The organism is Streptomyces fildesensis, from assembly GCF_016107395.1.
Taxonomy (GTDB): domain Bacteria; phylum Actinomycetota; class Actinomycetes; order Streptomycetales; family Streptomycetaceae; genus Actinacidiphila; species Actinacidiphila fildesensis.
Genome location: NZ_JAAIKO010000030.1, coordinates 1 through 57,671 on the forward strand (window position 1 = coordinate 1; position 57,671 = coordinate 57,671).

40 protein-coding genes, 1 other RNA gene and 1 pseudogene (1 of these 42 running past the window's edge) are annotated in these 57,671 nt (G+C 71.6%); 23 read left to right on the plus strand and 19 right to left on the minus strand.

Annotated features, from left to right (window positions below; translation table 11 throughout):
- Positions 1 to 301 precede the first annotated feature (301 nt).
- The 5 genes from C6N31_RS29320 to C6N31_RS29340 are packed head-to-tail and all read right to left on the minus strand — an operon-like array spanning position 302 to position 5,761.
- The gene (locus tag C6N31_RS29320) at positions 302 to 1,612 is read right to left on the minus strand and encodes a DUF58 domain-containing protein (protein WP_198358571.1); all 1,311 of its coding nucleotides are present in this window, start codon (positions 1,610 to 1,612) and stop codon (positions 302 to 304) included.
- 17 nt (positions 1,613 to 1,629) lie between these two features.
- Entirely contained in the window at positions 1,630 to 2,595 is a 966-nt protein-coding gene (locus C6N31_RS29325; RefSeq protein ID WP_138358896.1) for an AAA family ATPase, read from the minus strand.
- Positions 2,592 to 3,854, minus strand: a complete 1,263-nt coding sequence (locus C6N31_RS29330) for a DUF4350 domain-containing protein (RefSeq protein ID WP_138358894.1) — start codon at positions 3,852 to 3,854, stop codon at positions 2,592 to 2,594. Before C6N31_RS29330 ends, C6N31_RS29325 begins: the two co-directional genes overlap by 4 nt.
- On the minus strand, positions 3,851 to 4,492 hold the full coding sequence (locus C6N31_RS29335) for a DUF4129 domain-containing protein (protein WP_198358572.1): 642 nt from the start codon (positions 4,490 to 4,492) through the stop codon (positions 3,851 to 3,853). The genes C6N31_RS29330 and C6N31_RS29335 overlap by 4 nt, the downstream gene beginning before the upstream one ends.
- A gap of 6 nt (positions 4,493 to 4,498) precedes the next feature.
- Positions 4,499 to 5,761 carry a DUF7847 domain-containing protein gene (locus C6N31_RS29340; protein ID WP_138358890.1) on the minus strand — a complete coding sequence of 421 codons (1,263 nt, stop codon included), beginning with the start codon at positions 5,759 to 5,761 and terminating at the stop codon, positions 4,499 to 4,501.
- An 87-nt stretch (positions 5,762 to 5,848) separates the two neighbouring features.
- On the opposite strand from C6N31_RS29340, the gene mtnA reads away from it, so the two are divergent.
- The 7 genes from mtnA (at position 5,849) to C6N31_RS29375 (ending at position 14,308) form a co-directional block, all read left to right on the plus strand.
- Entirely contained in the window at positions 5,849 to 6,916 is a 1,068-nt protein-coding gene (gene mtnA / locus C6N31_RS29345; RefSeq protein WP_164298262.1) for an S-methyl-5-thioribose-1-phosphate isomerase, read from the plus strand.
- Positions 6,917 to 7,159: 243 nt separating this feature from the next.
- Positions 7,160 to 7,837 carry a two-component system response regulator MtrA gene (gene mtrA / locus C6N31_RS29350; protein ID WP_138358886.1) on the plus strand — a complete coding sequence of 226 codons (678 nt, stop codon included), beginning with the start codon at positions 7,160 to 7,162 and terminating at the stop codon, positions 7,835 to 7,837.
- 1 nt (position 7,838) lies between these two features.
- Complete coding sequence (gene mtrB, locus C6N31_RS29355) at positions 7,839 to 9,743, plus strand: MtrAB system histidine kinase MtrB (protein ID WP_198358573.1); 1,905 nt, start codon at positions 7,839 to 7,841, stop codon at positions 9,741 to 9,743.
- Complete coding sequence (locus C6N31_RS29360; protein ID WP_232485805.1) at positions 9,743 to 11,593, plus strand: LpqB family beta-propeller domain-containing protein; 1,851 nt, start codon at positions 9,743 to 9,745, stop codon at positions 11,591 to 11,593. The genes mtrB and C6N31_RS29360 overlap by 1 nt, the downstream gene beginning before the upstream one ends.
- A gap of 170 nt (positions 11,594 to 11,763) precedes the next feature.
- Positions 11,764 to 12,477 (plus strand): ComF family protein, encoded by a 714-nt coding sequence (locus C6N31_RS29365; RefSeq protein WP_138358882.1) that lies wholly within the window; start codon positions 11,764 to 11,766, stop codon positions 12,475 to 12,477.
- Positions 12,478 to 12,757: 280 nt separating this feature from the next.
- Positions 12,758 to 13,435, plus strand: a complete 678-nt coding sequence (gene hpf / locus C6N31_RS29370; RefSeq protein WP_138358880.1) for a ribosome hibernation-promoting factor, HPF/YfiA family — start codon at positions 12,758 to 12,760, stop codon at positions 13,433 to 13,435.
- Between the two features lie 132 nt (positions 13,436 to 13,567).
- Positions 13,568 to 14,308: a response regulator gene (locus C6N31_RS29375; RefSeq protein WP_138358878.1), complete on the plus strand. Its 741-nt coding sequence runs from the start codon at positions 13,568 to 13,570 to the stop codon at positions 14,306 to 14,308.
- 69 nt (positions 14,309 to 14,377) lie between these two features.
- Here C6N31_RS29375 and C6N31_RS29380 read toward each other — a convergent pair whose 3' ends face one another.
- A complete protein-coding gene (locus C6N31_RS29380) occupies positions 14,378 to 15,574 on the minus strand; it encodes a winged helix-turn-helix domain-containing protein (RefSeq protein WP_187144894.1) in 1,197 nt (398 codons plus the stop codon).
- 109 nt (positions 15,575 to 15,683) lie between these two features.
- Complete coding sequence (locus C6N31_RS29385; RefSeq protein ID WP_138358874.1) at positions 15,684 to 16,274, minus strand: GNAT family N-acetyltransferase; 591 nt, start codon at positions 16,272 to 16,274, stop codon at positions 15,684 to 15,686.
- A 197-nt stretch (positions 16,275 to 16,471) separates the two neighbouring features.
- Here C6N31_RS29385 and secA point away from each other — a divergent pair, with 197 nt between their 5' ends.
- Positions 16,472 to 19,249 carry a preprotein translocase subunit SecA gene (secA, locus tag C6N31_RS29390; RefSeq protein WP_138358872.1) on the plus strand — a complete coding sequence of 926 codons (2,778 nt, stop codon included), beginning with the start codon at positions 16,472 to 16,474 and terminating at the stop codon, positions 19,247 to 19,249.
- A gap of 109 nt (positions 19,250 to 19,358) precedes the next feature.
- On the opposite strand, the gene C6N31_RS29395 is transcribed toward secA, so the two are convergent.
- Positions 19,359 to 19,832, minus strand: coding sequence for an Rv3235 family protein (locus C6N31_RS29395; RefSeq protein ID WP_164608352.1), 474 nt, complete (start codon positions 19,830 to 19,832; stop codon positions 19,359 to 19,361).
- Between the two features lie 211 nt (positions 19,833 to 20,043).
- Here C6N31_RS29395 and C6N31_RS29400 point away from each other — a divergent pair, with 211 nt between their 5' ends.
- From C6N31_RS29400 to C6N31_RS29410, 3 genes are all read left to right on the plus strand, one after another.
- On the plus strand, positions 20,044 to 20,550 hold the full coding sequence (locus C6N31_RS29400) for a DUF6912 family protein (RefSeq protein WP_138357600.1): 507 nt from the start codon (positions 20,044 to 20,046) through the stop codon (positions 20,548 to 20,550).
- A 40-nt stretch (positions 20,551 to 20,590) separates the two neighbouring features.
- Positions 20,591 to 21,247 carry an HAD family hydrolase gene (locus C6N31_RS29405; RefSeq protein ID WP_138357599.1) on the plus strand — a complete coding sequence of 219 codons (657 nt, stop codon included), beginning with the start codon at positions 20,591 to 20,593 and terminating at the stop codon, positions 21,245 to 21,247.
- Between the two features lie 340 nt (positions 21,248 to 21,587).
- On the plus strand, positions 21,588 to 26,531 hold the full coding sequence (locus C6N31_RS29410; protein WP_138357598.1) for an NAD-glutamate dehydrogenase: 4,944 nt from the start codon (positions 21,588 to 21,590) through the stop codon (positions 26,529 to 26,531).
- A 97-nt stretch (positions 26,532 to 26,628) separates the two neighbouring features.
- Here the strand turns inward: C6N31_RS29410 and C6N31_RS29415 are convergent, their stop codons facing one another.
- The 9 genes from C6N31_RS29415 to C6N31_RS29455 form a co-directional block, all read right to left on the minus strand.
- A complete protein-coding gene (locus tag C6N31_RS29415) occupies positions 26,629 to 27,951 on the minus strand; it encodes a serine/threonine-protein kinase (RefSeq protein WP_269288820.1) in 1,323 nt (440 codons plus the stop codon).
- Between the two features lie 177 nt (positions 27,952 to 28,128).
- Positions 28,129 to 28,746 carry a class I SAM-dependent methyltransferase gene (locus tag C6N31_RS29420; RefSeq protein ID WP_138357597.1) on the minus strand — a complete coding sequence of 206 codons (618 nt, stop codon included), beginning with the start codon at positions 28,744 to 28,746 and terminating at the stop codon, positions 28,129 to 28,131.
- A gap of 302 nt (positions 28,747 to 29,048) precedes the next feature.
- The gene (locus C6N31_RS29425; protein ID WP_198358574.1) at positions 29,049 to 32,654 is read right to left on the minus strand and encodes a bifunctional glycosyltransferase/CDP-glycerol:glycerophosphate glycerophosphotransferase; all 3,606 of its coding nucleotides are present in this window, start codon (positions 32,652 to 32,654) and stop codon (positions 29,049 to 29,051) included.
- A 247-nt stretch (positions 32,655 to 32,901) separates the two neighbouring features.
- On the minus strand, positions 32,902 to 33,825 hold the full coding sequence (locus C6N31_RS29430) for a class I SAM-dependent methyltransferase (RefSeq protein ID WP_138357595.1): 924 nt from the start codon (positions 33,823 to 33,825) through the stop codon (positions 32,902 to 32,904).
- An 11-nt stretch (positions 33,826 to 33,836) separates the two neighbouring features.
- Complete coding sequence (locus tag C6N31_RS29435; protein ID WP_198358575.1) at positions 33,837 to 36,110, minus strand: bifunctional glycosyltransferase/CDP-glycerol:glycerophosphate glycerophosphotransferase; 2,274 nt, start codon at positions 36,108 to 36,110, stop codon at positions 33,837 to 33,839.
- Positions 36,111 to 36,288: 178 nt separating this feature from the next.
- Positions 36,289 to 37,140, minus strand: coding sequence for a carbohydrate ABC transporter permease (locus C6N31_RS29440; protein WP_138357593.1), 852 nt, complete (start codon positions 37,138 to 37,140; stop codon positions 36,289 to 36,291).
- Positions 37,137 to 38,420 (minus strand): carbohydrate ABC transporter permease, encoded by a 1,284-nt coding sequence (locus tag C6N31_RS29445; protein ID WP_198358591.1) that lies wholly within the window; start codon positions 38,418 to 38,420, stop codon positions 37,137 to 37,139. The genes C6N31_RS29440 and C6N31_RS29445 overlap by 4 nt, the downstream gene beginning before the upstream one ends.
- 76 nt (positions 38,421 to 38,496) lie before the next feature.
- On the minus strand, positions 38,497 to 39,879 hold the full coding sequence (locus tag C6N31_RS29450) for an ABC transporter substrate-binding protein (protein WP_138357592.1): 1,383 nt from the start codon (positions 39,877 to 39,879) through the stop codon (positions 38,497 to 38,499).
- Positions 39,880 to 40,056: 177 nt separating this feature from the next.
- Positions 40,057 to 43,209: an FtsK/SpoIIIE domain-containing protein gene (locus tag C6N31_RS29455; RefSeq protein WP_138357591.1), complete on the minus strand. Its 3,153-nt coding sequence runs from the start codon at positions 43,207 to 43,209 to the stop codon at positions 40,057 to 40,059.
- A gap of 445 nt (positions 43,210 to 43,654) precedes the next feature.
- Between C6N31_RS29455 and C6N31_RS29460 the strand changes: the two genes are divergently transcribed.
- The 5 genes and pseudogenes from C6N31_RS29460 to C6N31_RS29475 all read left to right on the plus strand — a co-directional run bounded on the left by C6N31_RS29460 (position 43,655) and on the right by C6N31_RS29475 (position 50,210).
- The gene (locus tag C6N31_RS29460; protein ID WP_138357590.1) at positions 43,655 to 45,295 is read left to right on the plus strand and encodes a serine/threonine-protein kinase; all 1,641 of its coding nucleotides are present in this window, start codon (positions 43,655 to 43,657) and stop codon (positions 45,293 to 45,295) included.
- A gap of 277 nt (positions 45,296 to 45,572) precedes the next feature.
- Positions 45,573 to 46,847, plus strand: a pseudogene (locus C6N31_RS45700) (serine/threonine-protein kinase); the annotation flags it as partial.
- 111 nt (positions 46,848 to 46,958) lie between these two features.
- Positions 46,959 to 47,771 carry a DUF8189 domain-containing protein gene (locus C6N31_RS47165; protein WP_465269112.1) on the plus strand — a complete coding sequence of 271 codons (813 nt, stop codon included), beginning with the start codon at positions 46,959 to 46,961 and terminating at the stop codon, positions 47,769 to 47,771.
- A gap of 151 nt (positions 47,772 to 47,922) precedes the next feature.
- Positions 47,923 to 49,044: a peptide chain release factor 2 gene (gene prfB / locus C6N31_RS29470; protein ID WP_138357588.1), complete on the plus strand. Its 1,122-nt coding sequence runs from the start codon at positions 47,923 to 47,925 to the stop codon at positions 49,042 to 49,044.
- Between the two features lie 248 nt (positions 49,045 to 49,292).
- Positions 49,293 to 50,210 (plus strand): hypothetical protein, encoded by a 918-nt coding sequence (locus C6N31_RS29475; protein ID WP_138357587.1) that lies wholly within the window; start codon positions 49,293 to 49,295, stop codon positions 50,208 to 50,210.
- A 136-nt stretch (positions 50,211 to 50,346) separates the two neighbouring features.
- On the opposite strand, the gene C6N31_RS29480 is transcribed toward C6N31_RS29475, so the two are convergent.
- Complete coding sequence (locus C6N31_RS29480; protein ID WP_138357586.1) at positions 50,347 to 50,535, minus strand: hypothetical protein; 189 nt, start codon at positions 50,533 to 50,535, stop codon at positions 50,347 to 50,349.
- 273 nt (positions 50,536 to 50,808) lie between these two features.
- Here C6N31_RS29480 and ftsE point away from each other — a divergent pair, with 273 nt between their 5' ends.
- The 5 genes from ftsE (at position 50,809) to ssrA (ending at position 54,754) form a co-directional block, all read left to right on the plus strand.
- On the plus strand, positions 50,809 to 51,498 hold the full coding sequence (gene ftsE / locus C6N31_RS29485) for a cell division ATP-binding protein FtsE (protein WP_138357585.1): 690 nt from the start codon (positions 50,809 to 50,811) through the stop codon (positions 51,496 to 51,498).
- Between the two features lie 53 nt (positions 51,499 to 51,551).
- Entirely contained in the window at positions 51,552 to 52,469 is a 918-nt protein-coding gene (gene ftsX, locus C6N31_RS29490) for a permease-like cell division protein FtsX (RefSeq protein ID WP_138357584.1), read from the plus strand.
- A 67-nt stretch (positions 52,470 to 52,536) separates the two neighbouring features.
- On the plus strand, positions 52,537 to 53,721 hold the full coding sequence (locus C6N31_RS29495) for a S41 family peptidase (protein WP_138357583.1): 1,185 nt from the start codon (positions 52,537 to 52,539) through the stop codon (positions 53,719 to 53,721).
- A gap of 18 nt (positions 53,722 to 53,739) precedes the next feature.
- Positions 53,740 to 54,219, plus strand: a complete 480-nt coding sequence (smpB, locus tag C6N31_RS29500; RefSeq protein WP_138357582.1) for an SsrA-binding protein SmpB — start codon at positions 53,740 to 53,742, stop codon at positions 54,217 to 54,219.
- Between the two features lie 145 nt (positions 54,220 to 54,364).
- Positions 54,365 to 54,754: a transfer-messenger RNA gene (gene ssrA / locus C6N31_RS29505) on the plus strand.
- 28 nt (positions 54,755 to 54,782) lie between these two features.
- Here ssrA and C6N31_RS29510 read toward each other — a convergent pair.
- Positions 54,783 to 56,147 (minus strand): MFS transporter, encoded by a 1,365-nt coding sequence (locus C6N31_RS29510; RefSeq protein ID WP_232485807.1) that lies wholly within the window; start codon positions 56,145 to 56,147, stop codon positions 54,783 to 54,785.
- Between the two features lie 110 nt (positions 56,148 to 56,257).
- On the opposite strand from C6N31_RS29510, the gene C6N31_RS29515 reads away from it, so the two are divergent.
- Complete coding sequence (locus C6N31_RS29515; RefSeq protein ID WP_138357581.1) at positions 56,258 to 57,289, plus strand: LysR family transcriptional regulator; 1,032 nt, start codon at positions 56,258 to 56,260, stop codon at positions 57,287 to 57,289.
- A gap of 99 nt (positions 57,290 to 57,388) precedes the next feature.
- Positions 57,389 to 57,671, plus strand: partial view of a nitrate/nitrite transporter gene (locus C6N31_RS29520; RefSeq protein ID WP_138357580.1) — the 5' portion only. Its footprint extends 1,097 nt past the window's final position; the window shows 283 of its 1,380 coding nt (coding positions 1-283); the start codon lies at positions 57,389 to 57,391; its stop codon lies beyond the right edge, outside the window.

The following is a 57,671-nucleotide window of genomic DNA, read 5'->3' on the forward strand; positions in this document are numbered from 1 at the left end:
CGCCGATGGTACTGCAGGGGGGACCCTGTGGGAGAGTAGGACGCCGCCGAACAATTTTTGAGAAGAAGCCCCCAGGCTATTGCCTGGGGGCTTCTTTGCGTTCTCGGTGCCGATCCAACGGTGTTGCCGGCAGCAGTATCGAGCCGGGCCCCGGATTCGATCCGGCCGCCTCTGATGACGATCCCCTGTCTCACGCGATCAACACACCACGACGCCTTCTCGAACCGATCGTAGTGTCCCGTACACCCTCAGCCGGCGATGGTGAACCCGTACTCCCCGGCGAACCTCAGCGGTCCCAGCACTAGAGGCGGCCGGCGGCCTTCAGGGCCAGGTACGCGTCCGCCAGAGCGGGGGCGATGTCCGTGGGTGGGGCGTCGACGACGGTGATGCCGTGGCGGGAGAGGCGCTGGCCGGTGCGGCGGCGTTCGGCTCGCGCTTGTTCGGCTGCTGCTGCCGCGTAGACGGCGTCCAGTGTGCCGCGGCCCCGGGCCATTTCCTCGATGCGGGGGTCGGCCACGGACGCGATGAGGACTTCGTGCCGGTGGGTGAGCTGGGGGAGGACGGGAAGCAGGCCCTCCTCCATGGGGGCCGCGTCGAGGCCCGTGAGCAGGACGACGAGGGATCGGCGCGGGGCGCGCTGCAGGATCGCGGCGACCAGGCCCCTGGCGTCGGACTCGACCAGTTCGGGTTCGATCGGCGCCATCGCGTTGACGAGCGCCGGAAGCATGTCGGTGGTGCTGCGGCCCTGGACGGAGGCGCGGATGCGGCGGTCGTAGGCGAGGAGGTCCACGCGGTCGCCGGCCCGGCCGGCGAGGACGGCGAGCAGCAGCGCGGCATCCATGGCGGCGTCGAGCCGGGGAGCGTCGCCGACCCGGCCCGCCGAGGTGCGGCTGGTGTCGAGCACGATGAGGATGTGCCGGTCGCGTTCCGGCCGCCAGGTGCGTACGGCGACGGTCGTGCGGCGGGCACTCGCGCGCCAGTCGATCGAGCGGGTGTCGTCGCCGGGGATGTACTCGCGCAGCGAGTCGAACTCGGTGCCCTGACCGCGGGTCAGAAGTGAGGTGCGGCCGTCGAGTTCGCGGAGCCGTGCCAGCCGGGAGGGCAGGTGCTTGCGGCTGGTGAAGGGCGGCAGTACGCGGACGGTCCACGGGATGCTGTGCGAGCCCTGGCGGGCGGCGAGGCCGAGCGGACCGTGCGAGCGCACGATGACACGTTCGGCTTGGCGGTCGCCGCGGCGGGTCGGGTGCAGCACGGTCGTGACGCGGCGGCGCTCGCCCGGTGGGACCACCAACCGGTGCCGGGACGCGGCCACTTCGGTGCCCGGGTGCCAGCTGCTGGGCGGCCAGGAGTCGCGCAGCAGGGCGCGCAGCGGCCGGCGGCCGGGGTTGGTGACGTTCAGCGTGACGTTCGCGGTTTCACCGAGTCGAACGGATGTATCACCGATTCGAGTGAAATGGAGCTTTCGTACTGGCGCGGCGAGCGCGAGGTCGCACAGAATTCCGAGCAGAAGAACGCCTTCGACAGCGAGGATGCCGCTCCAGCCGGGGAGCAGCACACCGACGGCGAGGGCGCCGAGTGCGGCGAGAAGGGCGGTGCGTCCGGTGAGTGCCATGGGCTGTTCCTGCCGGCCTAGCGGGGCACGGGGACGTGGGCGAGGATCGCGGTGATGACCGAGTCGGCCGTCACGCCCTCCATCTCGGCCTCGGGCCGGAGTTGCACCCGGTGGCGGAGGGTGGGCAGGGCGAGGGCCTTGACGTCGTCGGGAGTGACGTAGTCCCGGCCGGTGAGCCAGGCCCAGGCGCGCGAGGTCGCCAGCAGGGCGGTCGCACCACGCGGTGACACTCCGAGGGTGAAGGAGGGGGATTCTCGGGTGGCCCGGCAGAGGTCGACGATGTAGCCGGTGATCTCGGGGGAGACGGACGTCTTGGCGACGGCGGCGCGGGCGGCTTCGAGGTCGTCGGGGCCCGCGACGGGACGCAGTCCGGCGCCCGCGAGGTCCCGGGGGTTGAAGCCTTCCGCGTGCCGTGTGAGGACGTCTATCTCGGTGGCGCGGGAGGGGAGCGGAAGGATCAGCTTCAGCAGGAATCGGTCGAGTTGGGCTTCGGGGAGGGGATAGGTGCCCTCGTACTCGACCGGGTTCTGGGTGGCTGCGACCAGGAACGGGTCGGGGAGGAGGCGCGGAGTGCCGTCGACCGATACCTGGCGTTCCTCCATCGCTTCGAGGAGGGAGGCCTGGGTCTTGGGCGGGGTGCGGTTGATTTCGTCGGCGATCAGGAGGTTGGTGAAGACCGGGCCGGGCTGGAAGGAGAACTCGGCGGTGCGGGCGTCGTAGACGAGGGAACCGGTGACGTCGCCGGGCATGAGGTCGGGCGTGAACTGGACGCGCTTGGTCTCCAGTTGGAGCGAGGCTGCCAGGGCGCGGACCAGGAGGGTCTTGGCGACTCCGGGGACGCCTTCCAGGAGGACATGGCCGCGGCACAGCAGTGCGACCACCAGGCCGGTCACTGCTGCGTCCTGGCCGACGACGGCCTTGGCGATTTCGGTGCGCAGGGCCTCGAGTGAGGTGCGGGCACTGTCGGCTGTCGGGGCGCTCACGGAGTTGCGTACCTCTCTGTGGAAGTGATCCGGCGCTCGAGGTCGTCGAGGTCGTCGGCCAGACGCAGCAGGGCCGCGTCGTCGGATGGGGGCGGGCCGTAGAGCAGCGCGCCCGGGTCGGGATCCGGGCCGCCGGTGCCGGGGCTGCCGAGGAGGGCGGCGACGGCTGCGACAAGGGCCTCCGGGGCGGGGGCCGGGGAGATGCCGACGATCGGTGCGAGCCGGTCGCGGGTCGCCTGGCGCAGTGCTTCGGCGGCCCTGGCCCGGGCGTTGGCCCGGCGGTAGAGGCGGGCGCGGCCTTCGGTGGTTTCGGAGGCGTGCACGGCCACGGGGAGTCGTTCGGCGATGACGGGGCCGAGCCGCCGGGCTCTCCAGAGGGCGGTGATGACGGCGGCGATCAGCAGCTGGAGGAGACCCCAGCTCCAGCCGTCGGGGATGAGGTCGAAGAAGCTTTTGCGCTCGCCGTCGAGTGCGGAGGTGTCGCTGAGGGAGGGGAGGTACCAGACCAGTTTCGGGTGGGCGCCGAGGAGTTGGAGGGCGAGGGAGGCGTTGCCCTGCTCGTCGAGGCGGTTGTTGGTGAGGAGGCCGGCGGAGCCGAGGACGACGGTGTCGCCGGTTCCGGCGGCAGGCAGCCGGATCAGGGTCGGGTTGCCGCCGCTGAGGTAGCAGCTGTCGGCGCCGGGGACGGAGGTCGCGTACTCGACGCCGCCGAGCTCGACGTCGCCCGCGCGGATGGCGCTGAGCAGCGAGCACTGCGGGGCGAGGGTCCGGGTGGCGGTGGGCGCGAGGGCCTGGACGCCGGGGGCGAGCGCTTCGGCCGCGGAGGGGCCGGGGGAGACGAGAACGGTACGGCCGCCGGACTGTTCGGCGGCGCTGTGGAGGAGGGACTGCTGATGTGGGGTGAGCAGGTCGGGGACGGCCACGAGCAGGGTGGTGTCCGTACCGAGCGCGGCGGTGGCTTCGTTGGTGGTGGTCACGACGGTGGTGGTGACGCCCTGGGCCGCGAGGAGTTGGGCGACGGCGCGGCTGCCCGCGGGGTCGGCGGAGCGGGGGTCCAGTGCTCCATGGCTTTCGCCGGAGCGCAGCGCGGCATAGCCGATGCCGAAGATGAGGACGGCGAGCGCGGCTGCCAGGAGGGCGCGCGAGCGGGTCCACAGCTGGCGGGCGGTGGGGGAGACCGACGTGTCGCCCGTGTTGTCGGCGGGATCTGCGGCAGAGGTGGCCGGCGGGGCGGGTGCCGCGGAGAGGGGAGTGGTCATGGGCGGGCGTCCCCGGCGCCGGCGAACTGGGGTTTGGCGCGTTGCAGCCGGCTGTCGAGGTCGCGCAGGACCGTGTACGTCTGCTCGGTGCCGGTGCGGCCGCCGTAGGTGAGGTCGTCGAAGAGCCGGGCGGCGTCGCCCAGTTCGGTGGCGTGGCCGGGCAGGGCGCGGCCGGCGTCCGCGGCGGCTTCGTCGGCGGTACGGCCGGGACGCGGGTCCAGGACGGTCCGTTCCTCCAGGGCGCGGACGAGGGCGCGCATCCGTTCCTGGGACGCCTCGGTCCATCTGCGGGCGGCGGCGTGCTGCTCGGCGGCCGTGCGGTGTTCCGCGGCGGTGCGGGTGCGGTCGCCGAACAGGCCGGGCCCGCCGGTGGAGAGCTGGCGCACCTTGCCGAGCCGCCAGCGCAGGGCGACCAGCAGCAGGACGACGGTGAGGACGATGGCCAGCAGCCCCACCCCGCCGCCAGGGGTGGCGCCGGAGGCCACGGTCAGGAGGTCACCGACCTTCTCCCAGAGCCAGTCCAGGGCGCGCTGGAACAGGCTCGGGTCGTGCTGGTGGTAGATCCCCTTGGACAGCTCGTGCTCGGCCGCTTCGCGGGCGGCGTCGCGCGGGGTGGTGACCGGTGCGTCCCCCGACACCTGGGGTCAGCTCTCGGGAGTGGTGCGGTCCGGGGTCCGGGTGTCGCCGTAGCCCGGGAGGCCTGCGGCGCGGGCCAGTTCGATGTCGAGGGCCTCGCGGCGGATGCGCTGGTCCATGTAGAGCAGGGCGGTGACGCCCGCGCTGATGGGGAGGGTGATGGCAGTGCCGATGACGCCGCCGATGGCGGTGACGATGAGGAAGGTCCAGCCGAGGTTCGCGTTCTCGGACATGAAGGAGGTCATGCCGTCTCCGCTGACGGCCCCGGCGATGAGGGTGAACGGAGTCTGGATGATCATGGAGACGATGGTGACCAGGACCCAGGCGAGCAGCTGGACGCCGAGGATCCGCCACCAGGCGCCGCGGACCAGTTTCATGGAGCGCTTCATGGACGTGATGACGCCCTGCTTCTCCAGCATGAGGGTGGGAGAGGCGAGGCTCCAGCGGACTGACAGCCAGATCGCGACGACGGAGGCGGCGAGGCCGCCGATCACGGCGAGGGCGATACCGCCGCCGGTGCCGCCCAGGGCGATGATCACGATGCCCGGCACGGTGCCCGCCGCGATGATCAGCAGGGCGATCAGGGGGAGCAGCAGGGTCAGTCCGAGCAGGCGCAGCAGCTGGGGACGGGAGTCCCGCCAGGCCTCGCCGGTGGTGACCGGTCGTCCCAGTACCGCGCGGCTGATGACCATGGTGAGCATCGCGGTTGCGAAGATCATGGCGAGCAGGCTGATCAGGGCCGCGATGCCGGAACCGGCGAGGGCGCCGCCGGCCGAGCGCAGGATCTCGCCGGACGTCGCGTTCGGGTCCTTCTGGACCTGGTTGAAGTCCGAGTTCTCGTTCAGGAACAGGCCCTGGAGGACGACGAGTACGGCCTGGGTGACCAGGGCGACGGCCAGGGAGATGCCCAGCACGACCCGCCAGTGGGCGCGCATGGTGGAGACCGCGCCGTCGAGGATCTCACCGACGCCCAGCGGGCGGAGCGGGATCACCCCGGGCTTGGCCGCCGGGGGCCGGCCCCACGGTGCCGACTGCCAGCCGCCCGGGGCACCGCCCCAGCCGGGGCCGGGCTGCGGGGGCGGCGGAGGCGGGCTGCCCCAGCCGCCGCCGGCCGGCGCGGACCACTGGTCCGGCGGGGGCTGCTGCTTGGACCAGTTCGGAGCCGCGTCCTGCGGAGCGGGGGGTGGGGGCGGCGCCTGGGGACTGTCGCCGCGCTCCGGCTCGTCGGAGTCGGAGGATCCGGGCGATGCCCAGCCCGGAGTGTCGTTCATTGCTGCTGCCCCTTCGCCTGCGTTCAGTGTGCTGGCCATCGTGCCATGGGCTGCCGCCGGTGGGGCCCGGCAGGGCAGACTGGGCGGATGGGTGATCAGTTCTCGATACCGGCGGCCGATGTGATTCCCGCGCTCCGTTGGGAGGAGCCGCCGGAAGGACCGGTGCTGGTGCTCCTCGACCAGACCCGGCTGCCGGCCGAGGAGGTGGAGCTGGTCTGCACCGATGTGCAGGCGCTGGTGCGGGCGATCCGCGATCTCGCGGTGCGGGGTGCGCCGCTGCTGGGGATCGCCGGGGCCTACGGAGTGGCCCTCGCCGCGGCGCGTGGCTATGACGTGGACGAGGCGGCGGACCTGCTCGCGGGTGCCCGGCCGACCGCCGTCAATCTGGCGTACGGGGTGCGCCGGGCGGTGGACGTGTACCGGGCGGCGCTGCCCGGCGGCCTGGACGCGGCAGCGGCGGCGGTGCTCGCCGAGGCCCGTGCGGTGCACGCCGAGGACGCGGCGGCCAGTGCGTCCATGGCCCGCCGCGGTGCCGAACTGCTGGCGGAGCTGGCGCCGGGCGGTGGCTATCGGATCCTGACGCACTGCAACACCGGGGCGCTGGTCTCCGGCGGCGAGGGCACGGCGCTCGCCGTCGTGCTGGCGGTGCACCGGTCCGGTGAGCTGCGCCGGCTGTGGGTCGACGAGACCCGTCCGCTGCTCCAGGGCGCCCGGCTGACGGCGTACGAGGCGGCCCGCACCGGCATGCCGTACACCGTGCTCACCGACAACGCGGCCGGTTCGCTCTTCACCGCGGGCGAGGTCGACGCGGTGCTGATCGGCGCGGACCGCATCGCCGCCGACGGTTCGACGGCGAACAAGATCGGCAGCTATCCGCTGGCGGTGCTCGCCCGCTACCACAACGTCCCGTTCATCGTGGTGGCACCGTGCACGACCGTGGACCTGGCGACTCCGGACGGGGCCGCGATCGAGGTGGAGCAGCGTCCGGGCCATGAGGTGACGGATCTGGGGTCTCCGCTCGGTGCCCAGGCGTACAACCCCGCGTTCGATGTCACGCCGCCGGAGCTGATCACGGCCATCGTCACGGAGCGCGGTGTGGTTTCACCCGTCACGGCGGACGCACTCAGGGTGATGTGCGGTCCCGGGGCGGAGTGACGGCCGGATCCGTGGGCCGCTTGCGCTGCGTAACCTGTCCCTGGGCTCTGGCGCACGGTTGCACGGTCAGTGGCGAGATCCTGCACTGGCGTCTGTGCGCAGTACCGGAGTGACCTATACGCCATTTTTCAACGGGGCGCGATACCGCAGGCCGACCGCTGACCTGCGCAGACACGCCCGCGGACGAGGTGACTATTAACACGCTGGTCGATCAAACGGTTACGACAATGGGATGATGATGCAATGAAGGGTCGAGTCCTGGTCGTCGATGACGACACCGCACTGTCCGAGATGCTCGGCATCGTGCTGCGTGGTGAAGGTTTTGAGCCGTCGTTCGTAGCAGACGGTGACAAGGCTCTTGCCGCTTTCCGGGAGACCAAGCCTGATCTGGTTCTCCTCGACCTCATGCTCCCGGGTCGGGACGGCATCGATGTATGCCGGCTGATCCGTGCGGAGTCCGGGGTACCTATCGTCATGCTCACCGCGAAGAGCGACACCGTCGACATCGTGGTGGGCCTGGAGTCCGGCGCCGACGACTACGTCGTCAAGCCGTTCAAGCCGAAGGAGCTGGTCGCACGCGTCCGGGCCCGGTTGCGGCGGGCGGAGGAGCCGACACCCGAGCAGCTCGCGATCGGTGACCTCGTCATCGATGTGGCCGGGCACTCCGTCAAGCGGGAGGGCCAGCCGATCGCGCTGACCCCGCTGGAGTTCGACCTGCTGGTCGCGCTCGCCCGCAAGCCCTGGCAGGTGTTCACCCGCGAGGTGCTGCTGGAGCAGGTGTGGGGATACCGGCACGCGGCCGACACCCGGCTGGTCAATGTGCACGTCCAGCGGCTGCGCTCCAAGGTCGAGCAGGACCCCGAGCGTCCCGAGATCGTGGTGACCGTCCGCGGCGTCGGCTACAAGGCCGGTCCGGGCTGACATGTCGGCGTCGTACGAGCGTGAGCGCTTGGAGAGCCGGCATGCGGACCCGCTGAGCGGTCTGCTGCCGGTGCTGCGCTCGTGCGTGCGCTGGGCACGCCGTCCGTTGCTGCCCGCTGTCCGGCTGTGGCGGCGCAATATCCAGCTGCGCGTGGTGGCGGTGACGCTGCTGATGTCGCTGGGTGTCGTGCTGCTGCTGGGTGTGGTCGTCATCGGGCAGGTGAAGAACGGTCTGCTCGACGCGAAGGAACAGGCGTCGCGGGGCCAGGCGAGCGGTGGTTTCTCCGTGGCGCAGGCGCAGGCCGACAAGGAGAAGGAGCGGGACGCCGTTCCGGTCGCGGGGGGTGCGACCACCCGCGGAATGATCGACTCCGGCACCTGGCTGACCAACCTGGTCGGCCAGCTCGCCAGTGGCGGCAAGGGCGTCTACTCGGTCGTCGCGCTCAGCCCCGGGACCGGTGACGGCGCCGATGCCCGCGGCCCGCGCACCTCGGGCCTGCTGCTGCCGGACGACAGCATTCCGCAGGACCTGCGGGACAGCGTCGAGACGCGTTCCGGGTCGCACGAGACCTACGCGACGATCATGCGGGAGAACGATTCCAAGCCGCAGAACGCCCTGGTCATCGGCAAGCGGCTCAGCGATGTGAACGGCAAGCCGTACCAGCTCTACTACGTCTTCCCGTTCGATCAGGAAGAGACCACCCTCGGTCTGGTCAAGCGCACCCTGGCGACCGCGGGGATCTTCGTCGTGGTGCTGCTCGGGGCCATCGCCTGGCTGGTCACCCGCCAGGTCGTGACCCCGGTCAGGATGGCCGCCGGGATCTCCGAGCGGCTCGCCGCCGGCCGGCTCCAGGAGCGGATGAAGGTCTCGGGCGAGGACGACATCGCGCGGCTCGGCGAGTCCTTCAACAAGATGGCGCAGACCCTGCAGATCAAGATCCAGCAGCTGGAGGAGTTGTCCCGGCTGCAGCGCCGCTTCGTCTCGGACGTCTCGCACGAGCTGCGCACCCCGCTCACCACCGTCCGGATGGCCGCGGACGTCATCCATGACGCCCGTGAGGACTTCGACCCGGTCACCGCGCGCTCCGCGGAACTGCTCGGCAGCCAGCTCGACCGGTTCGAGGGGCTGCTGTCCGACCTGCTGGAGATCAGCCGGTTCGACGCGGGCGCCGCGGACCTGTCCGCCGAACCGATCGACCTGCGCGACGTGGTGCGGCGCGTGGTGGACGCCGCCGAGCCGCTGTCCGAACGCAAGGGCAGCCGGGTGATCATCAGGGGCGACGAGCAGCCGGTGATAGCGGAGGCCGACCCGCGCCGGGTCGAGCGCGTCCTGCGCAACCTCGTGGTCAACGCCGTGGAGCACGGTGAGGGCCGCGATGTGGTGGTCCGGCTGGCGACGGCCGACGGGGCGGTCGCGGTCGCGGTGCGGGACTACGGCGTGGGACTCAAGCCCGGTGAGGCGACCCGGGTGTTCAACCGGTTCTGGCGCGCCGATCCGGCGCGGGCCCGTACCACCGGCGGAACGGGCCTCGGCCTGTCGATCGCGGTGGAGGACGCCCGGCTGCACGGCGGGTGGCTGCAGGCATGGGGCGAGCCCGGCGGCGGCTCGCAGTTCCGCATGACGCTGCCGCGTACCGCGGGCGAGAGCCTGCGCGGCTCACCGATCGCGCTGGAGCCCGAGGACTCCCGGCGCAATCGCGGCCTGAACGCTTCCGGCGCGCCGCCGCGGCCGGACGCGCCGCCGATGCCACGCACCTCCCCGCTGTCGCCCGCGCTGCCGCCGATGCCGTCGGCACCGGCGCGGCCGCCGTCCGCGAACCCCGCGGCGCTGCCCGGGAACGGGTCGCGGGTGGTGGGGCACGAGCCGGGTGTCCCGGGAGACTCTGCACGGGAGGACGAACGCTGATGCGGGCGATGGGGGAGCGGCGGACCGGGTGGGGCGGTCGGCAGGACCGGCTGTGGCTGCCGGTGGTCTGCGCGGTGCTGCTCGCGGGATGCGCGTCGATGCCGGGCAGCGGCGAGGTGCACAAGGTCGCGGGGGAGCAGAGCGCCGATTCGGACCAGCAGGTGCAGGTGCTCGGGATCAAGCCGCAGCCCGGCGAGTACCCCGACCAGATCGTGCGCGGGTTCCTGGAGGCGACCACCAGTGACGAGGCCGAGTACGCGACGGCCAAGGAGTACCTGACGACGTCGATGGCCCAGCACTGGGACCCGTTCGCGAAGATCACGGTCCTGTCGGGCGGCCCGTCGCCGGTCGAGGAGCAGGCCGGGACCGCGCGCAAGGAGGGCCTCCACACGTTCGGGCTGAGCGGTACGCAGGTCGCGGCGGTGGACGAGAAGCACGCCTACACCTCGGGTGACGGCACGACGTTCCACACCTCCTTCCAGCTGGTGAAGGAGAAGAACGAGTGGCGGATCGACTCGGTCGACAACGGGCTGGTGCTCACCGAGTCGGACTTCCAGCGGATCTACCACTCCGTCAACATGTACTACTTCGCCAACCTCGGGACACCCAGTGCGGGGGCGCCGACGCTGGTGGCCGACCCGGTGTATCTGCGGCGGCGGATAAATTCGCTGGAGTCGGCGGTCTCGGCGATGCTCGGCGGCCCGACCGACTGGCTCGGTCCCGTGGTGCGCTCCGCGGCGCCCAAGGGCGTGGCGCTCTACAACAAGGACGCGGACCACGGCGTCTCCCTCGATGACTCGCAGCATCTGCGGGTGCGGCTGAACTCGATGGCGGACCGCCTGGACGCGGCGCAGTGCCAGCGGCTGGCGGCGCAACTGCTGCCCACGGCGCAGAGCCAGTCGGCGACGAAGATCACCTCGGTGGAGGTGCAGCGCGCGAACGGCGATTCGGCGTGCACCCTGTCGGACGAACGGGCCAAGCCGTATCTGCCGGAGACGCTGAGCGGGGTCTCGCCCCGGCAGTTCTTCATCGACGACCACCAGCAGCTCGTCGCGCTGCCCGACGACAGCAGTTCGCTGGCGGAGACCGTGCCGGGCGTGCTCGGCGGCGCCACCGCGAAGCTCGTGTCGGCCGCGGTGCAGCGGGACGAGCAGTTCGCGGCCGGGGTCAGGACCGGCGGCCGCGAGCTGATCGTCGCGAGTATCGCCAAGAGCTCCGCCGACCCCGGACGGGTGGTGTTCACCAGCGCCGCGCACGCCGCGAACGACGGTCTGAGCGCGCCCAGCTGGGACGGGTACGGCAACCTGTGGGTGGCCGACCGCGACGGCCCGCGGTCCCGGCTGCTGATGCTGCGCGGCGGTACGGGCGAGCCCTACGAGGTGCCGGTGCCGGATCTCGGCGACGGGCGGATCCAGTCGCTGCGCGTCGCACCGGACGGGACGCGGATCGCGATGCTGGTGAAGAAGGGCGGCCGGACGACGCTGAAGCTCGGCCGGATCGAGCGGGGCGGGACGGCGGAGGTGCCCGTGATCACGGTGACGGCGCTGAAGGGCGTGACTCCGCAGCTGGAGGACGTCACCGCCGCGTCCTGGGCGGGCGGCAGCCGCCTGCTGGTGGTCGGGACCGAATCGGGTGGCCTGCAGCAGATCCAGTACATCAACACGGACGGCTCACTGCCGTCCACGCCCGCCCTGCCGGGCATCAGCGACGCGGCCTCGGTGGCGGCGTCGGAGGACCAGACGAAGCCGCTGCTGGCGGCGTACAAGGGCGGTATCTACCGGCTGTTGGCGCAGGACGCGAACTGGAAGCAGATCGCGGCGAAGGGCATCGGGCCGGTCTACCCGGGCTGACGTCCGGCACGACACCCCTGGTGAGGGCCTTGTCCGGAGCCCGGTGAGGGCTCCGGGCCCTGCCGGGCATCCGGTGCGGGCTCCGCCACGGTTCTCCCGCGCGGGGTGGGTTATCCACAGGCCGGGCGGGGGTCTGGTGAAGGGATCCCGCAGCGGGCAGAGTGGTGGCCATGCGGGCGTGGTGGCGGGAGTTCACCGGACTGGTCCTGCCGGTCGACTGCGCGGGATGTGGCCGGCCGCGCACGGCACTGTGCGGTGCGTGCGGAGAGCTGCTGGGCTCGACGGACGGGGCGGCCGTGCGGCGGGTGCGGCCGGATCCGGCGCCGGGCGGGCTGCCGGTGGTCCATGCCGCGGCGACCTACGCGGACGAGGTGCGGGCGGTGGTGCTCGCGCACAAGGAACGCGGCGCTCTGGGGCTGGCACGGCCGCTGGGCGCGGCATTGGCCGGGGCGGTGCTCAAGGTGGGCGCAGTGGGGCCGTTGCTGCTGGTGCCGGTGCCCTCCGCGCGGCGGACGGTCGCGGCCCGGGGGCACGACGCGACCCGGCGGATCGCACGGTGCGCGGCCGGGGAACTGCGCCGGTCGGGGCAGCGCGCGCGGGTGGCCGCCGTGCTGCGCCAGCGGCGGGCGGTCGCAGACCAGGCGCGGCTGAGCGGGCGCGAGCGGCTGGAGAACCTGTCGGGTGCCGTGGTGGCCGCAAGCGGTGGCCACAGGCTGCTGGAGGTGGCTCCTGTGGTGCTGGTGGACGACCTGATGACCACCGGGGCGTCGCTGGCCGCGGCGGCGCGGGCGGTGGAGGCGGCGGGCGGCCGGATCGCCGGTGCGGCGGTCGTCGCGGGGCCGGTGGGAACGGAACTTTGGCCTGAAAGACATCGTTGCAGCTAGTACAGCCGGGCGTTCACCCGAACGGAGGTATACCGATGCTGGGGATGCCGACCTCCGCTCCTCAGGACTATGTTCGGTTGTGAGGCAAGGTGAACATCATGGGGTGTTGATCTTGCTGGTGGGGGAGAAGGAGGTGAAAGCGGCCGCTTCGGTGGCTCCGGGGAATTCCGGGGCAGGAGAAGCAGCAGCTGACGCAGCGCCGGACGGGACAGGTGCCCGGCCGGCCTAAGCGAATGGGATGCGCTCCGCGTGTTCGGAGCGATCCGGAACGGAGTTCTGAGTGGACATCGTCATCAAGGGCCGCAAGACCGACGTGCCTGATCGGTTCCGTAAGCACGTGACCGAGAAGCTGGACAAGATCCAGAAGCTCGATGGCAAGGTGATCAGCCTTGACGTCGAGGTGTCCAAAGAGCTCAACCCCCGCCAGTCGGACCGTTCCGACCGGGTGGAGATCACACTGAACACCCGCGGCCCCGTGGTGCGAGCCGAGGCCTCTGCGGCCGATCCGTATGCCGCGCTCGACCTCGCGGTGGCCAAGTTGGAGGCGCGGCTGCGCAAGGCGGCCGACAAGCGCCGGGTGCATCACGGCGGAGGGCGTACGCCCCTCAGCGTCGCCCAGGCCACAGCCTCGCTGACCGGCGAGCTGAACGGCTCGGCGCCCGCACCGGCCGTGGAGAACGCAGTACCGACGACCCGGATCGGGCCGCTCGAGGTACAGGGGGACGGCCCGTTGGTGGTGCGCGAGAAGACGCACGCCGCGGCGCCGATGGCGCTCGATCAGGCTCTCTACGAGATGGAGCTGGTCGGGCACGACTTTTATCTGTTCATCGACTCCGACACGGGCTCACCGAGTGTCGTCTACCGGCGGCACGGCTACGACTACGGAGTCATTCACCTGAAGGCGGACCCGTCCGCCGAGGAGGCGCCCGCAGGCGCGGGCGGCGCGCTACGCCGCTGATTCGCAGCTGAAACGCACCATGGATGGCATCGCCCCCGGGGCCTTTCCCGGGGGCGACGCCGCGCCCCGGACAGGCCCCAATCATGAAAGCATGGGTGTAGCTGCCAACTCTGGCCTGAGGGGGAGGATCTGATGCCGGACAGCTTCGAGCCCGCAGACATCAGCGACGAGGGGCACGCCCCTGCGAGGGACCACCTGGAGGCGCCCCGCAAGGAGCCCATCCGGGTACTGGTCGTCGACGATCACGCCCTGTTCCGGCGGGGGCTGGAGATCGTCCTCGCGCAGGAGGAGGACATCCAGGTCATCGGCGAGGCGGGGGACGGCGCGGAGGCGGTGGAGAAGGCCGCCGACCTGCTGCCGGACATCGTGCTGATGGACGTCCGGATGCCCAGGCGCGGCGGTATCGAGGCGTGCACCTCCATCAAGGAGGTCGCCCCCAGCGCCAAGATCATCATGTTGACGATAAGCGATGAAGAGGCCGACCTCTACGAAGCGATCAAGGCCGGCGCGACGGGATATCTGCTCAAGGAGATCTCCACGGACGAGGTCGCCACCGCCATCCGCGCGGTCGCCGACGGCCAGTCGCAGATCAGCCCTTCGATGGCGTCCAAGCTCCTCACCGAGTTCAAGTCGATGATCCAGCGGACCGACGAGCGGCGGCTGGTGCCCGCACCGCGGCTCACCGACCGGGAGCTGGAAGTGCTCAAGCTCGTGGCGACCGGTCTGAACAACCGTGACATCGCCAAGCAGTTGTTCATCAGCGAGAACACCGTGAAGAACCACGTGCGCAACATCCTGGAGAAGCTGCAGCTGCACTCCAGGATGGAGGCCGTGGTCTACGCGATGCGCGAGAAGATCCTCGAAATCAGATAGCCGGTAGCCGGTGTCCGGTGGCCGGTAGCCAGCAACAGGAGACGCCGGCGCCGGGCAAGGGGCGCCGGGTCAGCGGCGGTCGTGGGTCCGGTTCAGGGCGTCCGCCAGCGGCTCCCGCAGCGCTTCCGGCAGCACCCGTTCCACCCGCGCCTCCACGCAGCCGACCCAGCCCGCCGCCTCGGCGATCGCCTCGGCCGCCGGCTGCACCGCCTTCGGGCCGTCGAGCGTCACCTGCCGGGCCACGAGGGTGCTGCCCTCGCGTGCCGGGTCCACCCGGCCCACCAGATTCCCGCCCGCCAGCAGCGGCATCGCGAAATAGCCGTGGATGCGCTTCGGCTTGGGGACGTACGCCTCCAGCCGGTGGGTGAAACCGAAGATCCGCTCGGTGCGCGGCCGGTCCCAGACCAGGGAGTCGAACGGGGACAGCAGGGTCGTACGGTGCCGGCCGCGCTTCGCGGCGGACTCGGCGTCCAGCACCAGAGGGTCCGCCCAGGCCGGCTTGCCCCAGCCCTCGACCTCCACCGGGACCAGTCCGGAGCCCTCGATCACCGCCATCACCTGCTCGCCCTTGAGCCGGTGGTAGTCCGCGAGGTCGGCGCGGGTGGCCACGCCCATCGCCGCCCCGGCCTGCGCCACGAGCCGCCGCATGCACTCCGCGTCATCGATGTCGTCGTGCAGCAGAGCGTCCGGAATGGCGCGCTCCGCCAGGTCGTAGACGCGCTTCCAGCCGCGCCGCTCGGTGCAGACCACCTGGCCGGTGTCGAGCAGCCACTCCACCGCGATCTTCGTCTCCGACCAGTCCCACCAGGGGCCGCCGTTCTTGGCGCCGCCCAGTTCCGTGGACGTGAGCGGCCCGTCGGCCTTGAGCCGGTCCAGTACGGCGCCGCACGAGCGGTCGGCGTCCTCCAGCACGTGCCAGCGGTGGCCGCGGTCCCGCCGGGCGCGGCGCCGGAAGGCGAAGTGCGGCCATTCCTCGATGGGCAGGATGCAGGCGGCGTGCGACCAGTACTCGAAGGCGTGCGACTCGGTCCAGTACGCCTTCTCGATGGCGTCCCGGCCCACGGCGCCCAGCCGTGCGTACGGAATGAGCTCGTGCGACCGCGCCAGGACGGAGATCGTGTCGAGCTGGACCGCTCCCAGCCGGCGCAGCACCCCGCGGACCCCGGCGCGCCGGTCCGGGACGCCGAGCAGGCCCTGCGCGCGCAGGGCGATCCGGCGGGCATCGTCCGCGGACAGGGTGGCTACGGGGCGGGGCAGCGGTGTCATGCCGGAGAGCCTAGAACGCGCCACTGACAATGCCCCGGGCCCACCGGCGACCCGGCCGCCCGCGACCCGTGCACCGCCTGCCGAGGTCCCACTCGCCCGCCGAGGATCCCTACTCGCCCGGGAAGGGCAGATACGGCGTCGCCAGCGGAAGCCCCAGGTCCGAGGGGAGCAGCGAACCGGTCCAGCAGTCCCGCCGGGTGCCGTTGTGGACGATCTTGGCCCGCATGGTGCCCTCCATGACGAAGCCGATCCTGCGGGCGACCGCGCGCGATCCCTCGTTGCCCGCGTCCGCGAACCACTCCATCCGCTGCACGCCCAGGTCGGCGAAGGCCCACCGGCACACCGCGAGGCCGGCCTCCACGGTGTACCCGCGGCCGCGCTGCTCCTTGACCGCCCAGTAGCCGAGCTCGGCCTGGTGGTCGGGCGCGCCCAGCTTGCCGAGCCGCACCAGTCCGACGGAGCCGACCAGCGTGCCGCCGTCCCTGGTAAAGGCGCCGAAGTTGTAGAGGATGTCGTCGGCCCACCCCTGGGCGCTCACCGGACCGGTGAAATCCGCCGCGTCCTGACGCGTGTACGGCGACGGGACGCTGGTCCAGCGGGGGATCTCCGGGTCCTGGCAGGCTTGGTACACCGCGTCGGCGTCGGCCGGCCCCAGCGTGCGCAGAACCAGGCGTTCGGTGGTGAGGGTGATGGGCTCCATGAGCGGAGTATCGCCGACCGCCGGGCCGGTTGAAAAAGCGATTTGTATCACTACGCGGGGTGACGGCGGACCGGTGTGCTGACGGACCTCCCGGCCTGCAGGTGTCCTCGCTTACGATGGCCGTTGCGGCGGAGTGCATCCCGCTGTGCCCAGCGCGAGATTACGTGCCAGGCCCGACCGGCAAGGAGCCAGCCTACGTGTCCGTCTTCAACAAGCTCATGCGTGCAGGCGAAGGCAAGATCCTGCGCAAGCTGCACCGCATCGCGGACCAGGTCAATTCCATTGAAGAGGACTTCGTCAATCTGACGGACGCCGAGCTGCGGGCCCTCACCGACGAGTACAAGGAACGGTTCGAGGGCGGCGAGACCCTCGACGACCTGCTTCCCGAGGCGTTCGCCACGGTCCGTGAGGCCGCCAAGCGCGTGCTCGGCCAGCGTCACTACGACGTCCAGATGATGGGCGGCGCAGCTCTCCACCTCGGATATGTCGCAGAAATGCGCACCGGTGAGGGCAAGACCCTGGTCGGCACCCTGCCCGCGTACCTGAACGCGATCTCCGGCAAGGGCGTCCACCTCATCACCGTCAACGACTACCTCGCCGAGCGTGACTCGGAGTGGATGGGCCGGGTGCACAAATTCCTCGGCCTCGAGGTCGGCTGCATCCTGGCGAACATGTCGCCGGCGCAGCGCCGCGAGATGTACAACTGCGACATCACGTACGGCACCAACAACGAGTTCGGCTTCGACTACCTGCGCGACAACATGGCGTGGTCGAAGGACGAGCTGGTGCAGCGCGGCCACAACTTCGCGATCGTCGACGAGGTCGACTCGATCCTCGTGGACGAGGCCCGTACCCCGCTGATCATCTCCGGCCCCGCCGACCAGGCCACCAAGTGGTACGCCGACTTCGCGCGCCTGGTGAAGCGGCTGAACAAGGGCGAGGCCGGCAGCATCGGCGTCGAGGAGACCGGCGACTACGAGGTCGACGAGAAGAAGCGCACGGTCGCCATCCACGAGAGCGGCGTCGCCAAGGTCGAGGACTGGCTCGGCATCGACAACCTCTACGAGTCGGTGAACACCCCGCTCGTCGGTTACCTGAACAACGCGATCAAGGCCAAGGAGCTCTACAAGAACGACAAGGACTACGTCGTCATGGACGGCGAAGTCATGATCGTCGACGAGCACACCGGCCGTATCCTCGCGGGCCGCCGCTACAACGAGGGCATGCACCAGGCGATCGAGGCGAAGGAAGGGGTGGACATCAAGGACGAGAACCAGACCCTCGCCACGATCACCCTGCAGAACTTCTTCCGCCTCTACGACAAGCTCTCCGGCATGACCGGTACGGCCATGACCGAGGCCGCCGAGTTCCACCAGATCTACAAGCTCGGTGTCGTCCCGATCCCGACCAACCGGGACCTCGCGCGGCTGGACCGGGCGGACCTGATCTACCGCACCGAGGAGGCGAAGTTCGCGGCGGTCGTCGAGGACATCGCCGAGAAGCACGAGAAGGGCCAGCCGGTCCTGGTCGGCACCGTCTCGGTCGCGAAGTCCGAGTACCTGTCGGCGCAGCTGTCCAAGCGCGGTGTCCCGCACGAGGTGCTGAACGCCAAGCAGCACGACCGGGAGGCGTCCATCGTCGCCCAGGCCGGCCGCAAGGGCGCGGTCACCGTCGCCACGAACATGGCCGGCCGTGGCACCGACATCAAGCTCGGCGGCAACCCCGAGGACCTCGCCGAGGCCGAGCTGCGCCAGCGCGGCCTGGACCCGGTCGAGCACGTCGAGGAGTGGGCCGCGGACCTGCCGGCGGCGCTGGAGCGCGCCGAGGCGGCCGTCAAGGCCGAGTTCGAAGAGGTCAAGGAGCTCGGCGGCCTGTACGTGCTGGGCACCGAGCGCCACGAGTCCCGCCGGATCGACAACCAGCTGCGCGGCCGCTCCGGCCGTCAGGGCGACCCGGGCGAGTCCCGCTTCTACCTCTCCCTCGGTGACGACCTGATGCGCCTGTTCAAGGCGCAGATGGTCGAGCGCGTGATGTCGATGGCCAATGTGCCGGACGACGTCCCGATCGAGAACAAGATGGTGACGCGCGCGATCGCGTCCGCCCAGTCGCAGGTCGAGCAGCAGAACTTCGAGATCCGCAAGAACGTCCTGAAGTACGACGAGGTGCTCAACCGCCAGCGCGAGGTCATCTACGGCGAGCGCCGCCGCGTCCTGGAGGGCGAGGACCTGCACGAGCAGGTGCGGCACTTCATGGACGACACGATCGAGGCGTACATCGACGCCGAGACGAAGGACGGCTTCGCCGAGGACTGGGACCTGGACCGGCTGTGGAACGCCTTCGGGCAGCTCTACCCGATCAAGATCACCGTCGAGGACCTGGAGGACGCGGCCGGCGACCGGGCCGGCATCACCGCCGAGTTCATCGCCGAGACCGTCAAGGACGACATCACCGAGCAGTACGAGGAGCGCGAGGCGCAGCTCTCCGGTGACGTCATGCGCGAGCTGGAGCGGCGCGTGGTCCTGTCGGTGCTGGACCGCAAGTGGCGCGAGCACCTCTACGAGATGGACTACCTCCAGGAGGGCATCGGGCTGCGCGCCATGGCGCAGCGCGACCCGCTGGTCGAGTACCAGCGCGAGGGCTTCGACATGTTCACCGCCATGATGGAGGGCATCAAGGAGGAGTCCGTCGGCTACCTGTTCAACCTGGACGTCCAGGTCGAGCAGCAGGTCGAGGAGGTCCCGGTCGAGGACGCGGCGCCGTCGCTCGTCAAGGACGCCCGTCCGGAGATCCGCGCCAAGGGCCTGGAGGCCCCGAAGCGGGCGGACCGGCTGCACTTCTCCGCTCCTTCGGTGGACGGCGAGGGCGGTGTCGTCGAGGGCGACTTCGAGAGCGAGGGTGCCGGTTCCGACGGGGACGGCCAGACGCGCGCGGAGCGCCGCAAGGCCGCCAAGGGCGGCAAGCGCCGCAAGAAGTAGCGCGGGCGCACGGCGCGAAAAGTCGCGCGGTAAGCACCGGCCGGGGCCGGACTCCCATCGCGGGGGTCCGGCCCCGGCCGCGTTCCCACGAGGCCGCGGGGGCGGCGGGTCAGCGGGCCTCGACCGCGGTGCAGCGCCAGACACCCCCGCCCGCCCCGTCGGCGTCCCCGCCCGTTCCGCCCGCCGGGCCGCGCTCCAGCCGGAAGGCGATGGCGCGGAAGGCGTCATGGGCCAGGGAGACGACGGCCGTCACCTCCAGGGCGCCGTCGTGCTGCCGCGCGACCTGGCAGCTGTGGACGTAGGGTGCTTCCCCGCGGGCCCGGCGCTGCCAGTCGGCGCGGGAGGTCACCAGCTCCCAGAGCCGGTCGTAGGCGGGGCCGCGGACCCGGCCGGCGAGGCAGCTGATGGGCTGCCGTCCGGTGAGGACGGTGAGCAGCCGGCCGGCGAACCACAGGTGTGGCGGAACGGCGGCCGGCCGGCCCGCCCGGACCGGCGGGCGCCGGTGGTCGTGCCGGTTGGGCGGCCCGGACCGGCGGGTGCGGGCCGGGCCGGGACGGGCGGACGCTGGTGAGGTGACGGCCATGCTGATACCCCCGTGGTGCGGTGCCGGCGGGATCCGCCGGATTCGGCCGGTTGTGGCCGGGTACGTACCCGGGCCACCGGTTTCTACCGTTCGGTAACCCGGTTGTACGCGCCACCGGGGGGCGGGGACAACGCGGTCCGCCGGCGCGGGACGCGGGCGGCCGTTTCACCTATCCGCGTGGTCGCGCCGTTACGCACGTATGCTGACGGCCATGCGCGTCTACATCCCCACGACCCTGTCCGGCCTGGCCGAGGCCCACAAGGCGGGCGAACTGGGCCCCGCACCGCTGGACGCCTACGCGGTCACCCCCAGCCTTCGCGAGTGGTACGTCTCCGACGACATCGAGGAGCTGGAGTACGCGGCGCTGACCCGGGCCGCCCAGGCGTCGCTCCGGCAGCTCGCCGTGAACCCCGACGCCCCGCGCCGCCGCATCGTGCTCGCGGTGGACGTGCCGGAGTCGGCCGTCGCCTTCGACCCGGACCGCGGGCTGGACGCCGCCGCCCTCGGCGAGGTCCGGCTGGCCGCGGTGGTGTCGATGAGCGATGCCGCCGCCGTACACCTGGACGCCACCGACGCGGAGCAGGACGTGACCGCCGCGGCGCTGGCGCTGGGTGCGGCCGACGCGGGCGACGACGACGCCCAGTTCACCGTCGACGGCGCGGAGGACCACGAGCTGCTCTGGTTCGCGACGCAGGAGATCCCCAACCTGATCGGCTGAGGCCGCCGGGCTGTCGTACCCGCCGGGTAACGTCGGGTGCGTGAACGCTCATCTGGTGTGGGACTGGAACGGGACCCTTTTCCACGACATCGACGCGGTGCTGGAGGCCACGAACGCCTCCTTCGCCGAGCTCGGCCTGTCCCCGATCACCCTGGACCGCTACCGCGAGCTGTACTGCGTGCCGGTGCCGAAGTTCTACGAGCGGCTGATCGGCCGGCTGCCCACGGACGCGGAGTGGGTGGTGATGGACGAGGCGTTCCACCGGCACTACTGGGAGCGGGCGGGGAACTGCGGTCTCGCCGAGGGCGCGGCCGAGCTGCTCGCCGCCCAGCAGCACGCGGGGCTGACGCAGTCGCTCTGTTCGCTCGCCCCGCACGATCTGCTGATACCGATCGTGCGCACCCACGGCATCGAGCGGCACTTCGTCCGGATGGACGGCGCGACCGGGCCGTCCGGCGGCGGCAAGGCCGAGCAGATGGTCCGCCACCTCGCCGCCCTGGAGGGCGTCTCACCCGACCGCGTCGTCGTCATCGGCGATGCGGTGGACGACGCGCTGGCGGCGGCCCACGCGGGCGCACACGCCGTTCTGTACACCGGGGGGTCGCACAGCCGGGTCAGTCTGGCGGCCGCCGGGGTGCCGGTGGTGGATTCGCTCGCGGAGGCGGTCGAGGCCGCCCGGCGGCTCACCGCGGGATGACAGGTCCGGATGATCGGCCCTGAATGACCAGGGCCGGTCGGCCGGCCCCGGGATGACGGGGCCTGACCGGATCGGACATCCGGCTGTTTGCGCGCTGTCCATTTGGTCCAAGAATCCGGCCAGGTTTTATACAGAGGCGTCCCCTGACAGCCCCCCGGGCCGGAGCGATAGCCTTACTGCGTGATCAGCGTTGATCCATGCAGGCGGGTCCGATCCGTAAACAACGGTACGGCGCCCCTGTATCCCGGCATAGCGTCGTCCCGTAGCGGTGAACCCGCGCCCCGGGACGCCGCGCCATCACCCGACGTCACGCAACGGCGCGCGACAGGAGTCAGAGGACATGCAGACCAAGCTGGACGAAGCCAAGGCCGAGCTGCTCGTACGGGCGGCCCGGGTAGCTGAGAACAGCCCGGCAGGGGGACACCCCGGCCAGGGCCTCGACGCAGAGGCGCTGACCGCGTTCCTCCAGCGCTACTACCTGCACAGTGCACCGGAGGACCTGCTCGACCGCGATCCGGTCGACGTGTTCGGCGCGGCACTGTCCCACCACCGGCTCGCAGAGGTACGCCCGCAGGGCACCGCGAATGTCCGGGTCCACACCCCGACGGTCGAAGAGAACGGCTGGGCCTGCAGCCACACCGTCGTCGAGGTCGTCACCGACGACATGCCCTTCCTCGTCGACTCGGTCACCAACGCCCTGTCGCAGGCCGACCGGGCGATCCATGTGGTGGTCCACCCGCAGATCGTGGTGCGCCGCGACGTGACGGGCAAGCTGCTGGAGATCATCGGCAACGGGTGCTCGCTGCACGACAACGGCGGCGACCCCGACAACCTCCCGCACGACGCGCTCACCGAGTCCTGGATCCACGTCGAGATCGACCGTGAGACCGACCGCGAGGATCTCAAGCAGATCACCGCGGAGTTGCGCGGCGCGCTGTCCGACGTCCGTGAGTCCGTCGAGGACTGGACGAAGATGCGCGAGGCCACGCTCCGGATCGCCGAGGAGCTCGCCGCGACGCCGCCGCCGCTGCCCGAGCAGGAGGTCGGCGAGGCCTGGGAGCTGATGAAGTGGCTCGCCGACGACCACTTCACCTTCCTCGGCTACCGCGAGTACGAGCTGACCACCGACGCCGGCCCGGACGGCAGCGGCGAGGACGTCCTGTCGGCGATCGCCGGCACCGGCCTGGGCATCCTGCGCTCCGACCCCCAGCACGGGGACGACGGCACGCACCCCGGTTCCCCGTCGTTCAACCGGCTGCCGGCCGACGCACGGGCCAAGGCCCGTGAGCACAAGCTGCTGATCCTCACCAAGGCCAACAGCCGCTCCACCGTCCACCGGCCCTCCTACCTCGACTACGTCGGGGTGAAGAAGTTCGACGCCGAGGGCAACGTCATCGGCGAGCGGCGCTTCCTGGGCCTGTTCTCCTCAGCCGCGTACACCGAGTCGGTGCGCCGCGTCCCGGTGATCCGCCGCAAGGTGGAGGAGGTGCTGGAGGGCGCCGGATTCACCCCGGACAGCCACGACGGCCGCGACCTGCTCCAGATCCTGGAGACCTACCCGCGCGACGAGCTGTTCCAGACCCCGGCCGACGAGCTGCGCTCCATCGTCACCAGCGTGCTGTACCTGCAGGAGCGCCGCCGGCTGCGGCTGTTCCTGCGGCAGGACGAGTACGGCCGCTACTACTCCGCGCTGGTCTACCTGCCGCGCGACCGCTACACCACGGCGGTGCGGCTGCGGCTCACCAACATCCTCCAGGACGAGCTGAACGGCCACAGCGTCGACTTCACCGCCTGGAACACCGAATCGGTGCTCTCCCGGCTGCACTTCGTCGTCCGCGTGGCGCCCGGCACGGCCCTCACCGACCTCACCGAGGCCGAGATCGACCGGATCGAGGCCCGGCTCGTCGAGGCGGCCCGCTCCTGGGCCGACGGCTTCGCCGAGGCGCTCACCGCCGAATGCGGCGAGGAGCGGGCCGCCGAGCTGACCCGCAGCTACGCCCAGGCCTTCCCCGACGGCTACCGGGCGGACTTCACCCCCCGTTCGGCCGTCGCGGACCTGCAGCACATCGAACAGCTCAAGCCCGAGGGCGACTTCACCCTCAGCCTGTACGAGCCGGTCGGCGCGGCTCCCGGGGAGCGCCGCTTCAAGATCTACCGCACCGGTGCGCCCGTCTCGCTCTCCGCCGTTCTGCCGGTGCTGCAGAAGCTCGGCGTCGAGGTCGTGGACGAGCGCCCCTACGAGCTGCGCCGCACCGACCACACCCGCGCCTGGGTGTACGACTTCGGCCTGCGGCTCGACCCCTCCCTCGGCGATCTCGGCGACGACGCCCGTGAGCGCTTCCAGGAGACGTTCGCCGCCACCTGGACCGACGAGGCGGAGAACGACGGCTTCAACTCCCTGGTGCTGCGCGCCGGGCTGAACTGGCGCCAGGCCATGGTGCTGCGCGCCTACGCCAAGTACATGCGGCAGGCCGGCTCCACCTTCAGCCAGGACTACATGGAGGACACCCTCCGGAACAACGTCCACACCACCCGGCTGCTGGTGAACCTCTTCCAGGCCCGGATGTCCCCGGACCACCAGCGGGCCGGCAAGGAGCTGACCGACGGGCTCCTTGAGGAGCTCGACGGCGCGCTCGACCAGGTCGCCTCGCTGGACGAGGACCGCATCCTGCGGTCCTTCCTCACCCTCATCAAGGCGACGCTGCGCACCAACTACTTCCAGCGCCGCGACGACGGGCAGCCGCACAGCTACCTGTCGATGAAGTTCGACCCGCAGGAGATCCCGGACCTGCCCGCGCCCCGCCCGGCCTTCGAGATCTGGGTGTACTCACCGCGGGTCGAGGGTGTCCACCTGCGCTTCGGCAAGGTCGCCCGCGGCGGGCTGCGCTGGTCCGACCGGCGCGAGGACTTCCGTACCGAGGTGCTGGGCCTGGTCAAGGCGCAGATGGTGAAGAACACCGTGATCGTGCCGGTCGGCGCCAAGGGCGGCTTCGTCGGCAAGCGGCTGCCCGACCCGGCGGTGGACCGTGACGCGTGGCTGGCCGAGGGCATCGCCTCGTACAAGACCTTCATCTCCGGCCTGCTCGACATCACCGACAACCTGGTGGGCGGCGAGGTCGTCCCGCCGAACGGCGTGGTGCGGCACGACGAGGACGACACGTACCTGGTCGTCGCCGCGGACAAGGGCACCGCGTCCTTCTCCGACATCGCCAACGAGGTCGCCGTCAGCTACGGCTTCTGGCTGGGCGACGCGTTCGCCTCCGGCGGCTCGGTCGGCTACGACCACAAGAAGATGGGCATCACGGCCAAGGGCGCCTGGGAGTCCGTCAAGCGGCACTTCCGCGAGATGGGCCACAACACGCAGTCCGAGGACTTCACGGTCGTCGGCGTCGGCGACATGTCGGGCGACGTGTTCGGCAACGGGATGCTGCTCAGCGAGCACATCCAGCTGATCGCCGCCTTCGACCACCGGCACATCTTCCTGGACCCGACCCCCGACGCGGCGGTGTCCTACGCCGAGCGGCGCCGGATGTTCGAGCTGCCGCGCTCCTCGTGGGCGGACTACGACAGCTCGCTCATCTCGGCGGGCGGCGGCATCCACCCGCGCAGCGCCAAGGCCATCCCGATCACCGCGCAGGTCCGCAAGGCGCTCGGCATCGAGGGGAACGTCGCCAAGCTGACCCCCGCCGAGCTGATGAAGGCGATCCTGCAGGCCCCTGTGGACCTGCTCTGGAACGGCGGCATCGGCACCTACGTCAAGGCCTCGACCGAATCGCACACCGACGTCGGCGACAAGGCCAACGACGCGATCCGCGTCGACGGCGCGGACCTGCGGGTCAAGGTCGTCGGCGAGGGCGGCAACCTGGGGCTGACGCAGCTCGGCCGTATCGAGTTCGCGCTCAACGGCGGCCGGATCAACACCGACGCGATCGACAACAGCGCCGGCGTGGACGCCTCGGACCACGAGGTCAACATCAAGATCCTGCTCAACAGCGTGGTCGCGGACGGCGATCTGACCGTCAAGCAGCGCAACACGCTGCTCGCCGCGATGACCGACGAGGTCGGCAGCCTGGTGCTGCGCAACAACTACGCGCAGAACGTCGCGCTCGGGAACGGCATGGCGCAGGCGTCCAGCCTGCTCCACGCCCACCAGCGCTTCATGCGCAAGCTGGTGCGCGACGGCCGGCTCGACCGGGCGCTGGAGTTCCTTCCCACCGACCGGCAGATCCGCGAGCGGCTCGCCAACGGGCAGGGGCTGAGCCAGCCCGAGCTGTCCGTGCTGATGGCGTACACGAAGATCACTGTCGCGGAGGAGCTGATCCACACCGACCTCCCGGAGGATCCGTACCTGCGCACGCTGCTGCACGACTACTTCCCCAAGCCGCTGCGCGAGCGGTTCGAGACGCAGATCGAGAGCCACGCGCTGCACCGTGAGATCGTCACGACGATGCTGGTCAACGACACCGTCAACACCGGTGGCACGACCTTCCTGCACCGTTTCCGCGAGGAGATCGGCGCGACCGGCGAGGAGATCGTCAGGGCGCACACCGCGGCCCGCGCGATCTTCGGGCTCTCCGCGATCTGGGACGACGTCGAAGCGCTCGACAACGTCGTGGACGCCGATGTGCTGACCCGGATCCGGCTGCACTCGCGCCGGCTCGTCGAGCGTGCCACGCGCTGGCTGCTCAACAACCGGCCGCAGCCGCTGGAGATCGCCGGGACGATCGAGTTCTTCCGCGACGGGGTGGCCACCGTCTGGTCCCAGCTGCCGAAGCTGACGCGCGGCGCCGACCTGGAGTGGTACCAGAGCATCCATGACGAGCTGACCGGCGCGGGTGTCCCGGAGGAACTGGCCACCCGGGTCGCGGGCTTCTCGTCCGCCTTCCCGGCCCTCGACATCGTCGATGTCGCGGACCGCACCGGCAAGGACCCGCTCGAGGTCGCCGAGATCTACTACGACCTCGCCGACCGGCTCCAGATCACCAAGCTGCTGGACCGCATCATCGAACTGCCGCGGGCCGACCGCTGGCAGTCGATGGCCCGCGCGGCCATCCGCGAGGACCTCTTCGCGGCGCACGCCTCGCTCACCGCCGACGTGCTGTCCGCCGGGAACGGCACCTCCAACCCGGAGCAGCGCTTCAAGGCGTGGGAGGAGCAGAACGCGGCGCTCATCGGCCGTGCCAGGACCACCCTCGACGAGATCCAGGGCTCGGAGGAGTTCGACCTCGCGAACCTGTCGGTCGCGATGCGGACGTTCCGTACGCTGCTGCGCGCCCGCCGCTGAGGCGGGGGCCGACAGGCCCACGCCGACGCAGGACCGTGAACGCCGGCCGGACCCCGTACACCGGGGCCCGGCCGGCGTTCGTGCGCTCGGGGGTGCGTCAGCCGGCCGTTCCCGGCACGGGTGCGCTCGGTGCCGGCCCCTGGGGCGATACCGGTGTTCCGCAGCACCGCGAGGTGCCGGGCGCCGGTGAAGGGGTGGCCGGTGGCGGGCGGTGGTCGCCGTTCCGCAAGAAGGCGAAGGTCAGGGTCACCGCGAGGAGCAGGGCGACGACGCTGCCGGCGATCGCGAGCAGCGTCTGCTGGCGGTACTTGCCGCCCACCGGCGGTACGTCGGGTGTGGCGGTGCCCCAGTTGGACCAGGTGGAGACGACCGGGCCGAAGAGGTTGCCGGGAGCCGGCTCGGCGGAAGGGTCCGGTGCGGAGTCCGGTGCCGAGTCGCCTAATGTCATGGATTCCGGCTCGGGCGGCCGCTGGGCCGCGGCCGCGCGCCGGACGATCTCCGCCGTCAGCGGCTCGGGCAGCCAGTCGGTGACATCGCGCAGCGGCCGTCCGGCGGCCCGCTCGCACAGTCCGGCCAGTTCGGCGGGCTCGGGCCGGTCGGCGGGATCGGCGGCCAGACAGCGCTCCAGTACCGGTCGCAACAGGTCCGGGTAGCCGGACAGGTCCGGTGGCCGGAGGGCGGTGTTGGCGATCCGGGTGGCGAGGCTGATGGGGCCGCCGGGACCGAGTTCGCCGTACGGATGGCGGCCGGTCGCGACCACCGCGGCGAGCAGGCCGAGCGAGAAGATGTCGCTGGCGGGCGTGAGGGCGTCCCCGTTGGCGTGCTCGGGCGACATGTACTGCGGGGTCGTGATGAGGCCGCCGCCACGCGTCGGACGGGTGGATTCGGCGGCCCTGGCTATGCCGAAGTCGGCCAGCCAGGGACCGTCGTCGCTGAGCAGGACGTTGCCCGGCTGGAGATCGCGGTGCACGATGCCGCCGGCGTGCACCGCGCGCAGCCCCTCGGCCACACAGCCGGTCAGCTGCAGGGCGGCGGGGAGCGGCAGCGGCCCGAAGGCGGTGAGCGCGTCGTCGAGGGAGAGGCCGGGTACGTAGGCGGTGGCCAGCCAGGGCCGGTCCCCGGTGGAGTCATGGCCGACGATCGGGACGACGTGGTAGCCCCGGACGTCCCGTGCGGCCCGCACGTCCCGCTGGAAACGCCGGCGGAACTCCTTGTCCCGCGCGTACTCCCGGCGGATCACCTTCAGGGCCGCGGGCTGCCCGCCCGGGGTGTGCGACAGATAGACGGTGCCCAGGCCGCCCTCGCCGATCCTGGCGAGCAGCCGGTACCCGGCGATCTCGCGGGGATCGTCCGGCCGCAGTGCGCCGAGAGCGCCGGGCGCGTCGCCGCTGTCGCTGTCGTTGCTGGCGATGTCCGGCACCCCCGATTGGCGATCGAGGAACGATGCTATCGGTCCGAACTCCTGTGCATGGCAGGGGAATCCGGCCAGGAAAAGGATGCTCCACGGCCGTGTTCCGCCCCGCGGGGACGACTGCGCCCCCGCCCTCCCGGCGGACCGGGTGGACGGGGGCGCGGCTGGTTCGCGGAGTGCGGCCGGTCAGGCCGTCGGAGCCGAGGAGACCAGGACGAACTCGTTGTAGGGGAAGATCTTCCCGGCCGCGCGGGGGAACGGGAAGGAGTACGTGCGCTTCGTGGTCAGACCCGCCTCGTCGGCGTAGGCCCGCAGCTCCTCGAAGCCGACGAAGCGCACATGCGTGGCGTCCGTGCGGTAGCCGGCCTCCTGCGGGGTGATGAGCACCACCGAGCCGCCGGGCTTGAGGTACGGCAGGTACTGGGCGAGCAGACCGGACGCGACGTCCTCGTCCAGGTGCTCCAGCACGTGCGCGCAGAGCAGGCTGTCGAACGAACCGGGCCCGCAGTCCGCGGCCTCGGCCAGCTCCTCCGGGGTGTACGCGGTCAGACCGCGCTCACGGGCGGTCGCCACCGACGTCGGGTTGTGGTCCACACCCACGCTGTCCGGACCGCAGTTCTGCAGGTTCCGGCCCAGTCCGCAGCCGATGTCGAGCACCCGGCCCAGCTTCAGGCGGCGCAGGTTCCAGCGGTACGGGGCCTGCGTGGGAAGCAGCCGCTTGATGCCGGCCTTTTCCAGGGTCGCCAGACGCTCGGTGTAGTTGGCGTCGGCGGTGCTCTTACGGTCCTGCGAGGTGTCGGACATCAGCCGGAGTAGCTTTCTCTGGGATGAACGGGAAGAACGCTGGGTGACGAGAGGCCGGGCCCGGCCCGGGGACCGGCGGCGGGCGACCCTGTCTGAGCCGACCTGGACGGGAGGCACTCTTCTTGAATCCTCCCCCAGCCGAAGCAGGGGGATTCCTGGCTCACGCTGCTCGGTCGCTCAGCGAACAATCGAGTCTGACGCGATCAACACCAGCCGGGGTGAAACCAGCCCGGTTTACGTGAACGCTAGCAGCGCGGAGAACGCAAATACCAGGGCCGTCCGGCACGGTGGCCGGCGGGCTCTCACCCTTGATCGGAAAACAGCAGGTCAGCGACCCGGGAGGCGGCCGAGCCGTCGTCCAGGGGGCAGAAAGCGGTGTGGAAACGGGCATAGCTCTCCGCACTGCGCCGGATGACGGAGTCCAGATCGCGCAACGCGCCGATCAGGTCGTCGGTGCTGCGCAGCAGCGGGCCGGGCGCCTGGGCCTCGAAATCGAGGTAGAAACCGCGGACGGTGTCCCGGTAGTGGTCCAGGTCCGGCGTGAGGAACAGCATGGGGCGCCCGGTGTTGGCGAAGTCGGCCATCACGGACGAGTAGTCGGTGACGAGCACGTCCGCGATCAGCAGCAGCTCGGCGAGATCCGGGTAGCCGGACACATCGCGGGCGAAACCGCCGCCGTTGACCGGCACCCGGTCCGCGACCAGCGGATGGGCGCGCACCAGGAGCACGTGGTCGGCGGCGAGCGCCGACTCGGCGGCGGCGAGGTCCAGGGCCAGGTCCAGCCGGTAGTGCCGGTCGTCGTACGCCCGGTCGTCGCGCTGGGTGGGGGCGTACAGGACGACCCGCTTGTCCGCCGGGAGACCGAGCTGGGTGCGGACCTCCTCGGCGAGCTTGTCCCGGTCGTCGGCGAAGAGCAGATCGGTGCGCGGCAGCCCGGTCTCGACGACCTCACCGTCGTAACCGAGCGCCTGGCGCAGCAGCGGGGTGCTGTACGGGTTCGGGGAGATCAGTACGTCCCACTGGTGGCCGCGCAGGGGCTGCGGCCACAGGTGGGCGAGGTCGGCGCACAGGGTGCCGGCCAGGTCCTGGCCGATGCGTTTGACGGGGGTGCCGTGCCAGGTCTGGACGACCCGCTGGCCCTCGCGCCGCTCGAACCAGGCGGGCAGGTGGGTGTTGGTGACCAGATGACGGCTGCGGGCGAGCGCCTCGTGCCACGCCGCGCTGCCATGGGTGACGGCGCGCACGGTGGGCGGCAGCTGCACACGGGCGTCGCCGACCACCCACAGGTGGTCCAGGGCGGCGCCGCGGCGCACCAGCTCCTCGTGCACGGCGCGCGGCGAGTCGGAGTACTGGCGCCCGTCGAAGCTGCTGTACAGCACGGTGTCGCGCAGCGTACGGGCGCGGGCCTGCGGATAGTGCCGCTCGCGCAGCAGGCGGCCGCGGTACGGGCCGCGGTCCTCCGGCGCCACGGTGGGACCGGCGTCCAGGAACAGCTGGTCGTGGCAGCGGCGGTCCAGCGTGAGGGCCCGGTCGGCGTCCGGCAGCTGCGTCGGGACCGGGAGCGGGAGAGGAAGCGACGGGAACGCGCAGGGGGCCACGTGGACGGGGGTCTCGCCGGTGACGTCGGTGTTCTCCGCGCTGCCGGTGCGCAGGTGGAGGTACCAGTGCCCCTCGGTCGGCGCGGCCTCCGCGGGCCGGACGGTCACGCTGAAACGGTCCCCGTCCGCGGTGACCGGGAAGGCTGCCTCCGCCCGGTGGGTGCCGTGCCGCAGCACCAGTTCGGCTCCCTCGGGGGTCCTGGCCGGCAGTTCGCCCTCGATGAGCAGCGAACCGTCCGCCTGCAGTCCCACCTGGTCGGCCACGGCGCGGAGCGTACGGTCCCGCAGCTCCAGGTCGCCGGCGGCGGTGACCCCGAGGACCAGCTCACGGTGGAGCCCGCCGAGCAGGGGGTCGGTGCCGAGCGCGTACCGGCCGGGCGACAGCGACGGGCCGACGGCGATCCGGGTCGACCCGTCGGCCAGGGTGAAGGCGACGTCCCAGGTCGCGCTCGCCCCGGGGGAGGCGCCCGCCGGGCCGTCGGTGCCGCTGCCGGTCCCGTCGGCGGGGGCTGGAGTGGTGGCGGTGGCGCGGGCGGTCGCCAGGTCGGCGAGGGAGAACCGGGCGGTGACGACGCTTCCGGGCTTTCCGGCGGAGCCGGCCGGCCGGCAGACGGCGGGGTATTCGAGGAACGCCCCGGAGGCGCGGTGGGTCAGGAGCAGGGTCCGCGGCTGCTCCGTGCCGCTGTTGACGGCGAGCACTTCGACGGTGTCGTCGTCCACTGCGTGGTGGCCGGTCAGCCGGACCTCGACCGGTTCGACCGACAGCCGCAGCCGGCCGTCCTCGAAGCAGGGGACGAGGCGCAGCCCGTCGCCCAGCGGATGCGGCACCGGTGAGGCGCCGGAGCCGGTGTCCCCGGCGTGCACCTCGGTGGTCCTGACGACGCCGGAGGTCGCCACGGTGACGCCCAGCCGCCACCGGCCCGCGGTCCACCGGCCGCCGCGCCGCAGCCGCTTGGGGTCGACGGTGATCTCGAAGCCGGACCAGTCGTAGCAGTGCTGCTCCTGCCGCGAGGCGTCCGTGGCCTCCGGGACCGGCACGGTACGCAGCGGGACCAGGAGTTTGCGGCGGCCCGACGTCAGGACCGCGGTCTTGAGCGACCTGCGCTTCGCGGAGGCGTCCAGGTTCTGGATGTACGCATAGCCCCTGAGGACGAGCTTGCCGTCCTGCCAGCGCGTTTCCAGCAGGCGGGACCGTACGGGGAGGTCGGCCGCGGAGAGCGCGGCCACGTCGTACGGCAGCCGGATCGTGCCACCGGCGCGCGCGCCGTCGGGGATCTCGGCGCGCCTGCGGAGCGGGGGGCCCGCGACGGTGAAGCCGGCGTGGTTGCGCTCCTCGTGCGCGAGCGCGGCGAGCAGGTCGTCGAGCCGGCCCTCGCGGATGAGGTGGCACGTGATCCGCAGCCCGACCGGGAGTTCCCCGTGGAGGGAGGGGTCGACGCGGGCGAGGAAGTCCCGGGCGCGGTCCATGAAGACCTCGCGGTACTCGGGGCCTGCCATCGGCAGCGCCCCGGCGCAGTCCAGCAGGTCACCGGAGAGGATGGAACGGTCGTACTCCCGCTTGAGCGCCTCCCGCTTGTGCGTTGGCGTCGACGCTGACATGGACGTCGACGTGCCGGCGAGGAAACGGCTGACGCCGTCGACGGCCGCGAAGCGGTCCCGCAGGTCCTGGACGTCGGTGCGGCGGCGGTTCGCCGGGCGGGGGTGGGGCTGGTGCCGGTCGCGCTCGCGCTCGGGCAGGACGTCGACGGCCTCGGCGAGGAAGTGCGCGGGGATCGTGACCGCGCCGTCCTCGTGGCGGACGTCTTCGGGGAACGTGAGGGCGTGGCGGTCCCAGAAGGTGCGGCGGAACACCTTGTTCGTCGCCGAACGGTCCGCGAGGAGGGCGCCGTCCCGGGTGATGTGGGTGGTGGTCGCCGTGGTCGTGACTTGTGCGGCGGCGGTGGTGGCGAGGTCCGCGCCCGAGCGGTCCAGCCGGGTCACCAGCTTTTCGTACGTGCGGGGCGGGAGGGTGTCGTCACCGTCGAGGAAGGCCAGGTACGTGGTGCGGGGATCCGCCTGCCTGGCGCCCGCGTTGCGGGCGTGACCGACGCCCCGTGCGTCCGGCCGCGCGGCTCGTACCAGCCGGAAGCGCCGGTCGTTCGCGGCGAACCGCCGCGCGATCTCCGGGGCATGGTCCGCGTCCCCGTCCGTGACGTCGACCATCACCACATCGAGTGCGTCCAGCGTCTGTTCCGCGACCGACCGGAGGCATTCCTCCAGGTGCTGCTCGACGTTGTGGACGGGGACGACGACGGTCAGTCGGGGCGTCATACGGCGGCTCGGGCCTTTCCGGGTGCGGGTGCCGGGGCCGGGCTCTCCGGCGCGGGGTCCGAAATCGTGTATGTGTGGGCCTGGCGGCCCACACATACACGGCAGCATTTCGGACCCCCGCGCCTACGACCCCGTCCCCTCCCGTCGCCGGGCCTGCTCGACCCGGCGTGGCGATCTGGTCGACACAGCGTAGCTGTTCCATCGCCCAACGTAGTCGCCCGGAAAGTGGTGTTGCCCTCCCCGCTCGTCAGCCGCGGCGGCTCACCACTGCCTTCGTGATGAACGGCGGCAGCACGTTCACCGCGAAGCGCCGCAGCGGGGAGCGGCGGCGCTTCGCGGGTGCGGGCGCCACGGTTGCCGGTGCCGGGCTGACCGCGGGGGCCGCCGGGGTCTTGGTGGTGGCCTGGTGGCGGGAGGCGGGCTGGGCCGGCAGGGCCGCCTTCCGTCCGTTGATGCGGATGAGCTGTTCGCCGGCGACGCTCTGCACCTCGTGCCAGAGGTCCTCACGGGTCTCCAGCCAGGTCAGCAGCTCGGCGCGCACGGCCGCCGGGTCGCCCCAGGTGCCGTAGAGCTTCCGCTCGGTGATGCAGATGACGTGCAGTCCGCCGGTGGTCACGGCCTGCCAGGCCGCGGCGGCGACGCCGGGGCAGTGCTCGGCGCGGAAGTCGTCGAGGACGACCACGCCGTGCGCCTTCAGCAGGTCCCGGGCATCGGTGATGTCCGCGTGGACGTGCTCGTAGAGGTGCGAGGCGTCGATGTGGACGAACCGGCAGCTGTCGGCGGTGACATGGTCGGGCACCACCGAGGACAGGCCCTGCACGACCGTCGGCAGCTCCTCGTGGAAGGAGAGGTAGTTCGCCTCGAACGCCCGCCGGGTGAGCGTGGAGTACGACCTGGCCATCTCCGCGCTGTTGTCGGTGTCCTCGGCGGGCGCGTCGAACAGGTCGCAGACGGTGAAGCGCTCTCCCTCACGTCGGTAGGAGCCCGTGAAGATGGCGCTCTTGCCCATGTACACGCCCACTTCGAGCAGATCGCCCGGTTCGGTGCGCTCCTGCTGACGGCTGAGCAGCCAGTCGAAGAGCAGCTGGTCGGCCGGGAAGAACCAGCCCTTCACCTCGGCCAGTTCGGTGGGGGTGGGGAGCTGCTCGGTGGGCTTGGTGGGGGCTTCCATGGGTGTTCCGTTCAGCTGGGCGCGAGTGAGGCGGAGAGGGTTCCGGTGTGCGGGCGGCTGGACAGCGCGCGCACATGGCCGGGGGCGGGCGCCGGGCGGCGGTCCTGGAGCGGGATCACCGACGGGAGGGTGTCCCCGCGGTTCTCCAGGAACAGCCGGCGGACGACGCGCTCCGCGGCGTATCCGTCGTCGTACGGGCAGAAGCGTTCGCGGAAGGCGGCGCGCAGCTGGGCCGAGCGGGGCCCGCGCCAGGCGTCGGTCGCGAGGATGTCGATCAACTCGTCCTCGCTGCGCGCGAGGAGGCCGGGCGGGTGCGCGGTGATGTCGAAGTAGGCTCCGCGCGAGGCACGGTAGACCTCCCAGTCCTCGGCATGGATGACGATCGGCCGGTCGAGATTGGCGTAGTCGAACATCAGCGACGAGTAGTCGGTCAGCAGCACGTCCGAGGCCAGGCACAGCTGTTCGACGGACGGGTGCCGGGACACATCGAGGAAGGCCGGCTGTCCGGCAGCGTGCTGGGCGCCGGTGTCGTAGAGGTGATGTGTGCGCATCAGGACCGTGAATCCGGGGCCAAGTTCGCGGGCGATCCTTTCCACGTCGAGATCGGCGTGGAATCCGGCGCGGTAGTCGCGGTGGGTGGGTGCGTACAGCACGGCCGTGGAGTCGCGCGGAATGCCCAGTTCGGCGCGGATGCGCAGCACGTCGTCGGTGGTGGCGCGCTGGTAGACGTCGTTGCGGGGCTGGCCGTACTCCAGGGTGGTGAAGCCGGACGGGTAGGCGCGTTCCCAGGTGAGGCTCGAGTGCCGGCTGGACGACAGGTTGTAGTCCCAGAGGTCCGCCTGGGCGAGGACCTGTGCGAAGTCCGTCGACCTCGCGGCGGCCGGGAAGTCCCGCAGGTCCAGGCCCATGTGCTTGAGCGGGGTGCCGTGGTGCGTCTGGAGGGTGAGCTGGCCGGCGCGCTTGGCGTAGCGGGGGTGCAGGTCGTCGTTGGTGACCAGGTACTTGGCCCGGGCCATTGCCGTCCAGAACGCGGCCGAGCCCGGCTGCAGGCGGCGTACGCCGGGCGGCAGGGTGTGGGCGTGCTCGGGGGTGGTGACCCAGGCGGTGCGGATGTGCGGCGCCAGCTCGCGCAGCCGGGTCTCGATCGCGGCCGGGTTGCAGACGTAGCCCCGGTCCCCGTACGCGGAGAAGACCGCCAGTTCCTGGTCGAGGGCGCGGCGCCGCTGCAGGCGGTAGTGCAGCCGCAGCGCCGCCTCGCGGATCCGGCCGTACCGGGCGGCGACCCGGGCCTGCGCCCGCAGCCGTGTCCGGTGGACGCCGCCGAGCGCCTGGAAGGCGCGGCGGGCCCCGAGGCGCACCAGGAGGTAGCGCAGCCCCGCCTGGCCGAACGGGGTGGGGGCGCGGAAGGCCCGCGGGCGGTGCCGGCGGTAGTAGGCGCGGCACCGCTTGAAGTAGTCGGCGCGCGATGAACGCGGCAGCCGGTCGGGGGAGTTGTAGACGGTGGTGAGGTGGTCGAGCATCCGGCGGAAGAGGGCCGGCCGCCAGTGCTCCAGCCGGGGATGGCTGTCGAGGAAGGCGAAGACCCGGTCGTACTGCTTGAAGATGTCGAAGTGCCGGCGGCTGGTGGTGCCGAGGACGGTGCCGCGGCGGCGCTGCCGGTAGCGGACGCACACCTGGTCCAGGACGGCGATGGTGCCGGCGGCCAGCAGCGCCGGGTACGTCCACGCGGTGGCCTCGTAGTAGCCGGGCGGGAAGGTGAGGTCCACCCGCTCGGCGAACTCCCGGCGGTAGGCCTTGTTCCAGACGACGGTGAGGAGCTGGAGCAGTTCCGGGCGGTCACCGAGGGTGAACGTCTCCGGCCCGGTCTGGCTCAGGTGTCCGGCCAGGCCGTTGCGCCGCGCCTCGCCGTTCCAGTAGGTGCGCTCGTAGTCGAAGACGAGGATGTCGGGGCCGCCGGTCTCCTTGAGGCGGTCCGTGATCGCCAGCAGGGAGCCGGGGGCGAGGCTGTCGTCGGCGTCGAGGAAGAGCAGGTAGTCGCCGGTGGCGCGGATCAGCCCGGCGTTGCGGGCGTGGCCGGGGCCGACGTTCTCGGGGAGGTGGATGGCGGTGATCCGGCGGTCGCGGCCGGCGAACTCGTCGATGATCTCGCCGCTGCCGTCCGGGGAGCCGTCGTTCACCACGATCAGCTCGAAGTCGGTGAAGGACTGGGTCGTTACGGATTCCAGGCAGGCGTGCAGATAGGCCTGAACCTTGTAGGCGGGAACGATGACGCTGAACCGGGGCAAGGGACATCCAGGTGTTGACGCGGGCGCTGTGGACGGGCGCCCGCGTACACACGAGGATTGCTCGGTTATCGGATGAACAATGACGTACGCGGCCTGTGCCCGTTATATGGGGCGCAACGTCGCGGAGAGTGATCTGGTTACGGCGTCCAGGGGTGAGCTTCCCGCGGGTGGGCGCGGGCTACTTCACGGCGCCGGCCATCACCCCCGAGACGAACTGCCGCTGGAAGGCGAAGAACACCACGAGCGGGATGACCATGGACACGAACGCGCCCGGCGCGAGGATGTCGATGTTGCTGCCGAACTGCCTGACCTGCTGCTGCAGCGCGACGGTGATCGGCTGCGAGTCGCTGTCGGCGAAGATCAGCGCCACCAGCATGTCGTTCCACACCCACAGGAACTGGAAGATGCCCAATGAGGCGATGGCGGGGCCGCCCAGCGGCATGATCACGGTGGTGAAGAGCCGCAGCTCGCCGGCTCCGTCCAGCCGCGCAGCCTCCAGCAGTTCGCGCGGGATCTCGGCGAAGAAGTTCCGCAGTAGGAAGATCGCGAACGGCAGGCCGAAGGCGGTGTGGAAGAGCACGACGCCGGTGATGTCGCCGAAGATGCCGATCTTCCCGAAGAGCTGGGCGACCGGGATCAGCGCCACCTGGATGGGGACCACCAGCAGGCCCACCACGGCCAGGAACCACCAGTCGCGGCCCCGGAAGTCCATCCACGCGAACGCGTAGCCGGCCAGCGAGCCGATGACGACGACGAGCAGCGTGGTGGGGACGGTGATCAGGATGGTGTTGACCAGCGAGTTGACGACGGTGTCGTTGCTGAGCAGCGACTTGTAGTTGGAGACGGTGAGCTGGGAGGGGGCGCTGAGGACCTTCCACCAGCCGGACGCCGCGATGTCCGTGGGGTCGCGCAAGGAGGACAGCAGCAGACCGATGGTCGGCAGCAGCCAGAAGAGCGCGACCACGATGAGGAAGACGCGTACCGCGCCTCCGCTGACCCAGGAGGCGAGTTTCGCCGCGATCGCGCTCATCGTCGTGCCTCTCTGCGCAGCCGCCGGATATTGAAGATCATCACGGGCAGGACGAGCAGCAGCAGAAGGACGCCGATCGCACTGCCGACGCCCTGGTCGTTGCCGCCGCCGAAGGACTTCAGGTACAGCTGCAGGGCGAGCACGTTGGCGTCGCTCTGGGAGGCACCCGGGGCGATGATGTAGACGAGGTCGAAGATCTTCAGCACGTTGATCATCAGCGTGATGAGGACCACCACCAGCACCGGTGCCAGCAGCGGCACGGTGATCTTCCGGAACACCTGCCACTCGTTCGCGCCGTCCACCCGTGCCTGCTCCAGCAGTTCACGCGGCACGCCCGCCAGGCCGGCCGCGATCAGCACCATCGCGAAGCCCGCCCACATCCAGATGTACGAGACGATGATCGACGGCGTGACCAGGCTCGGACCGAGCCAGTCCACCCCGTTGTACTGGGTGGCGAAGTTGGACGAGGGCAGCCGCAGCCGGGCGCCGGCCGCCGAGGCCGGCAGCGCGAACGTGCCGTCGTCCCCGGACTTCGCCGACGCGACGACCTTCCCGTCCTTCACCGCCTCGACCTTGACGCCGGGCAGCGCCTTCTCGCCCGGGTCGATCGCGCCGGTCGTGCCGCCGCCACCGGGCTTGAAGTCCAGCCACACCGTGCCCGAGACACCGCCGTCCGCCGCCGGCGCGGCGGCCTTGGCGTCCTGCGTGTCACCCGGCAGCTTGTTCTGCGGGACGCCGATCAGCGGCAGCGCCGCCGCCGTGCCCGGCTGCGCCTGCGCCTTGGTGGTGAACGAGCCGCCTGCCGACGGTGCGAGATCGGCGTTCGGACGCGGTCTGGCGCCCGGATAGGCGGACGCCTCGGCGAAGGTGTCATGGATGCCGACCACGACCGCGTTGGCGACGCCGCGGTCCGGGTCGTTCTCGTAGACCAGCCGGAAGATGATGCCGGCCGCCAGCATCGAGATCGCCATCGGCATGAAGACGACGAGCTTGAAGGCCGTGCCCCAGGAGACCCGTTCGGTCAGCACCGCGAAGATCAGGCCCAGCGCGGTGGCCACCACCGGGGCGATGACCACCCAGATCGCGTTGTTCTTGACGGCCGTCAGATTGCTGTGGTCGGTGAAGACCTCGCCGAAGTTCTTCAGGCCGACGAACGCCGAGTTGTCCGCGTCGAAGAGGCTGCGCTGGATCGTGTACCCGATCGGGTACAGCACCAGCGAGCCGAGCAGCACCAGCGCGGGCAGCAGGAAGACCAGTGCCACCCAGGGGCGGGTGCCCATCAGGGACTTGCGCTTCACGGGAGGCGGGCCGGCCGCGGCCGCGCCCCCCGTGGTCACCGTCGAGGCCACCGGTGCCTCAGTTCTTGTACGCCTTGGCGGCGTCCGCTTCGAGTTTCGCCTGGGCGCCCGCCACGTCGGTCGGCTTCACCAGGAAGTCCTGCAGGTCCTTCCATTCGCCCTCGCCCTTGGTACCGCCGAAGGCGGCGGGAGCCTGGTCGGACATGTCGAAGCGGAAGTCGTCGCCCGCCGAGATCAGCGCCTTGGCGATCGCGCGCGAGACCTCGTCGGGATAGGCCGCCAGGTCCAGCGACTTGTTCGGCGACACGTAGCCGCCGGGCTTCGCCCACACCTGCGCCGCGTCCGTCGAGGCGAGGAAGGTCAGCAGCGCCTGCGCGCCCTTGCCGTCCTTCAGCACCACGGCGACGTCACCGCCACTGACCACGGGCGGCTTGCCGCTGCCGACGGCCGGGAAGGGGAACACCTTGGCGTCGGTGCCGACCTTCGCCTTGGTGCTGGAGGAGATGACCGCGGCGGAGAAGTCGCCCTCGTAGACCATCGCGGCACCGGGCGGGGTGCCGGTGAACGTCTGGCTGATCGACTTCGGGAAGTCGGTCTGCAGCGCGCCGCTCTGGCCGCCCGCGATCAGGTCCTTCTTGCCGAAGAGCCCGGCCAGCGTGGTCAGCGCGTCCTTCACGGACGGATCGGTCCACTTGATCTTGTGCTGCGCGAGCTGGTCGTACTTCTCGGGGCCGGCCTGGCTCAGATAGACGTTCTCGAACCAGTCGGTGAGGGTCCAGCCGTCCGCGCCGCCGACCGATACCGGGGGCGTGCCCGACTCGAAGACCGTCTCCGCGGCCTTCAGGAAGTCGTCCCACGTCTTCGGCTCGGTGACGCCCGCCTGCTGGAAGGCCGCGGTGTTGTACCAGACCAGCGACTTGTTGGCGGCCTTGGCGTAGACCCCGTACTGCTTGCCCTGGTAGGCGCCGAGATCCTGCCAGCCCTTCGAGAAGTTCTTGGTCAGCTGCGCCTGGGCCTCGGGCCCGATCGGCTTGAGCCAGCCCTTGTCCGCGAACTGGTGCAGCACGCCGACCTGTGGCAGGAACGCCACATCCGGCGGCGCCCCGCCCTGGATCTTCGTCCCGAGGAAGGTGGAGGTGCTGTCGCCCGTCGGGACGAACGTCACCTTCGCACCGGTGCGCTTCTCGAACTCGTCCAGCACACCTCGGAAGTTCTTCTGCTCGGCGCCGGTCCACACGGCGGCCACTTCGAGCTTCTGGCCCTTGAGATCCGGCAACTGGAGCCCCGACGACGAGGCCGACGGAGCGCCCGATGACGGCCCCGCGTCCTTCTTGTCGTCACTGCCGCAGCCGGCCGCGGTGAGCGCCAGTGCGGCGGCCGCCACAACGGCCAGCGCGGTTCGTGCCTGGTGGTTGTGCGCGCGCGTGCTGAATGTACGCATCTGCTCATCCCCTCGGTCCGGTCCGTCTGTCCTACGCCCGGGCCGATCGGCGACGCAAGGGCATGGGCGGGGTATAGGGGTTGATCGTGACCTTGACGTGATGCGGCGTCAGAGGGGTTTAATCACCGGAGAATTGGGCCCCCGCCCGATCCGCCGGAGCCGGCGGTCGCGCCTCGGTCACACCAGCGGCTGGGCCGGGCCCGCCCCCGCGGACTCCGCGGCCCGCTGCAGCGCGCTGGCGAGCAGCGCCAGGTCCGTCGGCCCGTTGCCGAGCTCGCGCAGCGGCCGGCGGGTCGGCGGGTCGCCCATCCGCTCCCACTCCAGCGGTACGACCGTGGGCCGCAGCGTCGCCGTACGGGGGATGCGTCCGCTGACCCGGCCCGCCTGGAACGGCGCCACCGCGCCGCCGGGACGGCGCAGATAGCCGCGGCCGGGCACCTCCTCGTCCAGCCCCGCCGGATCCTCGACATGGACCAGCAGGGCGGCCGACGCGGGATCCTCGGTGCGCAGCGCGATCCGCAGCCGTGACCGTTCGTCCGCCTCGGTCCCCGAGGTGCGCTCCGGGCGCCCCGTCGACGCGATCAGGTGCACGCCGAGCCGCTCGCCCTCGCGGGCCACCGCCTCCAGTGCCCGCACGACGGAACCGGCCGCCGGGCGGCCGGTACTGCCGAGCCCCGGCGCCACCAGTGCGTCGAAGTCGTCGACCACGACCACCAGCCGGGGGAGTGCGGAGTCGCTGCGGGTCTGGACGCGCAGCGCGCCCTGCTCGGACGGTTTGCGGCCGTCGCCCCGCCCGCCGTCGCGCGCCGTCGACTGCCGTGGCACGGTCACCATCCGGTCCGCGTGCCACTCGCCGAAGCCCTGGCCGCCGAGCAGTTCCTCGCGGCGCTTGAGCTCCGCGCCGAGCGCCTGGGCGAACTCCCGCATGCGGGTCGGGTCGGAGGCGGCCAGATACGTCGAGACATGCGGCAGGTCCGTGACCGCGCGCAGTCCTTCGCCGCGCTCGGTGCCCGCGCCGTCGACCAGGACCAGCGCCAGCCGGTCCGGCCGCTCGGCGGCGGCGAGAGCGGACGCGATCGACCGCAGCAGCTCGGTCTTCCCCGAACCGGCGGCGCCGCCCACCATCAGATGCGGCCCCTCGGCCGCCAGGTCCACGACGACCCGGCCGCCGGAGCCCGAGCCCAGCACCGCCAGGGCGCGGCCCCCGGCCCGTGCGTAACCGGTGAGGGCCGGCCGCCCGCCGTCCTGTCCGGCCTCCTGGGCGTCCGCGTCGTCCGGGGTGCCGTCCCAGCGGGCGGTGATCTTCGCGGGGGTGGCCAGCGCCAGATCCAGCGCGTCCAGCAGGCGCACGGTGCGCGGCAGCGCGTTGCGGGCGCGCGGCGCCGCCGTGTCCGTCTCCCGCAGCGGCGCGAGCGCCCGCGCGAAACGCTCCGCCCACGCGGGCGAGACCGCGTCGACGACGACCTGCGCCGGCCCGTACGGATCCATCCGCAGGGTCGTCGCCACATCGCCCGACAACTGGGCGACGGCGCCGCACTCCGTCGCGAGCCGGTCCGGCGACTCGGCCAGGCACAGCACATGCATCCCGACCGAGGGACCGGCGGCCGCTATCCGTTCGAGGGTGTCGCGCAGCGTCGCGGAACCGGGGTCGCCGTCCACGACGACCAGGGTGTACGGGCCCTCGCGGTGGGCCGCGGCCTCGGCGACGGCCTCCGGGGCGGCGGCGGCCCAGCCGGAGCCCAGCGGCCCTTCCTCCAGCCGGCGGGCCAGCTCCGTGACGCGTGCCGCGGCCTGGTCGCGGTCGAAGGCGAGCAGCAGCCGGCAGTCCTGGCCGTGCGCGGGACGCAGCTGCGGCAGCCAGTTGAGCCAGGACCACTCGTCGGCCCGCTGCTCGGCGCCGCGCGAGCGGTCCGCACTGATCAGGACGAGCTCCAGCGTGCTGGGGGAGTGCAGCGCGCAGGCCTGCGCCAGCACCGCGCGGGCCAGCCCGGCCAGCCGCGGCCGGGGCCCGGCGAGGCCGAGCGCGAAGGTGTGCGGATCGCGCAGGTCGACGGTGAAGGGGACGGTGCGCAGGGTGCCCGCGCCGTCCTCCGACGGCAGATCGGCCGTGCCCAGCCGCAGCGTCAGCGCGTCCGGGTGGTCGGGCCCGCGCTCCCACAGCCGGCGGCCGGGGCCCAGCGCGGTCAGCAGCACGGTGGCCGGGTCCGGCCAGCGCTCGCGCAGCGCGGCCGCCTCGGCGGCCAGCCGGGCGCCGTCCGCGCCCTGGCCCGCCCCGCCGGTCCCGGTCCGGCCGGCCGCCAGCCGCCGTGCCCAGGCTCCTATGGTCCCGGCGACCCGCCCTGCGCCGGGCTGCGGCGGCTTCGGCACCCGCACCTGCACGGTGTCGTCCGGCCGGAGCCGTTCGCCGCGGCCGTAGGTGGCCGCCGAGTCGTCCGTCCCCTCGGCGTGGTCGGCGTAGCCGTGCGAACCGCTGCGCGGGGTGTCCAGTCGGCGCGAGGGCCCGGCGGCGGGCGGGACGGGCGGCGCGGACGGCCGCGGCGGCATGGCGGCCGCCTCGGGACTCGTGTGGGCCGCGGGCGCGGACTCCGGACGGGGGCCGGGGTACGTGGCCGAGCCGTGGCCACCGGCTGCCCGTGTCGTCCCGCCGGTCCGTCCGGTCGTGGATGCGTTCCCCGGGGGGAGGGTGACCCGCAGATGGCCCTCGCTGTCGGGCGCCGCCGGAACGGCCGCGTCCCGCGGGCCCGGTTCCAGGTGGAGCGTCGATTCGCCGATCCGCAGCAGCGCGCCGGGCGAGAGCGCGACCGGCCGCTCCCCGACGGGGCGGTCGTCGACGGTGGTGCCGTTGGTCGAGCCGAGGTCGGCGACGGTGACCCGGCCGTCGGCCGCGACCGTGACGGTGCAGTGCAGCCGGGAGACGTCGGGGTCGTCCAGCGGGACATCGGCCTCGGCGGAGCGGCCGATCCTGACCTGGCCGCCCTGCAGCAGATGGACGCCGCCGGAGTCCGGGCCGCCGATGACGCACAGCCGGGCCGGGGCGGACGCGCCCGACGGCGGCTCCGCGTGCTGCTCGGCGGGGGTGTGCAGGGACAGCACGGCGCCGTCCACGAGCGGTGGCATGCCGAGCAGGGCGCCCGGGTCGAGCCGCTCGGCGCCCGAATAGAGCGCGACCGAGGAGCCGGAGGAGCGCGCGGGCTGGCCGGAGCCGGCTCCGGACGCGAGCGCTCCGGAAACCGCGCTCAGCGCGGTCCCCGCGGGCGCGGTGACCAGCACGTCGCAGGTGCGCCCCGCTCGGCCGCTGCGCGGCCCGAGGACGGTCAGCCGGATCTGCATCTCGTCCGCGGTCCCTTCTGCCCGGATGCCTGGCAGGAAGCCTCCCCACCGCGCACGGGCGCGTCGACACGTACAAGCACGAGCGGGCGGGCTCCTGTTGCCCCGTCACACCCGTACGGGATGCATCCTCCCACTTGCCACTGACAACCCGCCCCCGGTCCTGACAGGAGCGATCTTGAATGATCAGTTGTTGACCGGAAAGGTGCTGCTTGTCGCAATGGAAGGCGGTCGCGGAGCAACCAAGCGGTGGCCTGCCGCGTCATACCTCCCAGCTCCGCGGTCCGTCCCCGGGGCCGGATGCGGCCACCTGCGGCCCGGGAATGCGGCTGTCAGCGGGCCGCCGCGGCCGTCCGCACTACAGTTGGCACGGTCGGCCCCACAGGCCGCGCGCAGCAGGGAACCACGAAGTACCACGAAGCACCACCAAGACCAGGGAGCGCATGACGTGCGGCCGGTAGGCAGCAAGTACCTCCTCGAGGAGGTACTCGGACGCGGGGCCACGGGGACCGTCTGGCGCGCCCAGGTGCGCGACGAGGACGGCGTCGTCGCGATCAAGGTGCTCAAGGAAGAGCTCGCGAGCGACCCCGACATCGTGATGCGGTTCCTGCGCGAGCGCGCCGTACTCGTACGGCTGCGCCACCCGCACATCGTGCGGGTCAGGGACCTGGTGGTCGAGGGTGATCTGCTCGCCCTGGTGATGGACCTCGTCGACGGCCCCGACCTGCACCAGTACCTGCGCGACAACGGCCCGTTCTCACCGGTCGGCGCCGCCCTGCTGACCGCCGCCGTCGCCGACGCGCTCGCCGCCAGCCACGCCGACGGGGTGGTGCACCGGGACCTCAAACCAGCGAACGTGCTGCTCGCCACGACCTACGGCGAAGACGGCAGTCCGCGCATGCACCCGATGCTCACCGACTTCGGCATCGCCCGTCTGGCGGATTCGCCCGGCATCACCCGCACCCACGAGTTCGTCGGCACCCCGGCCTACGTCGCGCCGGAGTCCGCGCAGGGCAAGCCGCAGACGTCCGCCGTCGACCTGTACGGCGCGGGCATCCTGCTCTACGAGCTGGTCACCGGCCGTGCGCCGTTCCGCGGCGACAACGCGCTGGAGGTGCTGCACGCGCACCTGAGCCAGGAGCCGGTGCGCCCCGGCAACGTGCCGGAACCGCTGTGGACGGTCATCGAGCGCTGCCTGCGCAAGAACCCGGAGGAGCGGCCCAGCGCCGAGAACCTGGCCCGCGCGCTGCGCGTGGCCGCCGCCGGGATCGGTGTGCACGCGACTCCCGCCGAGGCGGAGGCGGCGCTCGGCGTCGCCGCGCTGCTCGGCCCCGACCTCGCGCCGACCACCGTCCCCGGCAGCGCCGACCCCACCCAGGTGCTGCCCGCGCACCGCTACGACCCGAACGGCGCGACCGGTGTGCTGCCGATCGCCACCGCGGCCGGCGCCGACGGCACCCGCGTCCTGCCGCCGGTGCCCGACGGCCCGCCGCAGGGCAACGCGGATCAGCAGCAGGGCCCGCACCCTTGGCAGTCCCAGCTCAGCGCGGCCCGCCAGCGCGGCGAGCAGACGGAGCTGCAGTACCTCGACCCGGAGCAGGACCCGCTGCGGCGCAGGCCGCGACGGCAGCCCGGCGGCCAGCCGCAGGGCCGGGGCCGGCAGGACCAGTACCAGCAGGATCAGTACCAGCAGGGCCAGGGCCAGTACCAGCAGCAGGGGCAGCAGCCGTACGCCCCGCAGCAGCCGTCCCAGCCCCAGCCGCGCTACCAGCAGCAGCCTCAGCAGCAGGTCCAGCCGCGCTACCAGCAGCCGCAGCCGCAGCGCTACGAGCCGCAGCGGCCGCCGGAGCCCGAGCCCCGGCGCGACCCGCGGCCGCGCGGCGCCAACCCGATGAAGATTCCGGGCCTGGGCTGCCTCAAGGGCTGTCTGACGACGATTCTGGTGCTGATCGTCATCTTCGTGGTGGTCTGGTACACCACGCCGCTCCCGGAGTGGGTCGACAGCGGCCAGAACCTCTGGGACACCACGACGGGCTGGATCAGCACCGCCTGGGACAAGGTCAACGAGGTGACCGGGTCGGGGAACTGACCCCGGCACCGCTCACCGCCGACCCGCATCACGATCACCGCCGACGTTCACGCCGACCTTCGTCACGCGTGCCGCCGGGCTTCGTCATGCCCGCCGCCGACCCCCATCACGCGCGCCATGCTGCCGACTTGTCGACACCTGGCGGGTGATTTCCCCCGCAGAACCACACGTCACCGCACACCGGCCCCCCGAACGGCCGCCGGGCCGCGTAGTTTTGTCGCCAACACGACAGCGCCGCATACGGCGCGACGGACCGTCGGAGGAGTCGGAGCAGGCCTTGGCAAGGAAGATCGGCAGCCGGTACACCGCCCACCAGGTGCTGGGGCGGGGATCCGCCGGCACGGTGTGGCTGGGTGAGGGCCCCGAGGGTCCGGTCGCCATCAAACTGCTGCGCGAGGATCTCGCCGTCGACCAGGACCTCGTGGGCCGCTTCGTGCAGGAGCGCACCGCGCTGCTCTCGCTGGACCACCCGCAGATCGTCGGAATCCGTGATCTCGTCGTGGACGGCACCGACCTCGCGCTGGTCATGGACCTGGTGCGGGGCACCGACCTGCGGTCCCGGCTGGAGCGCGAGCGCCGGCTCGCCCCCGAGGCCGCCGTCGCCATCGCCGCCGATGTCGCGGACGGCCTCGCCGCCGCGCACGCGGCCGGCGTCGTCCACCGTGACGTCAAGCCCGAGAACGTGCTGCTCGACTCCGCCGCCCCGACCGGACCCGGCGGCGCGCCCCCCGCGCTCCTGACCGACTTCGGCATCGCCCGCCTCGTCGACTCCCCGCGCCGTACCCGGGCCACCCGCATCATCGGCACCCCGGACTACCTCGCCCCCGAGATCATCGAAGGCCTCCCGCCCCGGGCAAGTGTCGACATTTACGCCCTGGCGACGGTCCTCTACGAGCTGCTGGCCGGTTTCACGCCGTTCGGCGGCGGCCACCCCGGCGCCGTACTGCGCCGCCATGTGACCGAGGCCGTCGCACCGCTCCCGGACATCCCCGATGAGCTGTGGCAGCTGCTCTCGCAGTGTCTCGCCAAGGCCCCCGCGTCCCGGCTCACCGCCGGTGAGCTGGGCGAACGACTCCGGGACCAGCTGCCGCGGCTGGCCGGGCTGCCGCCGCTCGACGTGGACGCGCCGGACGAGCACCCGGCGGACGCCGACGACGACACCCCGTACGAGCCGGACATCGGGCTGTTCGAGCCGCCGAGCCACCGCGGCGCCGTGCCGCTGGTGCGCGGCGCGGCCCCCGACTCCAGCCGCGACACCCACACGAGCATGAAGCTGCCCTCCGCCGAGGAGCTGGCCGCGTACGGCCGCGGCTCCCGCTCCGGTGGCGGCCAGGGCGGCTCCGGCGGCAGCGGGGCGTCCGCCGGGCGCCCGGCGAGCCCGCGGCACCGCGCCGTCTCCGACGTCGTGCGCCGCCGCCGGGTGCGCGTCGGAGCGGCTGCTGCCGCCGCGCTGGTCGTCGCGGGGCTGGGCGGCTGGGGCATCGCCTCGCTGGGCGGCGACTCCGGGCCGACGGCCCCGGCCGACAACGACCACCCCACCACCGCTCCGCCCACCACGCACCCCACCGCACCCACCGCCGGCGCCGCCTCCCCGCAGGGCTCCATCGGCACCCCGGTCGAGCTGCCGCAATGGTCCGCGTTCAGCGCGGTGCCCGCGCCCCGCGTGAAGCTGGTCGGCGGCCCGCGCGCCATCACCATCGCCGGGACCACGTACGTCTTCGCCCGGGGCGAGGACAACGACGTCTGGTACGTCACCCGGGGCGTCGGCGCCTCGGGCGCCTACAGCGCCTGGCAGCACCTGACGGGAATAGGAGTCGCCGACGACCCGGCGGTCGTCTCGGCCTCGCCGGGCCGCCTCGACCTGTTCGCCCTCGGCACGGACGGCCTGCTCTACCGGCGGACCATGACCAACGGAACCTGGAACCAGTGGTACCAGGTCGACGAGCGCACCCGGTTCGACGCCGCCCCGGCCGCCGCCTCCTCCGAGCCCGGCCGGATCGACCTCGTCGGCCGGTCCGGCGGCGACCTGGTCACCGCCTCCCTCGTCGGCAGCCGCTGGAACGCCTGGTCGGTGGTCCCCACCCCGGGCCGCATCACCGCGGCCCCCGGGCTCGTCTCCCGTTCGAAGGGCACCCTGGACGCGTTCGTCGTCCGCAAGGCCGACGGCGCCGTGCTGCGCCTGCCGTACTCGGCGGGCGCCTGGCGGCCCACGGTCCTCCTGCGGGGCATGGACGCCGCCGGCCGCCCCGAGCCGCTGGCCTCCGGTGACCGGGTCTACGCCTTCGCCCCCGCCGCCTCCGGCGGCCTCTCGCAGGCCGCGGGCCCGGTCGCCGGCGGCGCGGAGTGGTCCGTCGCCGCCCTGCCCGGTGCCACCGAGGCCACCACCCCGGCCGCCGTCACGTCGTCCGGCCGCGTCCTGGAGCTGTACGTCCGCACCCCGGCCGGAGCCCTCACCCGGGCCACCGCGCAGGTCTGACGCGCGGCCTCCGGGCGGGTGCGGGTGCGGCCTCCGGGCCGGTCCGGCCGATGCCTCGGGCCGGGTCGGGTCCGGCGCCCGGAGGTGTCTCCCGTCACAGGACCGCCCCCGGGCGAGAACGTCCCGTTCGACCAGCCGGTAGTCTGGACCCGTGGCAGTCGTCGATGTATCCGAAGAGCTGAAGTCCCTCTCCTCGACCATGGGGTCGATCGAGGCCGTCCTGGACCTCGACGCGATGCGGGCCGATATCGTCGTTCTCGAGGAGCAGGCCGCGGCGCCGTCCCTCTGGGACGACCCGGAGGCGGCGCAGAAGATCACGAGCAAGCTCTCGCACCTCCAGGCCGAGCTGCGCAAGGCCGAGCAGCTCCGGGGCCGCATCGACGACCTGTCGTTGATGTTCGAGCTCGCCGAGGACGAGGCCGACGCCGATGCCCTCGCCGAGGCCGAGGAAGAGCTGGTCTCGGTCCGCAAGGCGCTCGACGAGCTGGAGATCCGCACCCTTCTCTCCGGCGAGTACGACGCCCGCGAGGCCCTGGTCAACATCCGCGCGGAGGCCGGTGGCGTGGACGCCGCCGACTTCGCCGAGCAGCTCCAGCGCATGTACCTGCGCTGGGCCGAGCGGCACGGCTACCAGACGGAGGTCTACGAGACCTCCTACGCGGAAGAGGCCGGCATCAAGTCGACCACCTTCGCGGTGAAGGCCCCGTACGCGTACGGCACCCTCTCCGTCGAACAGGGCACCCACCGCCTGGTGCGCATCTCGCCCTTCGACAACCAGGGCCGCCGCCAGACCTCCTTCGCCGGCGTCGAGGTGCTCCCCGTCGTCGAGAAGACCGACCACCTCGAGATCGACGAGTCCGAGCTGCGCGTCGACGTCTACCGCGCCTCGGGCCCCGGCGGCCAGGGCGTCAACACCACCGACTCCGCGGTGCGGTTGACCCACATCCCCACCGGCATCGTGGTCTCCTGCCAGAACGAGCGCTCCCAGATCCAGAACAAGGCGAGCGCCATGAACGTCCTCCAGGCCAAGCTCCTCGAGCGCCGCCGCCAGGAGGAGCAGGCTCTGATGGACTCCCTCGGCAAGAGCGACGGCGGGAACTCCTGGGGCAGCCAGATGCGTTCGTACGTGCTGCACCCGTACCAGATGGTCAAGGACCTGCGCACCGACTACGAGGTCGGCAACCCGCAGGGCGCCCTCGACGGCGACATCGACGGCTTCATCGAGGCGGGCATCCGCTGGCGCAAGGGCCAGCAGAAGGCCTCCCAGGACTAGGGCCTGACGCGTCGGTTTCTGTCGGCAACTGCCATCCATTGGATGGCAGTTGCCTTTTTTATGTCACAGCCACCTACACAACTGACCGCCATATGACGCTAATTCCGGCATTCCGGTTGGAATGACCTTGACGCTGCCGGGAATTATGGGAAAGGTGTTGCGCGGCATGCGTATGACCGGGACGTGAGTTGCCGTCCTGTCCATAGCTGCTCCACATACGAAGATCCGCTACTGGGGGTAGTTACCAGATGAGCAAGAAGAACACTCGGCTGCGCATGGCTCGTATAGCCGCCGCCGCAGTCATCGCCACGGGCGCGTCCCTGACCGCCGTGGGTGTGGCTCAGGCCGTTACCGTCACGACGAACGCCGCGGGCGGCGACACCGAGGGCACGACCGTCGGCGTCACCCAGGGCACGACCGAGGGCACCACGGTCGGCGTCACCGAGGGTACGACCGAGGGCACGACCGTCGGCGTCACCGAGGGCACGACCGAGGGCACCACCGTCGGCGTCACCCAGGGCACCACCGAAGGCACCGAGGGCACGAGCACGGGCACCAGCACGGGCACCAGCACGGGCACGTCGACCGGTACCTCCACGGGCACCAGCACCGGTACGTCGACCGGTACTTCGACCGGCACCAGCACCGGTACCTCCACGGGTACGAGCACCGGTACGTCGACCGGTACTTCGACCGGCACGAGCACCGGCACCAGCACGGGCACGTCGACCGGTACCTCCACGGGCACCAGCACCGGTACGTCGACCGGCACGAGCACCGGCACCAGCACGGGCACGTCGACCGGTACCTCCACGGGCACCTCGACGGGTACCTCCACGGGCACCAGCACGGGTACCACCGCCGGCACCACCACGGGCAGCACGACCGCCGGCACCACCACGGGCACCACGGGCGGTTCCTCGTCCAGCGGTTCGACCGGTGGCGGCAACACCTGCACCCTGACCGGTGACAGCGTCAACTGCAACAACACCGGCACCGACAACCAGAACACCAAGCCGGTGGCGCAGGGCAACACCAACCAGGAGCTGGCCAAGACCGGTTCCGGTGAGACCACCTTCCTGCTGGTCGGCGCCGCGACGATGATCGCCGGTGGCATCGGCTTCCGCATGATGCCGCGCCTCACCAACCGGCGCACGGCTGCCTGAACAGGCCGCCAGTAGCACATCTTCATGAGAGGGGCCCGGAGCGCGCAGGCGGCGCGCTCCGGGCCCCTCTCAGGCGTGCTCTCTCACCGGCGTGGTCTTCCGACCCCTCTGTGCACAGCGGGAAGTGCCGGGACGGTTACGTGGCGTGTTCGACGACCAGGACCACGGCCAGCAGCGCCACCAGGAGGGCGATCAGGGCTGCCGGGGTCAGGGCGGACCAGGGGTTTTCCTGTTGGAGGCGGGCGCGGTTGGCGCGGCAGACCGCGCAGTGGCCCTCGCTCACGGGGCCGGCGCAGTTGGCGCACACCAGTCGGTCGGATGTCATGCCATCTCCTCCTCCGCCCGGTGAACGCGCCAGTAGGCCGTTCCGTTCCTCCACTGTGCCAGCTTCGGGCACAATCGGCGCGCCTCGCATGATTTCACAGGGTGACGTGCATGGCCCGATGCCTGGTTTGTCCCCCTGTGCCCTGTGCGCAAACACACGAACCCAGGACGCCGACTGCGCGGCCCTACGCCGTTCGCGTATGGTCGCCCACACCAGGAGAGCCGCCCCTGCGGTTGTCCGCCCCCAATATCCGGCTACCTCACTGGTGCGAACGTGATCCGATTCGACAGCGTCACCAAGACCTACCCCAAGCAGAACCGTCCTGCACTCCGGGATGTCTCGCTGGAGATCGAGAAGGGCGAGTTCGTCTTCCTCGTCGGTTCGTCGGGGTCCGGAAAGTCGACCTTCCTCCGGTTGATCCTGCGCGAGGAGCGCACCGACACCGGCATGGTGCACGTCCTGGGCAAGGACCTGGCGAGGCTCTCCAACTGGAAGGTGCCGCAGATGCGGCGCCAGTTGGGTACGGTCTTCCAGGACTTCCGGCTGCTTCCGAACAAGACCGTCGCGGAGAACGTGGCGTTCGCACTGGAAGTGATCGGGAAGCCGCGCGGGACGATCCGCAAGACGGTTCCCGAAGTGCTGGACCTGGTCGGCCTGGCCGGCAAGGAGGACCGCATGCCGGGTGAGCTGTCGGGTGGTGAGCAGCAGCGTGTGGCCATCGCCCGCGCGTTCGTCAACCGGCCGATGCTGCTGATCGCGGACGAACCGACGGGAAACCTCGACCCGCAGACCTCGGTCGGCATCATGCGGCTCCTGGACCGCATCAACCGCACCGGAACCACCGTGGTGATGGCCACCCACGACCAGAACATCGTCGACCAGATGCGCAAGCGCGTCATCGAGCTCGAGAAGGGGCGACTGGTGCGCGACCAGTCGCGCGGTGTCTACGGCTACCAGCACTGAACCGAACCGGGTTCTGCTCCGTAGTCATAGCCACCAACCCCTGAAAGGACATCATGCGCGCCCAGTTCGTCCTGTCGGAGATCGGCGTCGGTCTCCGGCGCAATCTCACCATGACCTTCGCGGTGATCATCTCCGTCGCCCTCTCGCTCGCCCTCGCCGGCGGATCCTGGCTCGCCAGCCAGCAGGTCGACGCCATGAAGGGGTACTGGTACGACAAGGTCCAGGTGTCGATCTTCCTCTGCAACAAGGCGGATGCGAAGAGCACCCCCTCGTGCTCCAAGGGCGCGGTCACGGACGAGCAGAAGAAGGCGATCAAGGCCGACCTGGAGAAGCTCCCGGTCGTCGAGACCGTCTTCTACGAGTCCTCGCAGGAGGCGTACAAGCACTACCAGGAGCAGTTCAAGGACTCGCCGGTCGCCGGGTCCCTCTCTCCTGACCAGTTGCAGGAGTCGTACCGCGTCAAGCTCAAGGACCCGACGAAGGTGCAGGTCGTCTCCAGCGCCTTCGCCGGCCGTCCGGGCGTCCAGGAGGTGCAGGACCAGCGCAAGCTGCTGAAGAACCTCTTCGACCTGCTCGGCGGTATGACGGCGGTGGCCTTCGGGACCATGCTCTTCATGGTGATCGTGGCGATGCTGCTGATCATCAACACCGTGCGCGTCTCGGCGTTCAGCCGCCGGCGCGAGACCGGGATCATGCGCTTGGTGGGCGCGTCCGGCTTCTACATCCAGATGCCGTTCATCGCCGAGGCGGCCTTCGCGGGCCTGGTCGGCGGCGGTGTGGCCTGCGGCATGCTCATGACCGGCCGGTACTTCCTGATCGACCACGGGCTGAAGCTGCAGGACAAGATCCCGCTGGTGAACTTCCTCGGCTGGGGCGATGTCATCAAGGTGCTGCCGCTGGTCCTCGTGGTCAGCATGCTGATGCCCGCCCTCGCCGCCCTCGTCACGCTGCGTAAATACCTCAAGGTCTGAGTGCCGCTTCGGGTGGTCTGCGGTCAACTCTCCGTATGGCGCCCGTTTCTGGCCTAGACTTCCCGCCATGTCCGGCCGGTTGATGTTCGGGACGCCCCGCGGCTCACGCCGCGGGGTCGCCCTGACGATGGTTCTCGGCGCCGTGCTGGCCACCGGCGCGGCAGTCGGCACCCTGGCGGTTCCGGCCCGGTCCGCGTCGGCCGCGCAGAGCAGGATTCCGGCGCGCAACGTCGTCGACTCCGACGCGATCGCCAAGGCGATCGACGAGGGCAAGGTCGGCCCGGAGGCCGCCGAAGAGCTGGTCAGCCGCAGCGGCGACCGCTGGTCCTCGTTCTACACCGCCCAGGAGTACGCGGGCCTGCAACAGGCCCTGGACGGCCGGTACGTGGGCGTCGGGCTCTGGGTGCGGCGCACCGGCGGTGGCTGGATCCAGGTGGCCCGGGTGCAGGCCGGCAGCCCCGCGGCGCTCGCGCGGGTGCAGGTCGGCGACCGGCTCCAGTCGATCGACGGGGTGCGGGCGGACGGCAAGCCGGTCACCGAGGTCGTGGCGGAGCTGCGCGGCGACAACGCCGCGGGGTCCGTCGTCCGGCTCGGCCTGGACCACGCCGGCGGTAACCGCGACATCACGCTGCGTCGCGCGGTGCTGGCCACCGAGGCCGTCACCGTCGGGAAGCTGGAGGGGGACGTCACCTCCATCAAGATCGAGGCGTTCACCAAGGGCGTCGGCGGCCAGGTGCGGTCCGCGGTACGTGCCGCGGTGCGCGCCGGGAGCCGGGGCGTGCTGCTCGATCTGCGTGGCAATTCCGGCGGTCTGGTCACCGAGGCCGTCACGGTCTCCTCGGTCTTCCTCGACGGCGGCCTGGTCGCCACCTATGACGTGCACGGCCGGCAGCGCGCCCTCTACGCCAGCGACGGCGGCGACACCGAGACCCCGCTGGTGGCCGTGGTCGACGGCGGCACCATGAGCGCCGCGGAGCTGCTCGCGGGCGCGCTGCAGGACCGCGGCCGGGCGGTCGTGGTGGGCTCGCGGACCTTCGGCAAGGGCGCGGTGCAGATGCCCAGCGAACTGCCGGACGGCTCGGTCGCCGAGCTGACCGTCGGCCACTACAGCCTGCCCGACGGGCGGAACGTGGACGGCAGGGGCATAGAGCCCGACCTCACGGTGAGCGGCGGATCGGCCCCCTCGGGAGCCTCCGACAAGGCGGTCGCGGAGGCCAGACAAGTATTGAGTGGCCTCAGACCCCCCTCCTAGTGCGAGAATGGCCGCGCTATGGCGAAAGAGACTGGTCACAAGCTGATCGCGCAGAACAAGAAGGCGCGCCACGATTACCTCATCCTGGACACCTTCGAGGCGGGCCTGGTGCTGACCGGCACCGAGGTCAAGTCGCTGCGCATGGGCCGTGCCTCGCTGGTGGACGGCTTCGCGCAGCTGGACGGCGGTGAGGCGTGGCTGCACAACGTCCACATCCCCGAGTACACCCAGGGGACGTGGACGAACCACGCGGCGCGCAGGAAGCGCAAACTCCTGCTGCACAAGACCGAGATCGCGAAGCTGATCCACAAGACGCAGGAGTCGGGCCACACGATCATCCCGCTCCAGCTGTACTTCAAGGACGGCCGGGCGAAGGTCGAGATCGCGCTGGCCAAGGGCAAGAAGGAGTACGACAAGCGGCAGACCCTGCGTGAGAAGCAGGACACCCGGGAGTCGAACCGCGCGATCTCCGCGGTCCGCAGGCGCCAGCGCGCCTGACACCCGCGCGCGAGGTGCCGCGCCCGGCCCGGGCGCGCGGGAATGCAGTGGCCCGTCAAGGCGTTGGTCACGTACGATGGGTGCAGCGCCACCGGATCTGTCGGGTTCGCCCGGCTGCGCCGGTGACACTTTGAAAAATCAACATGGGGATGATCGGTTTCGACTGGGGATGTCGAAGCAGGGGAAGCGAGCCGAGGAAGCGGCAATGATCTCGTTAACCATATGTCGCAAAACATAATCGCCAACACCAAGCGCGATGCCTCCGCTTTCTCCCTCGCTGCCTAATAAGTAGCTAGAGAGAAAGCTCTACGGAGTGTCAGCCCAGGAGCTGTTCCCGGCCTGGATCCTGGCATAATCAAGGGAACTAAACTTCATGACCCGGTCACGGGGGCTTGAAGGAAACCAAACAGTGACTGAGCCCGTTGGCAACTTGTCCGCGTGATTGCCAGGGCTGAGAAAAGCACAGCGGACTGCGCTCGGAGAAGCCCTGATTCCGCACCACAGGACGCGGGTTCGATTCCCGCCATCTCCACCAACCCCATGTATGACGAAGGCCTCGCCGCTCACGCGGTGGGGCCTTTTTCATGTGCGCTTTCCGGGAGTGTCCCTCCCGTGCGCTTCCCGTGCACCCGAAGGGCCAGGGCGGCGGCCAGTGCGCCCGCGGCGGCCGGGAGCCAGAAGCCGGTGCCCGGGGGAAAGCGTTCGGCGGCGGTGCCGGCCAGGGCGGCGCCGGTGGAGATGCCGGCCAGGATGCCGGTGACGGCGAGGGTCATGCCCTCGTTGAGGCGGGCCGGCGGGGCGAGGCTCTGCACCAGGGTCATGCCGTTGACCATGGTGGGGGCGGTGGCGCAGCCGGCGAGGAAGAGACAGCAGGCGAGCGCCGGCAGCCCGCCGGCGAGCAGCGGCAGGGTCATCAGGGCGGCCATCGCCGCCACCGAGGCCGCGAAGCGGGCCGTGGCGGGTCCGGTGGGCTTGGACAGGCCGTAGAACAGGCCCGCGGTGCCGGAGCCTGCGGCCTGCAGGGCGAGGACGGCGCCGGCCGCCGACGCGTGTCCGCGGGCGTCGGCGAAGGCGATCGTGGTGACCTCCAGCGAGCCGAAGATCACCCCGGTGCAGAAGAACACCGCCAGCAGGGCCGGCAGGCCGGGTACCCGCAGCAGGGAGCCGCTACGGGCCGCGGAGCGTCCGGGGGCGGGCGGCTCGGTGCCGCGCTGGGCGGCGAAGAGCAGTACCCCGCTGAGCAGCAGGACGTTCGCGACCAGCATGCCCGCCTCGGGGAAGAGCGCCGTGCACAGGAACGCGGCCAGTACCGGGCCGAGCATGAAGCACAGCTCGTCGGCGACCTGCTCGAAGGAGTTGGCCACATGGCGGGCTGCGGGGTCGTCCCGGTAGAGGTGCGCCCAGCGGGCGCGGGCCATGCCGCCGGTGTTCGGGGACGTGGACCTGGCGGTGTACGCGGCGAAGAGCGTCCAGGACGGGGCGTCGTAGCGCACACAGAGCAGCAGGACGAGGCAGGCCGCCACGGACCACACGGTGGCGGGCACGGCGATCCTGGCCTGCCCGTACCGGTCGGTGAGCCGGGCTACGACCGGGGCGAGGACGGCGGTCGCGGCCATGCCGGCGGCGGCCACGGCGCCCGCGAGGGCGTAGGAGCCGCGGGTCGTGGCGATCATGATGATCAGGCTGACGCCGAACATCCCCATCGGGGCGCGGGACAGCAGGCTGCCCACCGTGAAGGCGGTGGCGCCCGGAGCGGCGAAGATCCGCCGGTAGGCGCCGAAGCGGCCGGACGGCCGCGGCGTACGGGCCTGCCGGGGCGGGAGGGGGCGGCGGGGCGGCCGGACGGCGTCGGGGTGGTTGACGGTGCGGTCGGCGGCGATGAGGGTGCCGCCGGGGGCCATGAGCAGCAGCGGTGCGGGACGGTGCATGCGATCAGCTTCGTGGCGGGCTCCCGTCGCGGTCCAACACCTGATCGGCGGCCATTGACGCATTTGTGTTGTCAATGGCTTCGGGCGAGGGGCCGGTGTTCAATGGCCGCGTGCCTCATGACCTGGAACCCCGCCTGCTGCGCGCATTCACCGCCGTCGCCGAGGAACTGCATTTCTCCCGTGCCGCGGCGGCGCTCTATGTGGCGCAACAGGCCCTCAGCCGTGACATCCGGCGGTTGGAGCGGGAGTTGGGCGCCGAATTGTTCGTCCGCACCACCCGGCGCGTCGAACTCACCGCCGACGGGGAAAGGCTTCTTCCTTACGCGCGGCGCGTGCTCGCGGCACAGGACGAGCTCGCCGCGGCCTTCGCGGCGGCCGACCGGCCGCTGCTCGTCGACGTCAGCGCGCCCGTCAGCACCGGGCGCCGGGTACTGGACGAGGCGCGCGCGACGGCTCCCGGCAGCGAGCTGATCGCCCGCTTCCACAGCGGTCTCACCGGCGCCGCCGCCGATATCCTCGCCGGCCGGCTGGACGTCTCCTTCGGCCGTGTCGCGGGGCTGGCCCCGGCCGCCCTGTCCCGGCTCGACCACCGGCCGGTGCGCTACGAGCCGATGGCCGTCGTCCTGTCGCAGGAGCACCCGCTCGCGCGCCTGGAGCGGATCCCGCTGGACGCGCTCGCGGGGGAGACGCTGTACGCGGGGGCCGGGAATCCGACCACCGCCGAGTGGACCGATCTCGCCGAGCGGCTCTTCGCGGGCCGGGGGATCGCGGTGGCCGCGCCCTTCCCGCAGATCGAGGGCGAGGCGGAGTTCATCCGGCTGGTGGCGAAACACCGCTGGCCGGTACTGGCCACCACCGAGTTCGTCGACATGCCCGGCGCGGTGCTCCGGCCGCTGGTGGACCCCGTTCCGCTCGCCCTGGTCTCGATGGTCTGGCGCCGCGGGCTGCGCCACCCCGGGCTGACCGCCCTGCACGAGGCGGTGACCGCCCTGGCGGCGGCCGGACGCTGGCTGCACCGGCCCGCCGGCAGCTGGCTCCCGGATCCCGACGCGCACCTCGCGGCGCTCCCGGATCCCGACGCGCGTCCCGCGGTGCTCCCCGATCCCGACGCGCGTCTCACAGCGCCCCCCGGCGCCGGGTGAGTGCATGGTTCCCCCCGCGTCACCTCGGGCCATCGGGCGGTAACCGGCCGTTCCTACTGTCGTGGACGACACCCGACACCGGCAGGGCCTGGAGGCGTAATGCATGCCACCGCTACGGAAACGCGCAAGGGGAGCCGCTGGATCGAGCAGTGGGATCCGGAGGACACCGAGTTCTGGGAGAACGGCGGACGCAGGACCGCCAACCGCAATCTGCTCTTCTCCGTCCTGTCCGAGCACATCGGCTTCTCCGTCTGGACCCTGTGGTCGGTCCTGGTGCTCTTCATGGGCCCCCAGTACGGCATCGACCCGGCCGGGAAGTTCTTCCTGGTGGGCACGGCGACCGCGGTCGGCGCCCTCGTCCGGGTCCCGTACACGTTCGCCG

What these genes read in the sequence shown, in the direction of transcription:
- C6N31_RS29320 (WP_198358571.1), bottom strand. Translation starts at nt 1,612, where the DNA reads ATGGCACTCACCGGACGCACCGCCCTTCTCGCCGCACTCGGCGCCCTC.
- C6N31_RS29330 (WP_138358894.1), bottom strand. Translation starts at nt 3,854, where the DNA reads ATGACCACTCCCCTCTCCGCGGCACCCGCCCCGCCGGCCACCTCTGCC.
- C6N31_RS29340 (WP_138358890.1), bottom strand. Translation starts at nt 5,761, where the DNA reads ATGAACGACACTCCGGGCTGGGCATCGCCCGGATCCTCCGACTCCGAC.
- mtnA (WP_164298262.1), top strand. Translation starts at nt 5,849, where the DNA reads ATGGGTGATCAGTTCTCGATACCGGCGGCCGATGTGATTCCCGCGCTC.
- mtrA (WP_138358886.1), top strand. Translation starts at nt 7,160, where the DNA reads ATGAAGGGTCGAGTCCTGGTCGTCGATGACGACACCGCACTGTCCGAG.
- mtrB (WP_198358573.1), top strand. Translation starts at nt 7,839, where the DNA reads ATGTCGGCGTCGTACGAGCGTGAGCGCTTGGAGAGCCGGCATGCGGAC.
- C6N31_RS29360 (WP_232485805.1), top strand. Translation starts at nt 9,743, where the DNA reads ATGCGGGCGATGGGGGAGCGGCGGACCGGGTGGGGCGGTCGGCAGGAC.
- C6N31_RS29365 (WP_138358882.1), top strand. Translation starts at nt 11,764, where the DNA reads ATGCGGGCGTGGTGGCGGGAGTTCACCGGACTGGTCCTGCCGGTCGAC.
- C6N31_RS29375 (WP_138358878.1), top strand. Translation starts at nt 13,568, where the DNA reads ATGCCGGACAGCTTCGAGCCCGCAGACATCAGCGACGAGGGGCACGCC.
- C6N31_RS29380 (WP_187144894.1), bottom strand. Translation starts at nt 15,574, where the DNA reads ATGACACCGCTGCCCCGCCCCGTAGCCACCCTGTCCGCGGACGATGCC.
- C6N31_RS29385 (WP_138358874.1), bottom strand. Translation starts at nt 16,274, where the DNA reads ATGGAGCCCATCACCCTCACCACCGAACGCCTGGTTCTGCGCACGCTG.
- C6N31_RS29395 (WP_164608352.1), bottom strand. Translation starts at nt 19,832, where the DNA reads ATGGCCGTCACCTCACCAGCGTCCGCCCGTCCCGGCCCGGCCCGCACC.
- C6N31_RS29400 (WP_138357600.1), top strand. Translation starts at nt 20,044, where the DNA reads ATGCGCGTCTACATCCCCACGACCCTGTCCGGCCTGGCCGAGGCCCAC.
- C6N31_RS29410 (WP_138357598.1), top strand. Translation starts at nt 21,588, where the DNA reads ATGCAGACCAAGCTGGACGAAGCCAAGGCCGAGCTGCTCGTACGGGCG.
- C6N31_RS29420 (WP_138357597.1), bottom strand. Translation starts at nt 28,746, where the DNA reads ATGTCCGACACCTCGCAGGACCGTAAGAGCACCGCCGACGCCAACTAC.
- C6N31_RS29425 (WP_198358574.1), bottom strand. Translation starts at nt 32,654, where the DNA reads ATGACGCCCCGACTGACCGTCGTCGTCCCCGTCCACAACGTCGAGCAG.
- C6N31_RS29430 (WP_138357595.1), bottom strand. Translation starts at nt 33,825, where the DNA reads ATGGAAGCCCCCACCAAGCCCACCGAGCAGCTCCCCACCCCCACCGAA.
- C6N31_RS29440 (WP_138357593.1), bottom strand. Translation starts at nt 37,140, where the DNA reads ATGAGCGCGATCGCGGCGAAACTCGCCTCCTGGGTCAGCGGAGGCGCG.
- C6N31_RS29445 (WP_198358591.1), bottom strand. Translation starts at nt 38,420, where the DNA reads ATGGGCACCCGCCCCTGGGTGGCACTGGTCTTCCTGCTGCCCGCGCTG.
- C6N31_RS29450 (WP_138357592.1), bottom strand. Translation starts at nt 39,879, where the DNA reads ATGCGTACATTCAGCACGCGCGCGCACAACCACCAGGCACGAACCGCG.
- C6N31_RS29455 (WP_138357591.1), bottom strand. Translation starts at nt 43,209, where the DNA reads ATGCAGATCCGGCTGACCGTCCTCGGGCCGCGCAGCGGCCGAGCGGGG.
- C6N31_RS29475 (WP_138357587.1), top strand. Translation starts at nt 49,293, where the DNA reads ATGAGCAAGAAGAACACTCGGCTGCGCATGGCTCGTATAGCCGCCGCC.
- C6N31_RS29480 (WP_138357586.1), bottom strand. Translation starts at nt 50,535, where the DNA reads ATGACATCCGACCGACTGGTGTGCGCCAACTGCGCCGGCCCCGTGAGC.
- ftsX (WP_138357584.1), top strand. Translation starts at nt 51,552, where the DNA reads ATGCGCGCCCAGTTCGTCCTGTCGGAGATCGGCGTCGGTCTCCGGCGC.
- C6N31_RS29495 (WP_138357583.1), top strand. Translation starts at nt 52,537, where the DNA reads ATGTCCGGCCGGTTGATGTTCGGGACGCCCCGCGGCTCACGCCGCGGG.
- smpB (WP_138357582.1), top strand. Translation starts at nt 53,740, where the DNA reads ATGGCGAAAGAGACTGGTCACAAGCTGATCGCGCAGAACAAGAAGGCG.
- C6N31_RS29510 (WP_232485807.1), bottom strand. Translation starts at nt 56,147, where the DNA reads ATGCACCGTCCCGCACCGCTGCTGCTCATGGCCCCCGGCGGCACCCTC.